52 protein-coding genes and 1 pseudogene (2 of these 53 cut by a window edge) are annotated in these 54,542 nt (G+C 71.8%); 18 read left to right on the top strand and 35 right to left on the bottom strand.

What is annotated here, in order from left to right:
• Window positions 1-404 carry the 5' portion of a TetR/AcrR family transcriptional regulator gene (locus U8525_RS12950; RefSeq protein ID WP_374265293.1) on the bottom strand. The gene continues 316 nt to the left of window position 1, outside the view, so 404 of the gene's 720 nt are visible here — the first part of the coding sequence; its start codon is at window positions 402-404; its stop codon lies off the left edge, out of view.
• Window positions 405-537: 133 nt separating this feature from the next.
• On the opposite strand from U8525_RS12950, the gene U8525_RS12945 reads away from it, so the two are divergent.
• Together U8525_RS12945 and U8525_RS12940 are read left to right on the top strand one after the other, a co-directional pair.
• The gene (locus U8525_RS12945; RefSeq protein ID WP_374265291.1) at window positions 538-1,188 is read left to right on the top strand and encodes a hypothetical protein; all 651 of its coding nucleotides are present in this window, start codon (window positions 538-540) and stop codon (window positions 1,186-1,188) included.
• 58 nt (window positions 1,189-1,246) lie between these two features.
• A complete protein-coding gene (locus U8525_RS12940) occupies window positions 1,247-2,386 on the top strand; it encodes an aminotransferase class V-fold PLP-dependent enzyme (RefSeq protein WP_374265289.1) in 1,140 nt (379 codons plus the stop codon).
• Between the two features lie 31 nt (window positions 2,387-2,417).
• On the opposite strand, the gene cysK is transcribed toward U8525_RS12940, so the two are convergent.
• Both cysK and epsC read right to left on the bottom strand, forming a co-directional pair.
• Window positions 2,418-3,338, bottom strand: coding sequence for a cysteine synthase A (cysK, locus tag U8525_RS12935; protein WP_374265287.1), 921 nt, complete (start codon window positions 3,336-3,338; stop codon window positions 2,418-2,420).
• 44 nt (window positions 3,339-3,382) lie between these two features.
• Window positions 3,383-4,228, bottom strand: coding sequence for a serine O-acetyltransferase EpsC (gene epsC, locus U8525_RS12930; RefSeq protein ID WP_374265285.1), 846 nt, complete (start codon window positions 4,226-4,228; stop codon window positions 3,383-3,385).
• A 222-nt stretch (window positions 4,229-4,450) separates the two neighbouring features.
• Between epsC and U8525_RS12925 the strand changes: the two genes are divergently transcribed.
• Window positions 4,451-6,094, top strand: a complete 1,644-nt coding sequence (locus U8525_RS12925; protein ID WP_374265283.1) for an AMP-binding protein — start codon at window positions 4,451-4,453, stop codon at window positions 6,092-6,094.
• Here U8525_RS12925 and U8525_RS12920 read toward each other — a convergent pair.
• The 6 genes and pseudogenes from U8525_RS12920 to U8525_RS12895 form a co-directional block, all read right to left on the bottom strand.
• Window positions 6,081-6,554 carry a TfoX/Sxy family protein gene (locus tag U8525_RS12920; RefSeq protein ID WP_374265281.1) on the bottom strand — a complete coding sequence of 158 codons (474 nt, stop codon included), beginning with the start codon at window positions 6,552-6,554 and terminating at the stop codon, window positions 6,081-6,083. The genes U8525_RS12925 and U8525_RS12920 overlap by 14 nt on opposite strands.
• Before the next feature lie 49 nt (window positions 6,555-6,603).
• On the bottom strand, window positions 6,604-6,756 hold the full coding sequence (locus tag U8525_RS12915; protein WP_374265279.1) for a hypothetical protein: 153 nt from the start codon (window positions 6,754-6,756) through the stop codon (window positions 6,604-6,606).
• Window positions 6,710-8,944 carry a DPP IV N-terminal domain-containing protein gene (locus tag U8525_RS12910; RefSeq protein ID WP_374265277.1) on the bottom strand — a complete coding sequence of 745 codons (2,235 nt, stop codon included), beginning with the start codon at window positions 8,942-8,944 and terminating at the stop codon, window positions 6,710-6,712. Before U8525_RS12910 ends, U8525_RS12915 begins: the two co-directional genes overlap by 47 nt.
• A gap of 29 nt (window positions 8,945-8,973) precedes the next feature.
• A complete protein-coding gene (locus U8525_RS12905; RefSeq protein WP_374265424.1) occupies window positions 8,974-10,368 on the bottom strand; it encodes a PLP-dependent aminotransferase family protein in 1,395 nt (464 codons plus the stop codon).
• Between the two features lie 72 nt (window positions 10,369-10,440).
• Window positions 10,441-10,835, bottom strand: a pseudogene (locus U8525_RS12900) (hypothetical protein); the annotation flags it as partial.
• Window positions 10,836-10,874: 39 nt separating this feature from the next.
• Complete coding sequence (locus tag U8525_RS12895) at window positions 10,875-12,191, bottom strand: putative sensor domain DACNV-containing protein (RefSeq protein WP_374265275.1); 1,317 nt, start codon at window positions 12,189-12,191, stop codon at window positions 10,875-10,877.
• A 238-nt stretch (window positions 12,192-12,429) separates the two neighbouring features.
• Between U8525_RS12895 and U8525_RS12890 the strand changes: the two genes are divergently transcribed.
• Entirely contained in the window at window positions 12,430-12,699 is a 270-nt protein-coding gene (locus U8525_RS12890) for a hypothetical protein (protein WP_374265273.1), read from the top strand.
• 30 nt (window positions 12,700-12,729) lie between these two features.
• On the top strand, window positions 12,730-14,106 hold the full coding sequence (locus U8525_RS12885; RefSeq protein WP_374265271.1) for an amidohydrolase family protein: 1,377 nt from the start codon (window positions 12,730-12,732) through the stop codon (window positions 14,104-14,106).
• A gap of 9 nt (window positions 14,107-14,115) precedes the next feature.
• Here the strand turns inward: U8525_RS12885 and U8525_RS12880 are convergent, their stop codons facing one another.
• Complete coding sequence (locus U8525_RS12880) at window positions 14,116-14,418, bottom strand: hypothetical protein (RefSeq protein WP_374265269.1); 303 nt, start codon at window positions 14,416-14,418, stop codon at window positions 14,116-14,118.
• 195 nt (window positions 14,419-14,613) lie between these two features.
• Between U8525_RS12880 and U8525_RS12875 the strand changes: the two genes are divergently transcribed.
• The 3 genes from U8525_RS12875 to U8525_RS12865 all read left to right on the top strand — a co-directional run bounded on the left by U8525_RS12875 (window position 14,614) and on the right by U8525_RS12865 (window position 17,704).
• Window positions 14,614-15,087 (top strand): YqaA family protein, encoded by a 474-nt coding sequence (locus U8525_RS12875; protein WP_374265267.1) that lies wholly within the window; start codon window positions 14,614-14,616, stop codon window positions 15,085-15,087.
• Window positions 15,088-15,265: 178 nt separating this feature from the next.
• The gene (locus tag U8525_RS12870; RefSeq protein ID WP_374265265.1) at window positions 15,266-16,984 is read left to right on the top strand and encodes a lamin tail domain-containing protein; all 1,719 of its coding nucleotides are present in this window, start codon (window positions 15,266-15,268) and stop codon (window positions 16,982-16,984) included.
• Window positions 16,985-17,083: 99 nt separating this feature from the next.
• Window positions 17,084-17,704, top strand: coding sequence for a glutathione S-transferase family protein (locus U8525_RS12865; protein WP_374265263.1), 621 nt, complete (start codon window positions 17,084-17,086; stop codon window positions 17,702-17,704).
• Between the two features lie 390 nt (window positions 17,705-18,094).
• On the opposite strand, the gene U8525_RS12860 is transcribed toward U8525_RS12865, so the two are convergent.
• The 8 genes from U8525_RS12860 to U8525_RS12825 all read right to left on the bottom strand — a co-directional run bounded on the left by U8525_RS12860 (window position 18,095) and on the right by U8525_RS12825 (window position 26,592).
• Complete coding sequence (locus U8525_RS12860; protein WP_374265261.1) at window positions 18,095-19,777, bottom strand: S28 family serine protease; 1,683 nt, start codon at window positions 19,775-19,777, stop codon at window positions 18,095-18,097.
• A 74-nt stretch (window positions 19,778-19,851) separates the two neighbouring features.
• Complete coding sequence (locus tag U8525_RS12855; protein WP_374265259.1) at window positions 19,852-22,185, bottom strand: Ig domain-containing protein; 2,334 nt, start codon at window positions 22,183-22,185, stop codon at window positions 19,852-19,854.
• Between the two features lie 26 nt (window positions 22,186-22,211).
• Complete coding sequence (locus U8525_RS12850) at window positions 22,212-22,646, bottom strand: hypothetical protein (RefSeq protein ID WP_374265257.1); 435 nt, start codon at window positions 22,644-22,646, stop codon at window positions 22,212-22,214.
• Window positions 22,636-25,005, bottom strand: a complete 2,370-nt coding sequence (locus U8525_RS12845) for a hypothetical protein (RefSeq protein ID WP_374265255.1) — start codon at window positions 25,003-25,005, stop codon at window positions 22,636-22,638. The genes U8525_RS12850 and U8525_RS12845 overlap by 11 nt, the downstream gene beginning before the upstream one ends.
• The gene (locus U8525_RS12840) at window positions 24,992-25,357 is read right to left on the bottom strand and encodes a c(7)-type cytochrome triheme domain-containing protein (RefSeq protein WP_374265253.1); all 366 of its coding nucleotides are present in this window, start codon (window positions 25,355-25,357) and stop codon (window positions 24,992-24,994) included. The genes U8525_RS12845 and U8525_RS12840 overlap by 14 nt, the downstream gene beginning before the upstream one ends.
• Window positions 25,354-25,551, bottom strand: coding sequence for a hypothetical protein (locus tag U8525_RS12835; RefSeq protein WP_374265251.1), 198 nt, complete (start codon window positions 25,549-25,551; stop codon window positions 25,354-25,356). The genes U8525_RS12840 and U8525_RS12835 overlap by 4 nt, the downstream gene beginning before the upstream one ends.
• Window positions 25,548-26,150, bottom strand: coding sequence for a NapC/NirT family cytochrome c (locus U8525_RS12830; protein WP_374265249.1), 603 nt, complete (start codon window positions 26,148-26,150; stop codon window positions 25,548-25,550). Before U8525_RS12830 ends, U8525_RS12835 begins: the two co-directional genes overlap by 4 nt.
• Before the next feature lie 94 nt (window positions 26,151-26,244).
• Entirely contained in the window at window positions 26,245-26,592 is a 348-nt protein-coding gene (locus U8525_RS12825; protein WP_374265247.1) for a hypothetical protein, read from the bottom strand.
• Between the two features lie 335 nt (window positions 26,593-26,927).
• Between U8525_RS12825 and U8525_RS12820 the strand changes: the two genes are divergently transcribed.
• Complete coding sequence (locus tag U8525_RS12820; protein ID WP_374265245.1) at window positions 26,928-29,108, top strand: peptidase; 2,181 nt, start codon at window positions 26,928-26,930, stop codon at window positions 29,106-29,108.
• A gap of 14 nt (window positions 29,109-29,122) precedes the next feature.
• Here U8525_RS12820 and U8525_RS12815 read toward each other — a convergent pair whose 3' ends face one another.
• Window positions 29,123-30,298 carry an AI-2E family transporter gene (locus U8525_RS12815; RefSeq protein ID WP_374265243.1) on the bottom strand — a complete coding sequence of 392 codons (1,176 nt, stop codon included), beginning with the start codon at window positions 30,296-30,298 and terminating at the stop codon, window positions 29,123-29,125.
• A gap of 137 nt (window positions 30,299-30,435) precedes the next feature.
• Here U8525_RS12815 and U8525_RS12810 point away from each other — a divergent pair, with 137 nt between their 5' ends.
• Window positions 30,436-30,852: a DoxX family protein gene (locus tag U8525_RS12810; RefSeq protein WP_374265241.1), complete on the top strand. Its 417-nt coding sequence runs from the start codon at window positions 30,436-30,438 to the stop codon at window positions 30,850-30,852.
• Window positions 30,853-30,863: 11 nt separating this feature from the next.
• On the opposite strand, the gene U8525_RS12805 is transcribed toward U8525_RS12810, so the two are convergent.
• Window positions 30,864-32,150, bottom strand: coding sequence for a threonine/serine exporter ThrE family protein (locus tag U8525_RS12805; protein WP_374265239.1), 1,287 nt, complete (start codon window positions 32,148-32,150; stop codon window positions 30,864-30,866).
• A gap of 135 nt (window positions 32,151-32,285) precedes the next feature.
• On the opposite strand from U8525_RS12805, the gene U8525_RS12800 reads away from it, so the two are divergent.
• A complete protein-coding gene (locus U8525_RS12800) occupies window positions 32,286-33,092 on the top strand; it encodes a pseudouridine synthase (protein ID WP_374265237.1) in 807 nt (268 codons plus the stop codon).
• Here the strand turns inward: U8525_RS12800 and U8525_RS12795 are convergent.
• From U8525_RS12795 to U8525_RS12780, 4 genes are all read right to left on the bottom strand, one after another.
• Window positions 33,089-33,373, bottom strand: coding sequence for a hypothetical protein (locus U8525_RS12795; protein ID WP_374265235.1), 285 nt, complete (start codon window positions 33,371-33,373; stop codon window positions 33,089-33,091). The two genes, U8525_RS12800 and U8525_RS12795, sit on opposite strands and share 4 nt — an antisense overlap.
• Window positions 33,374-33,540: 167 nt before the next feature.
• Window positions 33,541-34,443, bottom strand: coding sequence for a glycoside hydrolase family protein (locus tag U8525_RS12790; protein WP_374265233.1), 903 nt, complete (start codon window positions 34,441-34,443; stop codon window positions 33,541-33,543).
• A gap of 63 nt (window positions 34,444-34,506) precedes the next feature.
• Entirely contained in the window at window positions 34,507-35,577 is a 1,071-nt protein-coding gene (locus U8525_RS12785; protein WP_374265231.1) for an MBL fold metallo-hydrolase, read from the bottom strand.
• A gap of 76 nt (window positions 35,578-35,653) precedes the next feature.
• Entirely contained in the window at window positions 35,654-37,189 is a 1,536-nt protein-coding gene (locus U8525_RS12780; RefSeq protein ID WP_374265229.1) for an ELWxxDGT repeat protein, read from the bottom strand.
• Window positions 37,190-37,339: 150 nt separating this feature from the next.
• On the opposite strand from U8525_RS12780, the gene U8525_RS12775 reads away from it, so the two are divergent.
• Window positions 37,340-38,710 (top strand): TAXI family TRAP transporter solute-binding subunit, encoded by a 1,371-nt coding sequence (locus U8525_RS12775; protein ID WP_374265227.1) that lies wholly within the window; start codon window positions 37,340-37,342, stop codon window positions 38,708-38,710.
• Window positions 38,711-38,755: 45 nt separating this feature from the next.
• Here the strand turns inward: U8525_RS12775 and U8525_RS12770 are convergent, their stop codons facing one another.
• The gene (locus U8525_RS12770) at window positions 38,756-39,094 is read right to left on the bottom strand and encodes a TerB family tellurite resistance protein (protein WP_374265225.1); all 339 of its coding nucleotides are present in this window, start codon (window positions 39,092-39,094) and stop codon (window positions 38,756-38,758) included.
• Window positions 39,095-39,330: 236 nt separating this feature from the next.
• Here U8525_RS12770 and U8525_RS12765 point away from each other — a divergent pair, with 236 nt between their 5' ends.
• Window positions 39,331-40,401, top strand: coding sequence for a LuxR C-terminal-related transcriptional regulator (locus tag U8525_RS12765; protein ID WP_374265223.1), 1,071 nt, complete (start codon window positions 39,331-39,333; stop codon window positions 40,399-40,401).
• Window positions 40,402-40,442: 41 nt separating this feature from the next.
• Here the strand turns inward: U8525_RS12765 and U8525_RS12760 are convergent, their stop codons facing one another.
• Together U8525_RS12760 and U8525_RS12755 are read right to left on the bottom strand one after the other, a co-directional pair.
• Window positions 40,443-41,324 (bottom strand): alpha/beta hydrolase, encoded by an 882-nt coding sequence (locus U8525_RS12760; protein ID WP_374265221.1) that lies wholly within the window; start codon window positions 41,322-41,324, stop codon window positions 40,443-40,445.
• Between the two features lie 2 nt (window positions 41,325-41,326).
• Window positions 41,327-42,289 carry a TIGR01777 family oxidoreductase gene (locus U8525_RS12755; protein WP_374265219.1) on the bottom strand — a complete coding sequence of 321 codons (963 nt, stop codon included), beginning with the start codon at window positions 42,287-42,289 and terminating at the stop codon, window positions 41,327-41,329.
• Between the two features lie 287 nt (window positions 42,290-42,576).
• On the opposite strand from U8525_RS12755, the gene U8525_RS12750 reads away from it, so the two are divergent.
• On the top strand, window positions 42,577-43,398 hold the full coding sequence (locus tag U8525_RS12750) for an endonuclease (RefSeq protein ID WP_374265217.1): 822 nt from the start codon (window positions 42,577-42,579) through the stop codon (window positions 43,396-43,398).
• Between the two features lie 10 nt (window positions 43,399-43,408).
• Window positions 43,409-44,059, top strand: a complete 651-nt coding sequence (locus U8525_RS12745; protein ID WP_374265215.1) for a hypothetical protein — start codon at window positions 43,409-43,411, stop codon at window positions 44,057-44,059.
• Between the two features lie 6 nt (window positions 44,060-44,065).
• Here U8525_RS12745 and U8525_RS12740 read toward each other — a convergent pair whose 3' ends face one another.
• From U8525_RS12740 to U8525_RS12710, 7 genes are all read right to left on the bottom strand, one after another.
• Window positions 44,066-44,674 (bottom strand): hypothetical protein, encoded by a 609-nt coding sequence (locus U8525_RS12740; protein WP_374265213.1) that lies wholly within the window; start codon window positions 44,672-44,674, stop codon window positions 44,066-44,068.
• Complete coding sequence (locus U8525_RS12735) at window positions 44,671-45,693, bottom strand: hypothetical protein (RefSeq protein WP_374265211.1); 1,023 nt, start codon at window positions 45,691-45,693, stop codon at window positions 44,671-44,673. The genes U8525_RS12740 and U8525_RS12735 overlap by 4 nt, the downstream gene beginning before the upstream one ends.
• Window positions 45,694-45,699: 6 nt before the next feature.
• A complete protein-coding gene (locus tag U8525_RS12730; protein WP_374265209.1) occupies window positions 45,700-46,128 on the bottom strand; it encodes a DUF2089 domain-containing protein in 429 nt (142 codons plus the stop codon).
• Window positions 46,129-46,169: 41 nt separating this feature from the next.
• A complete protein-coding gene (locus tag U8525_RS12725; RefSeq protein WP_374265207.1) occupies window positions 46,170-46,910 on the bottom strand; it encodes a YqjF family protein in 741 nt (246 codons plus the stop codon).
• 171 nt (window positions 46,911-47,081) lie between these two features.
• Window positions 47,082-48,191: an acyltransferase family protein gene (locus U8525_RS12720; protein WP_374265422.1), complete on the bottom strand. Its 1,110-nt coding sequence runs from the start codon at window positions 48,189-48,191 to the stop codon at window positions 47,082-47,084.
• A gap of 1,660 nt (window positions 48,192-49,851) precedes the next feature.
• Window positions 49,852-51,672, bottom strand: coding sequence for a fatty acyl-AMP ligase (locus U8525_RS12715; protein WP_374265205.1), 1,821 nt, complete (start codon window positions 51,670-51,672; stop codon window positions 49,852-49,854).
• 7 nt (window positions 51,673-51,679) lie between these two features.
• Entirely contained in the window at window positions 51,680-52,300 is a 621-nt protein-coding gene (locus U8525_RS12710) for an outer membrane beta-barrel protein (protein WP_374265203.1), read from the bottom strand.
• 249 nt (window positions 52,301-52,549) lie between these two features.
• On the opposite strand from U8525_RS12710, the gene U8525_RS12705 reads away from it, so the two are divergent.
• A complete protein-coding gene (locus tag U8525_RS12705) occupies window positions 52,550-52,813 on the top strand; it encodes a hypothetical protein (protein WP_374265201.1) in 264 nt (87 codons plus the stop codon).
• A 109-nt stretch (window positions 52,814-52,922) separates the two neighbouring features.
• Complete coding sequence (locus U8525_RS12700) at window positions 52,923-53,408, top strand: hypothetical protein (protein ID WP_374265199.1); 486 nt, start codon at window positions 52,923-52,925, stop codon at window positions 53,406-53,408.
• Window positions 53,409-53,419: 11 nt separating this feature from the next.
• Here the strand turns inward: U8525_RS12700 and U8525_RS12695 are convergent, their stop codons facing one another.
• Window positions 53,420-53,878, bottom strand: a complete 459-nt coding sequence (locus tag U8525_RS12695) for a YaiI/YqxD family protein (protein ID WP_374265198.1) — start codon at window positions 53,876-53,878, stop codon at window positions 53,420-53,422.
• 78 nt (window positions 53,879-53,956) lie between these two features.
• Here U8525_RS12695 and U8525_RS12690 point away from each other — a divergent pair, with 78 nt between their 5' ends.
• Window positions 53,957-54,542: the start of a hypothetical protein gene (locus U8525_RS12690; RefSeq protein ID WP_374265196.1), read on the top strand. It continues 794 nt past the right edge of the window; the window shows 586 of its 1,380 coding nt (coding positions 1-586); its start codon is at window positions 53,957-53,959; its stop codon lies off the right edge, out of view.

Below are 54,542 nucleotides of genomic sequence, written 5' to 3'. Positions count from 1 at the left end.
TGCGCGACGGCGGGCGTCAGCTCCTTGTTGCGCAGGCCCAGCGCGAACAGCTCGTAGCGCAGCCGGCATGTTCCCGGCGCGTCCGTGGCCAGCTTCTCGCCCCAGGTGAAGGCCGTCTGCGCCAGCTCCTCCGCCGGCGTCTGCGCGCGCAGCCGCTCCAGCTCCGACAGGTACTGGCGGCTCGCCTCCTGGGTGACGGCCAGGAGCAGCGCGTCCTTGCTGCCGAAGTAGTAGTGCACCAGGCCCTGGTTCACCCCGGCCTCGCGCGCCACCTCCTTCACCGTCGCGGCGTCGTAGCCCCGCTCCCCCAGCACGCGCTGGCCGGCGGCGATGAGGCGCGCCCGGGCGTCAGGCTCCGGGGCGGCGGGGGGAGGCGGCGTCTTGCCACGGCGGGGGGATGGCATCCCAGACCCATAGGGCACCGCCTCCCACCCCCGCAAGGCCGGCGACCGCTCGTTGGCTTGACATCCTGCGTCGTCGGCCTTAGTTAGTCGTGTGACTAAATTAGTCGTCCGGCTAAACCGGAGGAGATGGGCCATGCGAGTCGAGTCCAAGCGGTCGATGCAGTGGGTGAAGGCAGCGGCGGTGGGGGCGGCGGTGGTGTCGGCGCCGGCGATGGCCCAGGACGTGGGGTACTCGTCCACGGGGCAGGAGCAGCAGCGGCGCGGGGCGTTCCTGCTGGAGCTGCAGCCGCCCGCGCTGGACGGCTCGCTGTACGGCGTGCGGGCGGAGGTGGCGCCGTCGAAGGACTCGCGGCTGGCGTTCGGCCTGCTGGGGCGCGCGGGCGGGTGGAGCCGGTCGCTGGGCGCGAAGGCGCGCTTCAGCAACGTGGGCGGCCATGACGTGAAGCTCAACTTCGGCGTGGGCGTGGACGGCCGCTACACGCTGGCCTTCCTGGCGGACGGCACGGTGCGCCCGTTCGTGGGGGTGGCGCTGGGCCTGGAGGAGTTCGTCGCGCGGCGGAGCGGCGCGGCGGCGCCGGACCTCAAGGACTACACGACGACGGCCTTCCTGGAGCCGACGCTGGGCGTGATGTGGCGGCCGGGCTCCGGGCGCGTGGGCCTGTCCGCGCGGGCGGGCCCGGGCTTCACCTTCACGGACGTGCGCGAGCTCCAGGTGGGCTCCAGCAACCTGGGCCTGCGCACGGTGTACCCCACGGCGTCGCTGGGCCTGCTGGTCGTCCTGTAGTCGACGCGGTCCGCGGAGGGTGCCGTGGGCGGTGGAGGCGTGGCTACACTCGCCGCCCATGCCCGCTCCGTTTGAGTCCTACCGCGCCGAGTTCCCCGTCCTGAAGGAACAGCTCTACCTCAACCACGCGGGCGTCGCGCCCACCAGCGTGCGCGCCGCCGCCGCGGTGAAGGCGTGGATGGACGACGTGGTGAACCACGGCGTCCTCCATGAGCGGGGCTGGGAGGCCCACAGCGAGAAGGTGCGCGGGCTCGCGGCGCGCATCATCGGCGCCTCGCCGCAGGAGGTGGCCTTCGTGCGCAACACCAGCCACGGCCTGGGGCTGGTGGCGGAGGGGCTGGACTGGCGGCCCGGGGACGAGGTCGCCGTCGCCACCCGCCTCGAGTACCCCTCCAACGTCTACCCGTGGCAGCACCTCCAGGACCGGGGCGTGGGGGTGCGGGAGATCCCCGCGCCGCGGGGGGGCGTGACGCCGGAGGCCGTGGCGTCCGTGCTCACCCCGCGCACGCGGCTGGTGGCGGTGTCGTCGGTGCAGTTCGCCACCGGCCACCGCACGGACCTGGAGGCGCTGGGCGCGCTGTGCGAGCGCGCGGGCGTACTGCTGTGCGTGGACGGCATCCAGAGCGTGGGCTGCATCCCGGTGGACGTGAAGCGGAGCCGCGCGCACTTCCTCAGCGCGGACAGCCACAAGTGGATGCTGGGCATCTCCGGCATCGGCTTCCTGTACGTGGCGAAGGACGTGCTGCCGCGCGTGCGCCCCGCGCTGGTGGGCTGGCGCAGCACCACCGACGCGTGGAACTTCAACCGCTCGCACTTCGAGCTGCGCCCGGACGCGGCGAAGTTCGAGGAGGGCAGCGCGGCGTACCCCGGCATCTACGCGCTGGGCGCGGCGCTGGAGCTGCTGCTGGAGGTGGGGCCGGACGCCATCGGCGCGCGGATTGGCGCGCTGCTGGCCCGGCTGGACGCGGGCCTGCGCGGCCTGGGCTGCGACGTGGGGCCGGAGCCCCAGGACCGCGCGGGCATCCTCACCTTCCTGTCGCCCGGCGTGAACGTGCGGGCGCTCGGCGCGTACCTGGGGGAGCGGAGGGTGTCCCACTCCGTCCGGCGGGGGCGCATCCGCCTGTCGCCGCACTTCTACAACACGGACGAGGAGATGGACCGGCTGGTGGAGCTGGTGCGCGCGTACCGGCCCGGGTGAGGCGTCCCCCGGGCCGGGCACGCGGTGACCGCTACTGCGCGGGGAAGAGGTTCTCCACGGAGAGGTAGCGCTCGCCGGTGTCGTAGCAGAAGGCGAGCACGCGGCTGCCGTCCGGCATCTCCGCCAGCTTCTGGTTCACCGCGGACAGCGAGGCGCCGGAGGACACGCCCACGAAGATGCCCTCCTCGCGCGCGGCGCGGCGGGCGAACTCGAAGGCGTCCTTCTCATCCACCTGGATGGTGCCATCGAGGATGGCCGTGTGCAGGTTCTTGGGGATGAAGCCCGCGCCGATGCCCTGGATGGGGTGCGGGCCCGGCTGGCCGCCGCTGATGACGGGGGACTTCACCGGCTCCACCGCGAACACCTTCAGCTTGGGCCACTTCGCCTTGAGCACCTCGCCGCACGCGGTGATGTGGCCGCCGGTGCCCACGCCCGTGATGAGGTAGTCCAGCCCGTCCGGGAAGTCGTTGAGGATCTCCTGCGCGGTGGTGCGCTTGTGGACCTCGATGTTGGACTCGTTCTCGAACTGCTGCGGCATCCACGCGTTGGGCGTCTGCGAGACGAGCTCCTGGGCGCGGGCGATGGCGCCCTTCATGCCCTGGGCGCGCGGCGTCAGGTCGAACTGGGCGCCGTAGGCGGCGAGCACGCGGCGGCGCTCGACGCTCATGGACTCCGGCATCACCAGGATGAGCTTGTAGCCCTTCACCGCGGCGACCATGGCCAGGCCGATGCCGGTGTTGCCGCTCGTCGGCTCGATGATGACGCTGCCCTCCTTGAGGAGGCCCCGCTGCTCCGCGTCTTCAATCATGGCCAGGCCGATGCGGTCCTTGATGCTGCCGCCCGGGTTGGCGCGCTCCAGCTTCAGGTGCACCGAGACGCGCGACGGGTACAGCCGGTTGATGCGCACGTGCGGCGTGTTGCCAATGGTCTGCAGGATGTTGTCGACCTTCATGGCGGCTCCTGTGAATGGGGAACGGGCACTGCGTGAGGGAAGGCTCAAATCTGGTAGTCGAGGACGTCCAGGCCCTCGTCGCCCTGGCGCGCGCGCACCTCGCTGCGGCGGGTGACGACGGACTGGGCGGGCACGCTCTGCGTGAGCCACGCGTTGCCGGCGATGATGCTGCCCTTGCCCACCACGGTGTTGCCGCCGAGGATGGTGGCGTTCGCGTACACCACCACGTCGTCCTCGATGGTGGGGTGGCGCTTCCGGTCCGCCAGCGCCTTCTCCACCATCAGCGCGCCCAGCGTGACGCCCTGGTAGAGCTTCACGTTGTCGCCAATCACGGTCGTCTCGCCGATGACCAGGCCCGTGCCGTGGTCGATGACGAACCCGCGGCCGATGGTGGCGCCCGGGTGGATGTCCACGCCGGTGCGCTGGTGGGCGTACTCGGTGAGCAGGCGCGGCAGCAGGGGGAAGTTCAGCCGGTGCAGCGCGTTCGCCACGCGGTAGATGGCGATGGCGTAGAAGCCCGGGTAGGTGAGCACCACCTCGTCCACGCTGCGCGCGGCGGGGTCCGCCTCGAAGATGGCGCGGGCGTCCAGTTGCAGCCAGTCGTAGAGGTCCGGCAGCTTCGCCATGAAGCGGGAGGACAGGCCCGCGTCCGAGACGGGGTAGTGCGGCGCGAGCAGCGCCTGGATGCGCTGGAGGCTCGCCTCCACGGCGGTGACGTCCCGGCGCACGGCGGCGGCGTTGCACTCCAGCCGCTCCGCGAAGTGGGGGAAGAGCAGCCCCAGCACCTGCGCGACGAACTCGGGCGCCGCCTTTCGCACGTCCGGGGGGAAGCAGTGGCGCTGGCGCGCCTCCAGCAGGGTGGCAATCAGTCGGGCGTTCGGGTCGTCCATGGGGCGTTGCGTCAGGATAACGTGTCGGTGCGGCGTTTTCTTTGTTTCCGTCCGGGGAATGGCGGGTGTGGGCGGGATTCGCCTTTTCCGGGTGTCGGGGGCGCCGCGGCCGGGTTCCGGACGTGGATGCCGTCGGCGGGAAAACGTCGCGGCCGTCCGGTCGGAGGCCCCGCTCCCCGCCGGTGCTTGCCGCGCCGGGGCCGGCCTGGGGACGATGCGGGCATGACGACCGCCCTGTCCTATGCCCACGGCACCAGCACCACCCCGCTGCTGGGGGAGACGATTGGTCAGAACCTGCGTCGCACCGTCGAGCGGTGCGGCGACCGGGAGGCGCTGGTGGTGGCCTCGCAGCACTACCGCGTCACCTGGCGGCAGCTCTGGGACGCGACGACGGCGGTGGCCAAGGGCCTGCTGGCGCTGGGCATCCAGAAGGGGGACCGGGTGGGGCTCTGGTCTCCCAACCGCTTCGAGTGGACGGTGTCGCAGTACGCGCTCGCGCGCACGGGCGCCATCCTGGTCAACCTGAACCCGGCCTACCGCACGTCGGAGCTGGAGTACGCGCTCAACCAGGCGGGGGTGAGCGTGCTGCTCCTGGCGAAGGGCTTCCGGCAGACGGACTACACGCGGATGCTGGAGGAGGTGCGGCCCCGGTGCGCGGGCCTGCGCGAGGCGCTGGTGCTGGACTCGGACTGGGAGCGGCTGGTGCGGGGCGGCGCGAGCGTGGGGGACGACGTGCTGGAGGCGCGGGAGCTGTCGCTCCAGTTCGACGACCCCATCAACATCCAGTACACGTCCGGCACCACGGGCTTCCCGAAGGGCGCGACGCTGTCGCACCACAACGTGCTGAACAACGGCTTCTTCGTGGGCGAGGTGCTGCGCTACGGGCCGGAGGACCGCGTGTGCATCCCGGTGCCCTTCTACCATTGCTTCGGCATGGTGATGGGCAACCTGGCCTGCACGTCGCATGGGTCCACCATGGTGATTCCGGGCGAGGCGTTCGACCCGCTGGCGGTGCTCCAGGCGGTGCAGGCCGAGCGCTGCACGTCGCTCTACGGCGTGCCCACGATGTTCATCGCGGAGCTGGACCACCCGCGCTTCGGCGAGTTCGACCTGGGCTCGCTGCGCACGGGCATCATGGCGGGGTCGCCGTGTCCGGTGGAGGTGATGAAGCAGGTGCAGTCGCGGATGCACATGGAGGAGGTCACCATCTGCTACGGCATGACGGAGACGTCGCCCGTGTCCACGCAGAACCCGCTGGACGACACGCTGGAGCGGCGCGTGGGGACGGTGGGGCGCGTGCATCCGCACCTGGAGGTGAAGGTGGTGGAGCCGGAGACGGGCGCGGTGGTGCCGCTGGGGCAGCCGGGGGAGCTGTGCACGCGGGGCTACAGCGTGATGCTCGGGTACTGGGACAACGCGGAGGCCACGGCGGCGGCCATCGACCGGGCGGGGTGGATGCATACGGGCGACCTGGCGACCATGGACGCGGAGGGCTACGTCAAGATCGTCGGTCGCATCAAGGACATGATCATCCGGGGCGGGGAGAACGTGTACCCGCGCGAGGTGGAGGAGTTCCTCCACACGCACCCGGACATCTCCGAGGCGCAGGTCATCGGCGTGCCCAGCGCGAAGTACGGCGAGGAGGTGATGGCGTGGGTGCGGCTGAAGTCCGGCGCGTCGCTGACGGCCGAGGTGCTGGTGGCCTTCTGCGCGGGCCGCATCTCCACGTTCAAGATTCCCCGCCACTGGAAGTTCGTGGACAGCTTCCCGATGACGGTCACCGGGAAGGTGCAGAAGTTCCGCATGCGCGAGGTCTCCATCGCCGAACTGGGGCTCGGCGACGTGGCCAGCCTCAAGACCGCTTGAGGCGCTTCGTGGCGGGGGCCTTCCTGGCGGTCGCGGGCTCCTTCGCTGCTGGAGCCTTCTTCTCCGCGGGGGCCTGCTTCTTGGCGGCCGGAGGCTTCTTCGCCGTCGGCGCCTTCTTCGCGGCCTTCTTCATCGCGGCGCGATTGGCGGCGTCCACGGCGCGGCGGGCCCAGGGGAGCAGTCGGCGGCCGTCGTCCTCGGCGTCCGCGGGGGGCGTCCAGTAGCTCATGGGCTGTTCCTTGCCCCGGCTCTGGTAGATGAAGGGACGGCAGCCCTCGGCCTCGAAGGCGGGGCGGGTGACCTCGTCCGTCTTCAGGTAGAGCTGGCCCTGGATGATGAGGCCGAACATCCGGCCGCCGAAGTACAGGCCCCAGCCGCCGAACATCGAGCGGGCCTGCACCGGGCCGAGCGGCTCCAGCAGTTCGAGCGTGTACTCCATGAAGCTGTCCGTGCGGGGCATGGCGAAGTCCTCCGGTCCCCGGACTCTAGCGGCCTGGAGGGTGAAGGCCTCACACCTCCTTGAAGGACATGCCGGTGGCGCCGGTGCGCTCCAGCGCCGTCTTCAGGTCCTCGGAGACGATGAGCGCGACGCTCCAGCCCCAGGGGCGGACGGCCTCACCGGGGCTCGCCGAGCTCCCGCAGGAAGAACCTTCGCACATCATCCAGGTAGTACCGGCCTCGGGGGTTGTGGTCCTCGCCGGGCATGAGCAGCAGGTCGAAGTGCTTGTTCGCGCGCACCAGCGCCTGGGCCATCCGCATCGTCGTGGACAGCGATGCGTTCACGTCGCTCGTTCCGTGCATCAGCTTGAGCGCTCCCTGGAGCTTGTCCGCCAGCGCTTCGTTGGACCCCGCCGCGTAGCCTTCCGGGTTCTCTGACACGAGGCCCATGTTCGGCTCGTTGATGATGGCTTCTTCCGTCAGGGCTCCCGGTGCTCCCGCGTAGCCCGCCTTGAAGAACTCCGGCGCCGTCAACATGCCTCGCAGCGCGAAGTAGCCACCCCAGGAGTGACCCTGGATGCCCACCCGCTCCAGGTCCATGTAGGGCCGGCTGGCCGCCGCCTGCTTCAGCGCCGCGACATGATCCGGAATCTCCGTCTGGCCTACCCGGCCGTAGTTCACGTCCTGGAACGCCTTGCCGCGTCCCGGCGTGCCCCTCGCGTCCAGCACCATCGCGATGAACCCGAGCTGCGCCAGCGAATGCGCGAAGCGCGACTCATACGAGCCCACGTAGCTCCACGGCACCATCGTCGTGAACGGCCCCGCGTAGATGACGTCGATGACCGGGTAGCGCTTCTTCGGATCGAAGTTCCACGGCTTGTAGAGCACTCCGTGGAGCGGCGTGACGCCGTCCGCGGCCTTGACCGTGATGCCTTCCGGCGGCGTGTAGTGCAGCTCCGCCAGCGCTCGCGTGTCCGCCTTCGCGTAGCGGAAGGACGGACGCCCCTCCGTGGACACCACGTCCCAGACCCGGGGCTGCTCGCGGCTGGAGTGCCCGTCCACGAAGTAGCGCGTGGAAGGGGACAGCTCGGGCCGGTGCACTCCGGGCTCGGGCGTCAGGGACTTCAGCGCCCCGCCTGACATGCCCACGCGGTACACCCGCCGGTCATAGGGGGCCTTGGGCCCCGCGGAGGCCACCACGAAGATGGCATCCGACTCTGGTGTGATGCCCACCACGGAGTGGACCGGGAACGCGCCCCGGGTGAGCTGGCGCACGAGCTTGCCGGAGTCGTCATACAGGTAGACGTGACGCCAGCCGTCGCGCTCGGACATCCAGAGGAAGTGCCGGTGGTCCGGCAGCGGCTTCACCTGCTGTGACCAGCCCTCCATCGCGAAGTCCAACGCCCCCACGAAGGTCTCCTTCCGCTCCTCTCGCAGCACGCGGCGGCGCTGGCCCGTCGCAGGGTCCACCGCCACCAGGTCCAATCGCTTTCCATCCCGGGAGAGCTGGAGCACCAGCGCTTCACGCCCATCCGGGCGCCAGCCCGCGAACCAGGCGTAGTGCTCCTCCGCGTCGCCCGGCGCGGGTGTCACCTGTCCTGACTCCACCGTGACGAAGTGCAGCTCCGAGCGCATCAGCGGCGTGCCCGTCTTGGAGTAGGGGACCCACGTCACCTTCTCCAGCGGGGTGCTGGAGTCGACCACCGGAATCCGGTGCATGCCCCGCATGTCGTCGCGCCAGACCGCGAGGAACCGCCCCTGGGGAGACCACGCGGCTTCGGGCAGCCGCCAGGGCGAGTCCTCCGTGCCGGTGCGCTCCAGGAGGGTCGCGCCCTTCGCGTCCACCACCGCGAACCCCGTGCCCCGCTGTGCCGCGACTCGCCCTCCGTCCGACGACACGCTGTTGCCGGGCGCGAGCGACAGCGCGGCCGGATGCGTGGGCTCGAGCGCCACGAGTCGCTTGTCGGTGAGGCCCAGCGAGAACGCTCGGCCCTGGACGGTGAAGACGATGCCCTTCGCATCGGGCGTGAGCTTGAACGGGACGACGGCGGGCAGCGCCCCGGGCTTTCCGAGCAGCGCCGTGAGCTGGGCGCGCAGGGACTCCGCGTCCAGCAGGGGCTGCTGGGTGCGCCGCCGCCCATCCACCAGGACCCACGTCTCCCGGTAGGGCTCGACCCTGGACCAGTAGATGAACCGGTCGCCCTCGGGCAGCCACCGGGGCGGTGTCAGCGTGTCTCGGATCCGCTCCGCCCAGTGGAACGAGGCTTCCGAGAAGTCCAGCCGCGCCTGGAGCGTGTCCCCGGCTTCCTCCGCCCCTGCCGTCACCCAGGGGACGGCGAGCCCCATGAGGACGAGCACGAGGCGCGCACGCGACAGGAATCCACCACCGCGGTGGGACAGGGAAGGCGTCATGGGGAGCTCCGGGAACGAGGGGAACGACGTCAGGCGAGGCGCCGCGGTGTCGGGGACGTGGCGCTCAGAAGCTCGGCCAGCGTCTTCAGGCCTCGCTCCAGTTCCTCGCGGGAGCTGGCCGCGCCCAGCGACACCCGGAGCGCATTGGGAGCCTGGCCCGGACGGGCCGCGAACAGGTGCGCCGGGCCGAGCAGCACGTCGCGTGCGGCGGCGGCTTCCACCACTTCCGTGGCGCGGCGATGTTCGGGGATGGGCATCCACAGGAAGTACGCGCTGGGGTGCGCGACATAGGGGTGGCCCTGCAGCATCTTCGCCGCCAGGGATTGCCGGGCCCTGGCTTCCGCTCGCCGCGCGTCGCGCAGGGATTCGGCCGTGCCATCCGTCACCCACTGCGTGGCCAGCGCGTTCAGCAGGGGAGCCCCCGACCAGACAGTCGCCGCGGCGGCGTGCTCCAGCGCCTGCCGCGACGACGGCTCCGGCATCCGGAGGTAGCCGACGCGCAGCGCGGGCAGCACCGCCTTGGACAGGCTCCCCAGATGGTAGGTGCGCTCGGGGGCCAGGGCGGCCAGGGGCGTGGGCGCCTTCGCCACGAGCGGCGCCAGCGCGCCGTTCTCGATGACGGTGACGTCGAACTCCCGGCAGACCTCGACCAGCGCCTGCCGCCGCTTCAACGGCATGACGACGGTGGTCGGGTTGTGGTTCGTGGGGGTGCAGTAGAGCACCCGCGCCTGGCTCCTCCGGCAGGCCTCCGCGAGCGCCTCCGGCACGAGCCCCTCTGAGTCCAGCGCCACCGGATGCGTGGGCATCCGCAGCCACTCCGCGGCGGCGAGGACGCCGGGATAGGTGACGTCCTCCACCAGCAGGCCGCCCGGGTGCGCGAGCAGGGACAGCGCCATCAACGTCGCGTGCTGGGCCCCGCTGCTCACGACGACGTTCGCGCTCGTCGCCGGCACGCCCGCGAGCTCCAGCCAGCGAGCCCCCGCCGCCCGTTGGGGCTCCGTGCCCGCGTGCGCCTGATAGCCGCTGAGCGCGCCCAGGTCCGCGCGCTCGCCCAGCCGTTGAAGCGCGGCGGCGAGCGCCAGGTGCCCCAGGTCGCCGGGGACGATGGGCACCGCCGTGGGCCCCAGGTCGATGCGCGTCCGGTCGAGCTGGGGCGAGTAGCGGTCCCCCTCCCGCAGGTTCTTCACGAACGTCCCGTTGCCCACCTGGCTCCAGATGAGTCCCCGCCGCTCTGCCTCCGCGTAGGCCCGGGTCACCGTTCCCAGGGAGGTCCCCAGGGCGCTCGCGAGCTCCCGGTGCGTGGGCAGCCGGTCTCCCGCGCGCAGCCTCCCCGCGCTGATGTCCGCCGCGAGCGCGTCGACGAGCGCCCCGTACAGGGGGCCTTCGGAACGCTTCAGGCGCGGCTTCCAGTTGGATTGGGACATGATTCGGATTGTACCATGACAATCCGAGGCGTGTGCCAGGACCCTGGCGGGCTCCCTCCGCGGGCGGCTCTCCACTTCCATGAACCCCCTGCCGGTGGCGCCGGTGCGCTCCAGCGCCGTCTTCAGGTCGTCGGAGACGGTCAGGGCGATGGACCAACCCCAGGTGCGGAAGACCTTGGCGTCGCCCACTTGCGACGGGTCGATGCGCATGCCGTGCACGGAACGGTACTGGCCTGCCTTCTCGGGTGCTTGTGCTTGATGGGAGCCCAGTCCTGCGAAGAGTCGGATGTCATCGGGTGCAAGCTCCGCGAAGACCGTGGCCACGTTGACGCGGAGGGTGGGCGTCCTCCCGATGCCTGCTTCGGAGGAGTCCAGCGGCTTTCCAGGCGCGTCGATGTGAAATCGGCGGTGGCCTGGCTGGGCTTCCCCGCGCTGAACATCCCTGGGGCCTCGGCCTCATCTGCCAAGCTGAAGCAGCGCCCTGCCCAGCCGCTGCATGTCGGGCTTCAGTCCTCGGTCAGCAGGAGGCTCCAGAGCAGCACCTTCTTCTTGCCGGGTGGCCGGTGCAGGCAGCGCAGCGGGCCGTCCTGGGACGCCACGAAGACGATGGCTCCAGAGTGCTGGTTCGCGAAGACCGCCGCGGCCCGGTGGCGCGAGCCGTGCTGGTTGATGGGGTAGTGCGGCCCGGGCCGCCCCTGGAGCGTGCGCGCCTCGAAGACCTGTGGCGGACCGCTGCGCGGGATGGCGATCTGATACCCCGCGCAGAGCACCTCCAGCTCCGGCCCCAGCACCAGTGCGTTGTCCACCGCCGTGAACTGCCCGATGCTCTCCACCAGCGCCTGGAAGTCGCTCTCCGTCGCCTTGTCGTCGTGCTCGGCGGCGGCCTTCTTCAGCTCCGGATCCTCTTCCTCCTCCGCCGCCTTGCCGGCCTCCGCCTGCCACGCGCCGTTGATGAGGTCCGCCCGCGCCTGCACGAAGCGCTGCAAGCGCTGGCGCAGCAGCGAGCCCTGCTCCGACGGCAGGACGTACTTGCCGCGCGTGCGGAAGCGCTCCACGTCGTGCTGCTTGGGCAGGAACGCGATGAGCCCGCCGTGGTGCAGGCCGGACATCCTCCGGATGAGCCCCTGCACCGCGTTGGACACGTACCACTCGCGGTTGCCGCCCATCAGCGGCTGCACCTTGGGCAGCGACTCCACCAGCGTCGAGCACATCTCCATCAGCGCCGCGCGCACCGCGCTGTCCTCGTGGAAGAGCAGGTCGTGCAACGCCACGCGCCGGCCCGGCGGCACAGGCGCGCCCTGCTCGTAGCGGAACACCTCGCGCCCCTGCGTGCTCACCACCAGGTGGCCCGGCTCCGGCGCGTGGAGGATGAAGACGTCCTCCTCGCCCTCCGCGTGGAACTCCGTGTACTCGACCCGGCGCGCCAGCCCCTGGATGCGCAGCTTGCCCTCGCGCGGCCCCACCACCACCGCCGTGCGCGGCAGGTTCGCCGCGGGCGCCAGCTTCACCAGCGCCTCCACGCTGAAGTCGGTGATGCTCGACTTGGGCTCCAGCGGCAGCGTCTCCCAGGCCTGGCGCTTGCCCTTCTGTCCGCCGACGTAGACCGTCTCGCGCACCGCCTGCAGGCCCTGCAACCCCTGCGCGTGGTAGGCGATGCGCACGCGCGTGGCCTCGCCCTCCTCCCGGCCCAGGCTTGCGAAGAACACCGTGTCCGCCAGCACGACCAGCAGCTTCAGCGTCGGTTCGGCGAGCGGCGTCTTGGCGAACTGCCGGAGCCACCCGCGCAGGGCTTCTCCGGGATATTGCAGGCCGGGTTCATCCATCGGTCGGGCAGCATAATCACGGCGCAGGGATTCCCGCTGGAAGTCGCGCATGCGCCGCGATGCGGCGTCCATTTCCCGCCAGGCGTCCGGCGCGCATCCGGCCTGTAGCACCGCAGGCCTTCCAGGGGCATGCCGCCAGCACCCGCGCGGGTGCCGGTCCGCCGAGCGGCGCTCCAGCGTGGCGAGACCTCCAATGCGATTCGCGCGGACCTTCGAGGCACTCGCGGAAGGAGGTGACATGTCCCGACAGGCCACCGCTTCCAGGACCTCCGTGCACGTCGCCGTGCTGGGGCACATCGAGCGTGGCCACGCACTGGCCAGGCCGGGCAGCATCAAGCCGCGCAGGGCGTTCAAGGCGCAGCGCTTCGCCCTGTCGAAGGCCGGCGGCGGCCGTCACGCTCCGTTCTTCACGAACGACTGTCCACGGTTCTACTTCCGCACCCCGGAGGTGACGGCGTGGCGAAGCCACCGGACGGCAAGGGTTGTCCCCGTCCGGACGCGCTCCTAGGGTTTCCTCGTCCCCCGAGGAGCCCGCCCCATGCGCACGCGTTCCCTGACCGCCTCCCTGCTCGCCCTCGCGCTGCTGTCGCTGTCCGCCAGCGCGGCGCCTGCCGCCTCGCGCGCCGTCGTCTTCCGGGGCGGGACGGTGCTGGACGGCACCGGGGGAAAGCCGCTGGAGGAGGGCGCGGTGGTGGTGCGCGACGGGCGCATCGTCTCCGTGGGGCCCGCCAGCAACGTCAAGGTGCCCAAGGGCGCGGAGGTCATCGACTTCAAGGGCCAGACGCTGCTGCCCGGCCTCATCTCCGACCACAGCCACGTGGGCCTGACGTCCGGCACCGCCACGGGCGCTCAGAGCTACACGCGGGAGAACGTCGAGAAGCAGCTGCGCCAGTTCGCCGCCTACGGCGTCACCACCGTGACGGCGCTCGGGATGAACCGGCCCCTGTTCAACGAGCTGCGCAAGGAGGCCCACGCGGGCACCTTCGCCGGCGCGGACCTCTTCGGCGCGGGGCAGGGCATCGGCGTGCCGGAGGGCGGCCCGCCCCAGGCGATGACGAACAACGCCCCCGACCAGGTCTTCCGCCCCACCACCGCGGAGGAGGCCCGCGCCGCCGTGCGCACGCTGGCGAAGCACCGCGTGGACCTGGTGAAGGTCTGGGTGGACAGCTTCCTGGGCAAGGTCCCCAAGATGAGGCCGGACATCTACAAGGCCGTCATCGACGAATCCCACAAGCAGGGCCTCCGCGTCGCCGCCCACATCCACGACCTGGAGGACGCGAGGGCCGTGGTGGACGCGGGCGTGGACATCATCGCCCACGGCGTCCGCGACCAGCCCGTGGACGCCGCCTTCATCCAGGCGATGAAGCAGCGAGGCGTCTGGTACGTGCCCACGCTGGCGTTGGACGAGGCCACCGTCGTCTACGCGGATCAGCCCCAGCTCGTGGACGACCCCCTCCTGCGGCCCGCGCTGTCCCCGGAGCTGCGCGCGCAGCTCACCGACGCCGCGTGGCGGAAGAAGACCCTGGAGGACCCCAAGGCCCAGGAGGCGCGCCACGCCCTCTCCACCAACCAGGCCAACCTCAAGGCGCTCTACGACGCGGGCGTGAAGGTGGGCTTCGGCACGGACTCTGGCGCCACCCCGCTGCGCATCCCCGGCTACGCGGAGCACCGCGAGCTGAGGCTGATGGTCGGCGCGGGCCTCACGCCGGGCCAGGCCCTGGCCGTCGCCACCGGGAACGCGGCGGACCTGCTCAAGCTCCAGGACCGGGGCCGCATCCAGCCCGGCCTGCGCGCGGACCTCGTCCTCGTGGAGGGCGACCCCGCCGCCAGCATCACCGCAGTGGACCGCGTCACCGGCGTGTGGCGCCAGGGGCGCAAGGTGGCGGGGCCGCTCGTCCCGGCCCCCTCGCCCTGAGCCCGCGGCTCATTCCTCGATGGGCGGCTGGAGCGTGCCGAACCGCTCGATGCCCTGGTCCAGCGCGGAGCGCACCGCGTGCAGCAGGGCGCCGTCCGACAGCCGCCGCACCAGGATGATGCCCTGGGCCACGTAGGACGGCGCGCCGCCCAGCCGGGCCTCCAGCGCTTCCAGCGTCAGCACGGTGAGCACGAAGCGGCGCCCGTCGCGCAGCCGGACCACCAGGTCGCGGGAGCCCTCGAAGTGCAGCGCCGGGTTCTCCGCGACGAGCAGGGAGGCGAGCCGCTCATCCTCCGTGTCGATGGTCCGCATGCCTGACCGTTCGTGCGTCGAGCGTCGCATGACAGGCACGATGGAGACTGCGACTCGCGCCTACAACCCCTGCCGGTGGGCGAGCCGCGTCGCCGGACAGCTCCCCGGCCCCGAGGGACGGGGTGGGCGGGCAGGGGAGCGGTGACGCCGGACAAGACGAACGCCCCGCGCCGGGTGTATGGCCCCAGGCCTCTCATGCCCGCCGAGCCCTCCACCCTGTCCACCTGGGGCCTCCCCGGGATGTTCGTCGTCGCCATGCTGGCGGGCTCCGTGGTGCCGGTGCCCTCCGAGGCGATGCTCGCCACGCTCATCTACAATGGCGCGCCGCCGGTGACGGCCACCGTGGTGGCCACCGTGGGGAACGTGCTGGGCGCGCTGACGCTCTACCTCCTGGGTCAGTGGGTGTCTCGCGGCGGTGGCGGGGCCGTGGGCCGCTGGGTGGAGCGCCGCCGGCAGAAGGACGGCCCGCGCATGGCGCGCGTGGAGGCGAACCTGCGCACCTGGGGCGCGCCCGCGCTGCTCATGTCGTGGCTGCCCATCCTGGGGGACGCGTTCGTGCTCGCGGGCGGCTTCGTGGGCGTGCGGCCCCTTCCCTTCGTCGTCTTCGTCACCCTGGGCAAGGGCCTGCGCTACGCCTTCGTCGCGCTGTCCACCACGGCCGCCATGTAACAATGCGTAACATTGCGCGCGCCCCGAGGACGGGAGGCGCCGCTCACGCAACGTTTCAGGGAATGTGACGGATAAACGGCGGTGGCGCCGTGTACGCGGAATACTGCGTCCGCGGCCCTGCCGTGATGTCCCTGAACCTCTACGGCTCCCGGGTTCGCCGGGAGCAGGATGATACAACGTGAGCCTGAAACAGAATCTCCTCCGGCGGCCCGCCGCCTCCTGGCGGACGTGGTCCTTCACGCTGGTGTGCGCGGCGCTGGGCGCGTGCGGTGGCTCGGTGGAGGCGGACGCGGAGGCGACGGCGCCGGAGCTCGTCGCGCGCGAGGACTCGCTGGCCAACGTGCGGCTGCGCCTGATGGCGGCCAACCTGAGCAGCGGCACGGGCCAGGACTACGACCCGGGCCACGGCATCCGCATCTTCCAGGGCACCGACCCTGACGTCGTGATGATCCAGGAGTTCAACTACAAGACGGACTCCGCGGCGGACATCCGCAGCTTCGTGGACACGGCCTTCGGCACGGGCTTCTCTTACTACCGCGAGTCCGGCGCGCAGATTCCGAACGGCATCATCAGCCGCTACCCCATCATCGCCTCCGGCGAGTGGGATGACACGCAGGTGTCCAACCGCGACTTCGCGTGGGCGCGCATCGACATCCCGGGGCCCAAGGACCTGTGGGCCATCAGCGTGCACCTGCTGACGAGTAACTCCAGCGTCCGCAACACGGAGGCGTCCAACCTGGTGAAGTTCATCAACGCCAACGTGCCCGCGAGCGACTACCTGGTCATCGGTGGTGACTTCAACACCGGCAGCCGCAGCGAGGCGGCCTTCAGCACCCTCTCCAGCGTGGTCTCCACGGCGTCGCCGTACCCGGCGGACCGCAATGGCAACACCAACACCAACGCGAGCCGCAAATCGCCCTACGACCACGTGCTGGTGGACAGCGACCTGCGCGCCTACCAGACGGCGGTGGTGATTGGCTCCAGCAGCTTCGCCAACGGCCTGGTGGCGGACACGCGCGTGTACTCGCCCATCTCTGAGATCTCTCCGGCGCTGTCGGGCGACAGCGGCGCGTCCGGCATGCAGCACATGGGCGTCATCAAGGACTTCCTCATCCCGGGGGACGGCGCGACGTCCTCGGTGACGGTGCTGTCGCCCAACGGCGGTGAGAGCTGGGTGGCCGGCTCGTCGCACACCATCACCTGGACGGCGTCCGGCATCTCCAACGTGAAGGTGGAGTACTCGCTGAACGGCTCCACCTGGACGACGATTACGTCCAGCACGGGCGCGTCCTCCGGCAGCGTGGCGTGGACGGTGCCCTCCAGCGCCACCACCAGCGCGTGGGTGCGGGTGAGCGACGCGAGCAACGCCTCCGTGAACGACCTGTCCAACGCGGCCTTCGCCATCACCACGGGTGGCTCGGGTGGCACGGGCAACGTGTTCATCAACGAGGTGCTCATCAACGAGGCGGGCTCGGATGTGAACGGCGAGTTCGTGGAGCTGGTCAACAGCGGCACGGCGGCGGTGGACCTGAGCGGCTGGACGGTGTCGGACGGCACGGCCGTGCGCCACACCTTCGCCAGCGGCACCACGGTGGCGGCGGGCAAGGCGGTGGTGGTGTTCGGCGGCGCGTCCGGCATCCCCTCGGGCACGCCGGGCGCGGTGGCCGCGTCCACGGGGTCGCTGAACCTGGGCAACAGCGGTGACACCGTCACGGTGAAGAACAGCGCTGGCACCGTGGTGAGCACGGCCACGTTCGCCTCGTCGCTCGCGGGCACGGACGGCGTGTCCGCCAACCGCAGCCCGGACGGGTCCTCCACGGCCAGCTTCGTGCTGCACACGGGCGTGTCCAGCCTGAGCAGCTCGCCGGGCAAGCGCGCCAGCGGCGCCGCGTTCTAGTGATGAACATCGCTCCTCCGGACAGCGTGGGTCCGGAGGAGCGACCTGGGAGACTGTGCCCTGCGCGTCCCGCTTCCGGGCGCGAGGAGCCCTCCCCGCATGCTGAAGGTCCATCACCTCTCTGAATCCCGCTCGCAGCGCATCCTCTGGCTCCTGGAGGAGCTGGGGCTCGACTACGAGGTCATCCGCTACGAGCGCGATCCGAAGACGGGGTTCGCCCCGCCGGAGCTCAAGGCCATCCACCCGCTGGGCAAGTCGCCGCTGGTGGAGGACGGCGGCCGGGTGCTGGCGGAGTCCGGGGCCATCATCGAGACGTTGGTGCGCAAGTACGGCCAGGGCCGGCTGGCGCCCGCGCTGGAGGACCTGGACCGGTACACGCACTTCCTGCACTACGCGGAGGGCTCCGCGATGCTGCCCATCGTGCAGCTGCTCTACGTGAAGCGGCTGGGCGACGCCGCGGCGCCCATCAAGCCGCGCATCGACTCCGAGCTGAGGAACCACCTGGGCTACCTGGAGGGAGCACTCCAGGGCCGCGAATACCTGGTGGGTGATGCGCTGACGGGCGCGGACATCCAGCTGAGTTTCGTGCTGGAGGCCGCGAAGTCCTTCCGGGTGCTCGGGGAGTTTCCGAACCTCACGGCCTATCTCGACCGGTTGCACGCGCGCTCCGCCTACCAGCGGGCCCTGGAGCGGGGCGGGCCGTACAAGATGGGGAGCTGAGCGCCAGAGGTTCGCCGGCGCGAGGTACGCCGCGAGGTTGCGCGGGACGCGACGATGGCTGCGTGGGTGTCCTGATGCCAGCGCCGGAGCCAGGGCATAGGCAGGGGCGCCCGCCGGGAGCGCTTTGTGGAAACCTGTCCGACAGTCGGACAGGTTTCGCAGCTTCGGGTCCGGGGCCGTGAACCTGTCGGACAGTCGGACAGGTTTTCGTCACGGGGGGCCGGGGGCGCGCTGCCCTGGCGGTCGACGCCGATGATGGGCTCGCGGTGGTCGCTTCGTGGGTTGCCGCGATGTCAGTCCCCCATGGCTTCATGAGCCGTGGCGGCTGCACCGCAGGCCCTCTCCTGAACGAGGGCCTGCGTCGAGGGTGCCCGAACGGGGCTTCGGTGCTCAGTGCGTCGCCGTGCGTAGCCGGGGCGGCACGTGGGGGCCGAAGACGGGCGGTTCCTCCGACAGCGATGCCTTCGGCGCGTTCTTCAGCGCGGCGATGCCCATCCAGCGGTTGAGCGTGGCCTTCGCCTCCGCTTGCTGCTCCGCCGGGAGCTGGCTGATGCGCGCCCCGTGGTTCCCGCCCGCCACCGTATACAGATAGGAATCCTGCGCGTTGCCCAGCGTGTAGGCCGCCGCGGTCCACGGGTCGTAGCTGCCGTAGATGAACATCAGGCGCTGGCCCTGCGTGGACACCCAGGTCTGGATGTCCGGCATGGCCTCGGGACGGAACTCGAACGGGATGCCCGGCGGCGAGTACACCTCGCCCGTGTCGGTGGCCGGGAAGTGGATGAGCGTGCCCAGGTGCTTCTCGTAGGGCTGGGGCCAGCCCAGCTCCGCCGCCGCCTGGTAGTAGTAGGCGGTGTACGGCGCGAGCCCCTGGTCCGAGAACGAGCTGATGCCGACCTCGTAGTCCAGCGCGTCGAACAGCGCCTCGTCCGTCGCGGTGGTGCCGGGGATGTTCCGGGTGCAGTTCGCCGCGGAGTCGTACTGCCAGAAGGCGAAGTAGGTCTCGATGACGGCGTGCTCCAGCGTCAGCTCCCGGCCCAGCTGCGAATAGGTCAGGTCGTTGGCCGCGGCATAGGCGTCCACGAGGGCGAGCATCCGGTCCCGGCGCGAGAGCACCTCGCGTTGGAAGGCCCACAGCCGCTCGCGGCAGGCCACCTGCGCATCGCCGCCGACGGTGTCCTGGAACGTCAAGAACCGTTCGTCGTCGCGCTTCGCGATGGGCGCCACGTACGCCACGGTGGCGTCCACGTCGTCCGGGTGGAAGCGACGGAAGAACACCACCGTCTCGCCGCCCTTGCTGCCGCCCGTGGAGACCCACTTGCCGGTGTAGATGGGCTTGAGCGCCTGGGTGATGCGGTGGAAGTCATCCGCTGACTGGCGGATGGTGAGGTGGCTCCAATCCGCGGGCGACGGGATGCTCGGCGCGAAGAAGCGGTGCTCCACGGAGAGCTGGTTCGCCGCCAGGAGCTGCGCGGGCTCCGAGCGGCCCGTGCCGGTGGAGACGTTGTAGCCGCTGGTGGAGAGCACCATCGGGCTGGTGTCCGCCTTGTGCATCAGCGTCAAGCGCTGCTCGAAGCGCTGGCATTCCGGGTGGGCGTGGTCCGACGGCTGGTTGTAGCGCAGGAGGAAGAGCCGGTAGCCCGCCGGCACGTTCACGCCGTTGGGGTTCTCCTGGACGGTGAGGCCCGGGATGGCCTGGAGCCGGACCGCGATGTCCAGCGACGTGTCCTGGATGACGCCCAGGTCCGGAGGCGTGTCGACCCAGCCGCTCGGGGTGCACGCCTCCACGCCCGCGTCCGTCTCCGTGCCCGCGTCGATGTCGGCCCCCGCGTCCGTCTCCGCGCCGGCGTCGGCGCCGGTGCCCGCGTCGGTCTCCGTCCCCGCGTCGGTGTCCGTGCCTGCGTCCGCGCCCGTGCCGGCGTCCGTGGTCTGGGTGCCGCCGTCGGGGCGCGGGTCATCCGGCCCCTCGTCGTTGCAGGCCACCGGTCCCCCCAGCAGCATGAGCAGGGGGACGAGCGACGCCCAGCGGGCCAGGCGCGCCGGCTTGGAGGGAAGGGAGAGCAGGAGGGGCTTCATGGGTCCGCGTTCCTCGGCGACCGCGCTCGCCGGGCGTGTCCCGGCGAGCGAGTGCCCGAGCGCGGATTCCACCCTCAAGGCCGGAGCATGTTCAAGGGGGCCGCCCCCGTGAGGTCCTCGACGCTGTCATAGAGGAGCTGCCCGACGTAGTTGAAGTTGTGGGCCCAGGCGCCGGGGTCCTTCTTGCTCAACTGGTAGTTGTGGGCGGCCTTCACCAGCGCCGGCGTGAACGGCGCGAACGCGTTGGCGGAGACAGACTCCGTGGCGCTGCACGCGCCGTCCTTGTCCGTGTCCTTGAAGAAGTACGGGTTGACGTCGCCGTTGTAGCAGAGGCCGTTGCCGGTCACCCCTCGCATGGCGGTCATCAGGCGCGCGGCCATCCCCTCCACCTCCGCCTCCAGGGGCTCCGCCGTGTTCCCGTCGCCGTCGTAGTCCGACACGTGGACGAGCCGGATCTGCTCCGCCGCGCGCTGGTCCGCGTGGCACGTCTCACAGCGCTCGCTCCACACGTCCTGGATGCGGAAGGTGTGGTTGCTCTTGCCCGGGACGTGGCAGCTCGTGCACTGCACCCCGCCCATGTGCGTGAGGCGGCCGGCGTAGGTCTTGTTGGGGTACTCGTAGCCGATCTTCGCCAGCGTCCCCTCGCGCGTCCCCGCGGCCGGCAGGTAGTGCACGTTCTGGAACCGCGGCGTGCCCCCCGCGCTCAGCGCCGTGTCGATGGTGGCCTTGGAGGCGCGGCCGATGTGGCAGTTGGCGCAGAGGTTGTCCTGGCCCGGCAGGTTCACCGTCTTGCCGTCCGGCAGCCACGTCTGGGCGGGGACGAAGACGTCGTAGTCCGGCTCGAAGCTCTCGTGGCAGGTGGAGCACTCCAGGCCGTTGCCGGTCTCCGGCACCAGCTGCCCGACCCCGTACTGGACGAAGAAGCGGTAGCCCTGCGCGCCGCTGTGGCAGCGCGAGCAGCTGGCCTGGACGGCCTCGCTCGAGTCCCAGTTGCGCGCCGCCTTGCTCGCGCCGTTGAAGTGGCCCGGATCGTTGCGCACCAGCAGCGACGTGTCGAAGGGCACGGTCAGCGCCGTGTTCAGCGACTGAATCGAGTCATGCAGCAGCTGGATGAGGTACTTCGCGTTGTGCGCGAACGCGCCCGGGTCCACCCGGGACAGCTGGTAGTTGTACGCCGCCTTCTGCAGGCGAGGCGTCCAGCTGGCGAACGTGTTGGCCGTGGTGGTTTCGTCCTGGGCGCAGGTCCCGTCCCCATTGGTGTCCCGGAACCAGTACGGGTGGGTGTTGCCGTAGCAGAGGGGCTGGGCCCGCTCCGCGCCGTACCGCTGGATGGCGGTCAGCAGCCGGTCCCGCAGGCCCTGGAGCTCGTAGTAGATGCCCTCGGTGCGGTTGTTGTCCCCGTCGTAGTCCTGGTTGCGCGAGGCGATCTGCCGGATGTCCCAGGCCTTCGTGACGTCGGTCACGCCGGGGTGGCAGGTGGCGCAGGCCTCCCAGCGGACGCGCGTGGTGTGCGGGTCGTGGCACTCGTTGCACTTGTCGAAGCCGGGCACGTGACGGAAGCGCGAGTCGTAGAGCTGGTCCGCGTACTGGTAGCCGCCCGCGGCCTGGTTGGCGAAGAGCGTCGCGCCCGCGGGGGAGTAGTGGATGTTGGTGAAGCCCAGGGTGGGCGAGGCGGTGTCCTCGCCCACCACGCCCGCGTCCGCGACCTGCGCGTCGAGGTCCCTGCCCGCGGTGCGCCCCTGGTGACACACCACGCACCTCGCCTCCGGGCCCAGGCTGGTGACCTGCTTGCCCGAGGGGAAGGTCACCGCGGTCAGGCGGGAGGCGGCGCTGTCGTGGCACGTCTCGCAGCGGACCAATGACTGCGTCGGCGCGGGGGCGTCCACCTTGCCGGGGGCGGAGCCGTCACCGCCCAGGAAGTCGATGTAGCCCTCCGAGCTGTGGCACCGCGCGCAGGTGGTGGGGACGAGGCCGTCCTCGTTCCAGTGGGAGAAGGCCTCGGCGGTGGTGTCCGCGTGTGGCGAGCCCGACCAGGCGAGGTAGTAGGGCACCAGGCTGGGGTCGACGCCGGCGTCGCCCGCCTGGGCGCCCAGCACCACCACCACGTGGCGCGCCTCCAGCCTGGAGCTCGCGCCGGTGACCTTGATGGCGGTCTCTCCCGCGCCCACGCCCGTCACCTGCCCGGAGTCGTCCACGGTCGCGATGGCCGGGTCCTCGCTCTCCCAGTGGTAGCCGTCGTCGGTGGACTCGCGCGTGGTGGCCGTGAGCTGGAGCGTCTGCCCCACGAGCACCGAGTGCGGCCCGTCGATGAGGATCTCCGGGTGGGGCGTCTCCAGCCTGGCGCAGGCGCTCAGCGCGCAGGCCAGCAGCAGCAGCGGTCCGACCAGGAGCAGGAGGGGTCGTCTCATGGGGGCCGCCTCGGGAAGAAAGTGCGTCATGGTTGAGCGCCTCCGGAGATCCACGCCAGGAGGGTCTGGTACTCCGGGGTGCCCTCGCCGTAGACGGCCCCGCCGCCGTGGCCCGCGCCGGAGGCCTTGCGCAGCAGCCGGCTGGCGGAGGGGTTGGAGGTGTCCGTGAGGGAGAGGGCCGCCGCGTAGTCCGCGTCGGCATCGCCCGTCAGCAGGAAGGAGGTGCTGCCCGCGGCGCCCCCGCTGCGATGGCAGCTCTGGCAGCCGGCGGTGAGGAGCGGCTGGACGTCGCTCGTGAAGGACACGGCGCCTCCTCCGTCCCCATCGCCGCCGCCGTCGATGGGGGGCGCGCCGGCGTCGACGGCGACGGGGCCGCGCTCGAAGTCCGCGCAGCCCAGGGCCAGCGCCACCGCCGCCATGAGGCCCACGGCCACGGGCTGGATGCGGGAGTCAGAACTCATACGCCACCATCAGCCGGGTGAAGTCGTCCGGCGTCTCGTCTGTCTTCTCCAGGTTCCAGAACTGGAAGAGGCCGGCGCTCAGGCCGCGCCACCGGGCCACCACCCCCACGTTGTGGCTGGAGCCGTCCTCCCGGGTGAGCGCGGTCGAGTCCAGGATGAGGCCCCTCCGGTTTCCAAACGTGCGCAGGCCCTGCCGGTACTGGACGTAGAGCCAGTCCGTGGGGTGGTAGCGCAGCTGCAGGTAGCTGGCGAAGTGGTAGTAGTCCGCGCCCGGCCCGCCGTAGCCCTCCGCCTCGCCTCCGGAGACATCCGCGCGCAGCAGCCCGGCGCCCAGGGAGAAGTGCTCCAGCACCGGGAGGCCCCTCGGACGCCACACCGCCAGGTCCAGCGCCTGGAGGAACAGGCGGCGTCCGAACCCCAGCGAGTTGTAGTACGGCGAGTACCAGAGGTTGATGGGGCCCCAGGCGGCGCCGAGCCGCGCCCCTACGCCCAGGCGGGTGTCCTCCAGCGGGGCCAGGTCCGACTGGAGGTTGAGCACCGCGTCCGCGCGCTTCAACCGGTAGCCGGAGATGACATAGGCGTCACCGGAGAGGGCGAGCGGTCCCAGGCGTCGCTCCACGTTCACCGTGAGCCCCTCCCGGGCGAACACCACCGGGAGCACCCGCTGGTCGAAGCCAGCGAGCCCGCCGTAGCTGTGGTGGTAGAGCGGATCTCCGCCGAAGGGCACCAGCACCTTGCCGCCCCGGGCGAACACCTTCACCGGCCAGGAGGCCCCGCTGATCCGGTAGCCCACCTCCCAGAGCTGGAGCGACAGGACCTCCAGGGTGAGGGTCACCGGGTCCTCGGCGGACTGCCGCGTCAGGAAGAGGAAGTGGTGGTAGCTGCGCAGCGCGCTCTCCCCCTCCGACTTGAAGGGGTGGTCGTTGTAGTTGACGCGCTCGTAGTTGAGGTCGAAGCGGCCGTTCAGGCTCAGCGAGCCAAGCCCCGGAAAGGTCCCCAGCGACACTCCGCCGTGCGGGCCCGCCGGTCCGTGCTGGCTGGCCGGGGAGGAGGGCGGTGCCGGAGGGGCCGCGGCGGGCCCGGGCCCGGTGGAGGCGGGTGGGGTGGTGGCCGCGACGGCGTTCCCGGCGGCAGGTGGGGGGGCCGCCGTCGCGCCCGCGTCAATCCACCGGGCCAGGAGCGCCAACTGCGCGCTCCCCGGGGCCCACACCGCTCCGCCCGGATGCGCGTCGCCTCGCGCGCGCTGGTAGAGGAGGCTGGTGGCGGCCGAGCCGGGCACGACCAGGGGGGCCACCGACCGCAGGTGCTGCTCCGGATCCGCGTGGGTCACGTAGCGGCTGGCGCCCGCCATCCCGTCCGCGGCGTGACAGCTCGAGCAGTCCGCCAGCAGCGCTTCGTGGACACCCGGCGCGAAGCGCTGCGCGGCCGAGGCGTCCTCGGAAGGAGGCCCCGCGCTCGCGGGAGCGGCGGGTGCCGGCGGGGAGGCGGTGCCGGGCGCTGGGCTGGCGCCGGGAGGCGTGGCGCTGCCGGGCGCTGGGCTGGTGCCGGAAAGCGTGGCGGTGCCGGGCGTTGGGCTGGTGCCGGAAAGCGTGGCGGTGCCGGGCGTTGGGTTGATGCCGGGAGGCGTGGCGGTGCTTGGCACTGGGTTGGCGCCAGGAGGCATGGCGGTGCCTGGCACTGGGTTGGCGCCAGGAGGCGTGGTCGCACCAGGTGCCGGATTGGCGCTGGGATGCGCGGACGCGGGCGCTCCGTCGTGGGAGGGACGGGGCGCGCCAGGGCCGGCGGCGGCCGGCGCGGCGGGAGCGCCACCGCGTGCCTTGCCGGGCGGGGCGCCTCCCTCAATCCACCGCAGGATCGTCGCGTACTCCGCCGACTCCACCGCGAGGACCTTCCTGCCTCCGTGAAGCGCGGTGCCGGTGCCCTTCTTGAGCAGCGGGCTCTGGGCGGCGGTGGCGGGCTGCACGAAGCGCAGGGTGGCCTCGTAGTCCCCGGGCTCGCCCCGGAGCACCCAGCGGGACCGGGACGCCATTCCCTCCGGGCCGTGGCAGGACTTGCACGCCTTCTCCAGGATGGGCCGGACGTCCTCCGCGAAGCCCGGGACGCGCGGCCGGTTCGCGCCGGCGGGCGTCCGCGCGGGAGGGCCGGGCGGGGGCCTGATGGCCTCCGGAGTGGGGGAGGTCGCTCCCGCGTCGGGGACGCCCGCGTCGGGCGCCGCCTGCGCGGGGGGCGGCTTGATCCCCAGCCGCTCCTGGAGCTGCCGCCGCTTCTCCTCCTGCGACTGCGCTCGCGCGGCGCCGGGCACGGACAGCACCAGCGCGCAGGCGAGCAGCGCCCAGGGGCCCAGGTCAGCGACGCGCATGGCACGCCTCGCAGTTCATGGAGCGCCAGGCCGTGGCGGTCTGGCCGTCGTGGCAGCGCCCGCAGTAGCGGCCCTCCCGCATGTCCTGGTGGGTGAAGCCCAGCCGGGCCTGCGGGAACGTGCCGGGGTGGCAGCTGTAGCAGTGCATGGAGCCATGCCCCCAGTGGGAGAACAGCGCCGGCGCCGGCGCGGCGCGCTCCTGGAGCGGCGGCAGCCGGACGTCCTGCGGCGAGTTCACGGCGAAGATGGGGGTCGTGAACAGGAGGAGGGCGACGAGCCCCACCCGCCACCGCCCCGCGTGGAGGCGGGCCGACCCGGAGGGACGCGAGGCGTCGGACGGGGAGAACGTCATAGGGCCTTCTGCTCCTTCAGGATCCTCCAGACCGTGACGCCGTAGAGCAGGACCCCCAGCAGGACCAGGGGCACGCCCACCGCGGTGGACACCACGAACGTCAGCGGGGTCCAGGAGAGGCGTGCGAAGAGTTGGATGAGCAGCCCCGCAAGGACGACGAGGGCCGCCACCCGGATGCGCTTGTCGTGGCTCATGGACGCGGTCGCTCCGGCAGCCAGAAGTTCTGGGCCTTCACGCCCTCCAGGTCATGCGCGAGGTCGTGGCAGGTCAGGCACGAGCGCGCTCCGCTCTGGAGCTCCGCCTGGAGCTCCTGGTGCGGCCCTGCCTCCAGGTACCCGCGCGCGTCGTTGTGGCAGTGGAGGCAGTTGTAGTTGGGATACGGCTGGTAGAGCCGGGGCTCCGGGGGGACGGTCCCGAAGTAGTGGACCCAGACGTGCCGCAGCCCGTTGAGCTTCGCCTTCGCGTCCCCGAAGAGCGCGTAGTCCGTGTGGCAGGAGAAGCAGGTGGAGTCGCGGCTGATGAGCCGCTTCTGGTAGTGGACCGCCGCCAGGGCGTTGGGGTTGTCCACGAAGAGGCTCTGCCCGTAGCGCTCCATCTCGTGACAGCCCATGCAGAACTGGGTCTGACTCGATTCGTGCACGCCCGCCACCACCCCGGCGCCGCTGACGGCCACCGGCAGGAGGGCCAGTCCGCCGAGCAGCATCAGGCGGCCCAGCCGGTTCGCGGTGAGGTAGCCCGCCGCGTAGGCGATCATCGCCACCAGCACCGCCGCCGTGGCGAGGATCACGATCATGAGGGTCGTCAGCGCATCCTCCATGGGGCCTGGATACCCCAACCCCGCGGGGTGGGTGATCCAGGAAATAGCAGACAGTCCAATCCTGGTGGGTTCACTCCGCGCGTTGGTGGAGCGGCGGCAGGGGGATGGCCTCCACCGCCGCCGTCTGGCCATCCACGCGCAGGTCCAGGAGGGCGTGGCCCTCTGGCGAGGCAAAGCGCAGCCACCAGGACGCCTCGCCCTGCTTCGCCATCACCAGCTCCAGGGCCGGCCCCTGGTTCCGCGCGAACGCGGCGCCCAGCCGCACCGCCTCCTCGTAGCCCACGGTGAGCGCCACCGAGGTGGGCGGAGGCGGCAGCGGGGCGGAGCGCTCCGCGCGGGGGGTGCTCGCGCAGCCTGAGGCGAGGAGGGCGGCGAGCAGGACGCCGCGAGGTGAGGTCCAGGACGGCGAGGGGGGCATGGGCGTTGGCTCCAGCGGAGAGCGGGGAGAAGGGACCACCTGTACGCTTCTGGGCACTGCGTGCTTCATACCGCGAAGGGCCGCCCCCCGCCCGCGGCGCGTCCCCCGGCGGGACGCGTGGGCGCCATGGACGGGAGCCTGAGCGCAATCATCGCGTGGGCGCGCTGGGCTGTCGCGCATTTCCTGCCGGAGGGGCTGACGCGGGAGCGACGTCAGGCGGGTGGGGCCGGTCCGCGGCCGCGCCGTTCCGCCCCGGGAGGCCCGGGCGACGGGCCGCTTGAGTCCACCCCGCACGCGGGGTAGCCACGCTCCATCACGTCTCCCCGGAGCCCGCCATGAAGCCCCTGCTGCTGGCCGCCGTCCTCGCCGCCGCGCCCGCCACCCCGCCGAAGCCCCCGGCCCCGGACGCCGGGCCCGCGCAGGCCGCGCAGCCCACCCTCAGCGTCCCCGGCGGGAAGTTCCTCCGCGCCCGCTCCGGCAACACCGCCGTCGCCCAGATGTTCGCGCCGGGCGTCGCGGAGCTGTCCCTGGCGGAGAAGCGCGTGGCGTGGTCCCTGACGCTCGCGGCGCACGCGGGCGAGGACATCGCGTTGGATCAGCTCGGCTGGAAGCTGGTGCCGGCGAAGCAGCTGCTGGAGGGCGTGTGGCTCTTCGGCCGGGACGCGCAGAGCGCCGCCTCCGGCTTCGACGCGAAGCTGGCGGACTACCTGCTGCGCTTCTACGGACACACCGGCAACCACGACAGCACCACCGGGCAGAAGTTCGTCCCGACCTTCACCGCGGAGGAGCTCGCGGCCGGGGCCTCGCGCGCGCTCGCGGCCGGCGCGCCCTGGACGGTGAGGGACGAGGCCTCGCTCCAGGCCTGGCTCCAGGAGCTGAAGCCCACCCTCTTCGACGCGGCCTTCGAGCCGCAGCTCACCTCCAAGGCCCCGCCGGCGGGACAGGACCTCCTCACCGCGTCCTCCAACACCGCCTACGGCCCCGGCGTGACGGAGAAGGACCTGGCGGGGTTCCAGGAGAAGTACCCGCTCAACTCGCGCGTGGTGAAGCAGGACGGCAAGCTCACGGAGCAGGTGTTCCGCGCGGGCACGCCGGACGGCCGGGTGAAGCCGGGCCTGTACGCGAAGGAGCTCTCGCGCGTCATCGCGCACCTCCAGGAGGCGATGAAGTCCGCCGAGCCCGCGCAGAAGGCCGCGCTGGGCAAGCTGGTGCGCTACTTCCAGACGGGCAGCCCCAAGGACTGGGACGCGTACAACATCGCGTGGCTCAAGGTGGACCCGAAGGTGGACGCCAACCTGGGCTTCATCGAGACGTACGTCGACCCGCGCGGCCACAAGGGCCAGTGGGAGGCGCTGGTCAACTACCGCGACGCGAAGGAGAACCAGATCATGGTCCTCATGGGCCAGAAGGCCCAGTACTTCGAGGACCGGCTGCCCTGGCCGGAGAAGTACCGCCGCAAGAAGGTCGCGCCGCCGGTGGCCAAGGCCATCAACCTCATCACCTCCAACCCGGAGCCGCCCGCGGGCATCAACCTGCCCAACGAGCAGCACATCCGGGAGAAGTACGGCAGCAAGAGCGTGATGATCACCAACGTCATGGACGCCGCCTCCGCGGTGACGCGGCTGCCGCTGGCGCTGGAGTTCTCCCGCACGGCGGAGGACCGGGAGCAGGCCCAGAAGTACTCCGTCACCGCGCGCAAGTGGCTGGTGGCCTTCCATGAGGTGCTGGGGCACGCCTCCGGCCAGGTGGACCCGAAGCTGAAGGGCCAGTCCCCGTCCGTCTTCCTCAAGGAGTACGACAACACGCTGGAGGAGGCGCGCGCGGACCTGGTCGCGCTGTGGCACGCGTTCGACCCGGCGCTCGCGGAGCTGTCGCCGGACCACGAGGCCATCGCGAAGCAGATGTACCGGGACTTCCTGGTGGAGGGGCTCACCAACCTGCGCCGCGTGGAGGTGGGCAACGCGTTCGAGGAGGACCACCAGCGCGGCCACCACATGACGGTGACGTTCCTGGAGGAGCGGGGCGCGGTGAAGCAGGTGACGCAGGACGGCCGCACGTACCTGGTGGTTCCGGACTACGCGAAGATGCGCGAGGCCGTGGGCGAGCTGCTCTCCCGGCTGATGGTCATCAAGGCCACCGGCGACTACGAGGGCATCCGCGCGCTGGTGCAGGAGAAGGGCATCCACTTCGACCCGAAGCTGCGCGACGAGGTCGCCCGCCGGGTGAAGGCCGTGGACGTGCCCACGGTGCTGCTGCTCAACTCCCCGCGCGTGGTGCCGGTGCTGGACGCGAAGGGGGCGCTGGTGGACCTGAAGGAGGACGCCGCGCAGGCCTTCGTGGATCAACACCTGGAGCGCAGCCTGCTGGGCCGGCTGTCCCCCGCGGAGGGGCTCCGCGTCGCCGCGAAGGTGGCGGCCTCTCCGGACGCGGTGCGCGAGGCGTTCCGGGAGCTGGGGCCGGACACGGCCGGGGCGCCGGCCCCCAAGAAGAAGGGCGCGGTGAAGGCCACGCCCTGAGCGGGCGCGGGCCGTCAGTGGTTGGACGGCGTGTCGGCGTCCTCGATGGGGGCGCCGGACTCCGTGGTGAGCACGACGGGCTGGCCGCCGGACGGGAGGGGGCCGCCCGGGGTGGCCGGGTCGCCCAGCCGGGCGTTGGGGCGGCCGTAGTCGCGCTCGTAGATGCGCACCACGGAGAGGAAGAAGGCGACGATGAGGGGGCCCAGCAGCAGGCCCACCGCGCCGAACGCCGCCAGTCCGCCCAGGAGCGCGAAGAAGACGATGGCGCCGTGCTGGTTCATGCCCTTGCGGGCCAGGAGCGGCTTGACGACGTTGTCCACGAGCCCCACCACGACCACGCCCCAGATGGCCAGGAAGAGCGCCGCCCACGGGTGGCCGCTGAGGAACATCAGGCCCGCGGCGAAGAGCACCACCACCGCGGCGCCCACGGCGGGGATGAGGGCGAGGAAGAAGGTGAGGCCCGCGAAGAACAGCGGCGCGGGCACCCCCACGATGAGGAAGCCGATGAGCGCGGCCCCGGCCTGGACGCCCGCGGTGGCGATGGTGGAGACGAGCACCGACACGGAGGTGCTCCTGAACTCGCGCAGGAGCTCCTGCGTCTGGCCCCGCCGCAGCGGCGACACGCTCTCGATCCACTGCACCAGCCGCTCGCCGTCGGTGAGGAAGAAGAAGAGGGCGATGAGCATCATCGTCGTCTGGAGGATGAGCGTGCCCGTGGCCGCCACCGCGCCCGTCACGGCCTTGGCGGCGGTGCCGCCCTGGGTCGTCACCTGCTCCTGGAGCTTCTTGTCCAGCTCCGCCTGCTCCAGCGGGAGCCGTTCGATGAGCTTGCTCACCGGGTGCTGGATGCCGCTGGGGAGCTTGCTCACCAGGCCCTCCATGCCCTCCTGCTGCGCGGTCTGCGTCACGAAGCGCGCGCCCTCGGACACCTCCGCGACGACGAAGGCGGTGAGGCCGCCCAGGGGCAGGAGCAGCGCCAGCAGGATGCCGGTGACGATGAGGCCGGCGGACACGGTGCCATGGCCGCGCAGCCGCCGCTTGAGCCGGGTGTGGAGGCCGTGGAAGGTGCCCGCCAGCACCGCCGCCAGGAAGAACGCCTCCGCGAAGGGCCGGATGACCAGGCACAGCAGGAAGATGGACAGCAGGATGAGACCCACGAAGACGCGTCGCGCTACCTGATCGGAGGCCATGGCCCCGCGAAGTTATGACGCCGGACCGGTTGGCGGGAGCCTGCCCGGCCGGATTGTCCCGGGGACATTCCCGGCGCCCCGCCCGGTTGCCTGCTCGCGGGGCTTGGGAGCGACCCAGGGGGCGCTAGAGTGCGCGCATGCCGCCCTTTGACTCCGCCCGCTTCACGCCCTGGCTCCCGCAGCTCCTGTGCGCCGTCTTCCTGGCCATCCTCTTCCTCCAGTCCGGCCTGGACAAGGTCGTGGACTGGAAGGGGAACCTGGGGTGGCTGACGGGGCACTTCTCCAAGTCGCCCCTCAAGGGCGTGGTGACGCCGATGCTGGCGGTCATCACCCTGATGGAGCTGGCGGCCGGGGCGCTGAGCGCGGCGGGCGCGGTGATGCTGCTGGTGAGCGGCGACCCGCTCCTCGCGTACCTGGGCGCGGTGCTCTCCGCGCTGTCGCTCCTGGCGCTCTTCTTCGGCCAGCGCATGGCGAAGGAGTACGCCGGCGCGGCGGTGCTGGTGCCGTACTTCATCGTCGCCGTCGCGGCCGTGTACCTGCTGCGGCTGGCGTGAGGCCGGGCCCTCTAGAGCACCTTGCGCGAGGGCATGATGGCGTTGGCGGACAGCAGGCCCGCCGCCAGCGCCACCGCGACCATCAGCATGGAGAAGGCCGTGTCCACGCCGGCCACCACGTCGCGCTCCAGCAGTGACGCGAGGCTGCGGAAGCCCACGCTGCCGGGGACGAGCAGCATCAGGCCCGGCACCACGGTGGTGACGGCGGGCCGGTTGCGGAGCCGCGCCAGCGCGTTGCTCCCCATGCCCAAGAGCAGCGCGCCCGCGAAGGCGCCCAGCTGGGGCCCCAGGAGCAGCGCGCCCAGCCGCGCGCCCATGAACGCGGCGGCGCCGGCCAGGGCGATCCACCCCCAGTCGCGGGGCCGGGCGCGGAAGAGCACCGCGATGGCGAAGCCCGCCACCACGAGCGCGATGACGGCGACCGCCGGGGGCGTCGCCGCGGGCAGCGCGGACGGCGTGGGCACCGGAGGCAGCACCGTGGCCACGCGGCTGCCCAGGGCCGCGCCGAAGCCCAGCTGCAGGAAGATGAGCGCGGCGTGGGTGAGGCGCGAGGTGCCGGAGATGAGGTTGCGCGTGGCCACCTCGTTGACGGCGATGGTGAGCGTGAGGCCGGGCAGGAGGACGATGAGGCCCGCGAGCGTGGCCACCTCGCCGTGCAGCGGGCCGAAGAAGTGGGCCGCGATCCCCGCGAACGCGGCGGACAGCACCGCCGCCACGGGCTCCAGCACGCGGGCGGTGGTCGGCTGCTTGCGCGTCAGCAGGTCCAGCACGCCAATGGCCAGGCTGCTGACGCCGGAGACGGCCAGCTCCTTCCAGCCGCCGCCGAACAGCAGGGCCGCGGAGGCGCCGGCCAGCATCCAGCAGAGCAGCTGCAGGGCGGGGCCGTAACGCGGCGGGCGGGCGAGGATGTCCTCCACGCGGTGGGCGCCCTCGGTGGGCGAGAGGCGCCCCTGGATGACGTCGTCCGCGAGGAGGTCCAGGAGGATGAGGCGCTCCAGGTCCATGTCGCCGGGCTCCACGCGGATGAGGCTGGTGCGCAGGTCCTCGGGGGGGCCGAAGGAGGCGAAGATGGAGGTGGGGGTGGAGAAGAAGCGGGCCTCCAGGCCCAGCCGCTCGCTCACCCGCATCATCAGGCCCTCCAGGCGGTGGGCGGGCGTGCCGTGCCGGTGCAGGGCGTGGCCCAGGCGCAGCACGAAGGCCACCGCGGGGCCGGGCGGCGGGGGCGCGAGGGCCGCGACGAGCTCGGGCGGGGCTTCGACGATGTCGGAGGGACGCGTGGACACGGCGGGCGCGCACATGCGCAGAGCCGCCTGGGCGAGTCAAACGGTGGGGCGCCTCCCTGGAAGCCCGCCTGCTCGCTCCAATGTGCGGGGGGCTCGGGGAATCCCCGGGCGTGACGCATCTGATACAGCGGGCGGCACACGGGAGGACGCATGGCGCGCAAGCAACGGACGCCCAGGTGGCTGGAGGCCGCGAGGCGCAGGGGGCCGGAGGCCCCGGCGGGGCCCGCCGCGGACTGGCTGGCGCGCGCCCTGGGCCGCGCGGGCGTGCTGCCTCGGGCCGAGGCCGAGCAGGCCATCCGCGACGGCCGCGTGGAGGTGGAGGGCCGGGTGGAGCGGGAGCCGTTCGCGCCGGTGGGGGAGGGCGCGCGGGTGCGGGTGGACGGCGTGGAGCGCGCGCTGACACGCCGGGTGCGGGCGCTGATGTTCCACAAGCCCGCGGGGCCGGTGGTCCACGGCTCGGATCCAGAGGGCGTGGGCACGGTGTTCGAGCGGCTGCGCGCGGTGCTGCCTCCGGAGCTCCAAGGCTTCGAGTGGTACGCGGTGGGCCGGCTGGACCGGGACACCACGGGGCTCCTGCTCTTCACCAACGACGAGCGGCTGGCGCGGCACGCGACGGCGCCACGGACGCACCTTCCCAAGCGCTACGTGGCGCGGGTGGAGGGGGTGGCGCCGGAAGCGGCGCTGACCCGGTTGCGAGAGGGGTTGGTGCTGGAGGACGGCCCCACGCGCCCGGCGGAGGCGGTGCTCCGGGCGCCGGACGTGGTGGCGCTGACGCTCACGGAGGGGCGGCACCACCAGGTGAAGCGGATGCTCGCGGCGGTGGGGCACCCGGTGCTCGCGCTGCACCGCGAGGCGGTGGGGCGCGTGGTGCTGGACGTGGCGGAGGGGGCGTGGCGCGAGCTGACGGACGCGGAGGTGGTGGAGGGATTGGGCTTCCAGCCCGGTGCGGCGGCTTAGCGGCCGAGGTTCTTGAGCAGCTCCCGCGCCCTCGCGGGGTTGGACATGAACCTGGGGGACATCAGCATGTACCGGTCGTGGGCCCTCCGGGCCTTGGTCTTGTTTCCGGTCAGCGTGTAGGCGGTCTCCAATCCCAGCCAGGCGCGCCGGAGGCTGGGATTGTTCCGGGTGACGTCCTCCAGGAGCTTCACGGCCTGCTGGTGGTCGGCGCGGGTGCCGGGCTTGAGCTTGATGAGCGTCAAGCCCAGCTCCAGCTTGACGTCGAACGAGCCCGGCTTCATGGCCAGGGCGCTCCGGTAGGCGGTGGCGGCCTCCGGGAACTTCTCGTCAAGGTGTCCCCCGCCTCGAGCGCCATGGGCCGCCCACCTTAGCCCCAGAATCCCGGGACCACCGAATAGGCGTCTTCGCGTCTGTCCAACCCCGTGTGTAGGTTGGCGCCTCACCCCGGTCAGGGGTTTGGCTTCGTGGCGCCGGCGGCCAGCGTGACGTACAGGTGGCCCAGCTCGGTCAGCTCGCCGGAGGCGCCCAGCAGGTTGATGGCGGGGATCTCATTGTTGCGCCCGGAGAACCATGCATAGCGCTCGATGGCGGGCTCCGACTCCAGGTAGCCAATGGCATCCACCATGTACTGCTTCTGCACGTCCACGGTGATCTCGTCGTGCGGCCGGTCCCCGCACGCGAACTCCGTCAGCCAGAGGGGCTTGTTGTACTTCTTGAACAGCCCCACGTACCACTTGAGCGCGCCCACGTCGCACGCGTACCAGTGGATGGCAATGGCATCCACCTGGCAGTCCGCGCAGGCCTTGAAGAAGGCGTCCAGGTACGCCACGGGGTCGGTGAAGGTGACGCCGTCCTCCGACACGCAGTCGCCGCAGTAGTTCACCGCCGGGGACACCAGCCTCAGCCCCTTGCGGCGGGCCACCTCCTCCAGCACGGGCCAGAGCGCCGCGGCCTGGCGGGGCGTCTTGTTCGCCTGGGATTTGAAGTTGGGCTCGTTGAAGCCCAGCAGCTCCTTCGCGTCCGCCGGAAGCTCCGACTCGAGCTGGGCCACCGTGGGCGTGCCGCCCCAGGCCATGGGCACGAAGGAGACGCGCTCCGCGACGTGGACGCTGGCCGCGCCGCTCTCCGGCTGGGGCGACCAGTTGTACCACCAGCTCACCCCCGGGGAGAGCGCCTCCAGGTCCTCCGCCGAGTGGTGGCCATACGCCAGGCCCCGCTTCGCGCTCTTCGTCACGGCGGGGGTGGGGTCGTCTGTCTGGGGTTGTGCTCCGGCCGCGGGGTCGCACCCCCCCAGCGGCGACAGCAGGACGGCCAGGCACAGCGCGACGGGCAGCCGGAGGGAGCAGGTCATGGCCCGGGACTCTACGCGCGGGGCTCGGGGAGGCGTCGAGCCCTGGCGCCAGTCACCCGGCCGTCACGGCGCCAGCCGGGGCACGAGCCGGGGCTCGCCCACGTCGCGCCACCACGGCGTCACGCCCTCCACGCGCGAGGGCTCCAGGCTCCGGCCCAGGCCCGGCGTGAAGAGGCGCACCTGCTGCTCCGTGGCCAGCTTCACCAGCGTCTCCACGGGCTCGTCCCACGCGTGCAGCGCCAGGTTGAAGGTGCCCCAGTGCACCGGCATCAGCGTGCCCCCGCCCAGCATCGCGTGCGCCTTGAGCGCGTTCTCCGGGCCCAGGTGGATGCCGCCCCAGCTCGGGTGGAAGGCGCCCACCTCCAGCATCACCAGGTCGAAGGGGCCGCACCTCTGGCCAATCTCCTCGAACTCCGTCGTGAGGCCGGTGTCGCCGCTGAAGAACAGCCGGTGCCGGTCCGTGGTGAGCACCCACGACGCCCACAGCGTCGCGTTGCGGTCGCCCAGGCCCCGGCCGGAGAAGTGCTGCGAGGGCGCCGCGCGGAAGGACACCGGGCCCATCCGCTGCTCCTCCCACCAGTCCAGCTCGATGATCAGCTCCGGCGCCACGCCGAAGGCCTCCAGGTGGCGCCCCACGCCCAGCGCGGTGACGAAGGGCACGCGCCGCTTCGCCAGCGCCCGGATGGTGCCGCGGCACAGGTGGTCGTAGTGGTCGTGTGACACCAGCACCGCGTCCAGCTCCGGCAGCGCGTCCACCGGCACGGGCGTGGCGTGGAAGCGCCTGGGGCCCGCGAAGGACACGGGCGAGGCCCGGTCTCCGAAGACGGGGTCGGTCAGCACGCGCGCCCCGTCCACCTCCAGGAGCATCGTGCTGTGCCCCAGCCACGTGACGCGCAGGCCCGTGTCCGGCGCGCGGGCCCAGGCGCCGCGCGGGTCGTCCACCGGCAGCGGCGCGGGCGGCGTGCGCTGCGCGCCGCCGAAGAAGTACTCGCCCAGCAGGGGCAGCGGGTTCCCCTGGAGGCCGGGCCCCACGGGGGCGGTGTTGCGGAAGCCGTGACCCTCGAACTGGCGGGAGGCCCGGCTGCGCTCGAGCCGGAGTCCCGCGCTGCGGGCGCTGTCGCTGACGGTGGGCATGAGGTGGTGTCTAACACCCACGCCTCCGCCGGGCACGGTCACCCGCCCGGGGCCCAGGCGGGGAGGCGCCGCCCGCCTACTGCGCGTCCTCCGGCGCCACGCAGGTGTTCTTCAGCGCGCTGGACCAGAGCTGGGCGTTCAGCGTGTCGTCATAGGCGTTGAAGTAGACGCGGTCGCCGTGGCGGAAGAACTCGCGCGGATAGGACGAGCCCGTCGCGTCGATGTTCTTCAGGCGGCGCGTGCCGGCCACCGTGCCGTTGCTCACCCAGGGCTCGATGCCCGCCGAGCCCTCGGGCGCGCTGAAGAACACCAGGTTGTCCGCCACCGCGTACACCGGCGAGCTGTACTCGTCCGACAGGCTCAGCGGCCGGCGCAGCAGCGTGGTGCCCCCGGCGGTGCCGTCCGTCACCCACAGCTGCGTGTCGCGCGGTGCGGGGCTGTTGCTCCCGATGACCACGGAGAAGAACAGCTTCGTGCCCCCCGGCGCCTGGCTCACGGCGTCGATGAAGGGGAACGCCTCGCCCTGCGACGTGTAGGCGTTGGGCAGGGTGACGACGGGCTCCGGGTTCCCGCCCGCGAGCGGCACCCGGTACAGCACCATGTACTGGGTGCTGTAGGACGTCGTCGTGACGTACGCGTACGCGCCCAGCGCGCCCACCACCCGCATCGCGCGCGTGGCGCCGAAGGAGGCCAGCCGCAGGGTGCCGCCGGCCGTGCCGTCCGTCTTCCACAGCTCCGACAGGCCGCTGCGCTCATCCAGCTTGAAGAGGGTGAGCGCGCCGGAGGGGCGCACGTCGTTGGGGTAGGTGTCGGGGCCCGCGTCCATCCGCTTCAGCCGGACGGTGCCCGCGTCGGTGCCGTCCGTCCTCCACAGCGAGGTGGCGCCCTGGAGCTCGCGCACGAAGAACAGCAGCGCGTTGCCCTGCCTGGCGTCCAGGTAGCTCACGTCCACGCCCGTGCCGAAGTCGCGCACCCGCACCGTGCCCGCGTCGGTGCCGTCCGACCGCCACAGCTCGTAGCGCGTGGCGGACGTCGTGGCGTCATACGTCTCCTTGAAGAACACGAGCGTGGCGCCGGCCGCCGTCAGGTGCGTCAGGGTCGAGCCCTCGGCGCCCGGCGTCAGGTCCTTCACCCGCCGGGTGCCGGCCGTCGTCCCGTCGCTCACCCACAGCTCGGCGCCGGCCGCCGCGTCCGGCGCCTGGAAGAAGAGCCGCGTCGGCGTGGCGGTGAGCTGCGACAGCAGGGGCGTCGAATCGCCGGCCGTCGCCGGGAAGGCCTTCACCTCCGTGGTGCCCGCGTCCGTGCCGGTGGTCCGCCACAGGCCGCGGCGGCCGTCCTCGTAGTTCACCGCGAAGTGCAGCGTCCCCTGGAAGTCCTCGAAGCCGCCCGGCCCCATCGTGAAGCGCGGGATGCCAAGCTCCGACGGAGGGAGGATCGTCTTCACCCGCTGGGTGCCCGCGTCGGTGGGGAGGCAGAGGCCCTCCGCTGTCACTTCTGGGGCCGGGGTGGGCTCCTGTGCGAGACCGGCCTCCGCCTGCTCCTCGGGAAGCGCCCCGCCGCAGCCCACCCCCACCACCAGCAAAGACATCACCCACCCGCCGCGCCAACCCATGCCACACCCCTTCAAAAAGGCCTGGGAGGGAGGGTGTGTCGCGCAAGGGGTTGCGCCAAGTGCCCCCGGGTCTGGACCTGCCTGCCTGCCTGGGCCGACGCGGGGTGCGGCGGGGCCCCGCACGGCGCGGTCGGTATACTGCGCATCCTCATGAAGACGGACACGTTGAAGTCGCAGCTCAAGCGCACGTTGCGGCGCGACCTGTGGTTCGCCATCGCCCCCGCGGTGCTCGTCATCGCGGTCGCGTTCGCGGTGACGTTCTATTTCGTCAAGCCCGCGCCGCCCAAGACGCTGGTGATGGCGCTGGCGCCGGAGGAGGGCGGCTTCAACTACCTGGCCAGGCGCTACCAGAAGTTCCTCGCGCAGCAGGGGGTGACGCTGGAGCTGCGCAACACGAAGGGCTCCGTGGGCAGCGTGGCGCTGCTGAGCGCCGAGGACAGCGGGGTGGACATCGCCTTCGCGCAGAGCGGCACCACCGGCGGCAAGGGGCAGGAGGCGCCGGAGCACGTGGCGTCGCTGGGGAGCCTCTCCTACGTGCCGCTGTGGGTCTTCTACCGGGGCGAGCCCTTGGACGACGTGCGAGGCCTCGCGGGCAAGCGCATCGCGGTGGGGCCCGAGGAGGGCGGCACGCGGGCGCTGGCGATGACGCTGCTCCAGGCGAACAAGGTGGACGCCGCGCCCACGGAGCTGCTGCCGCTGGAGCGGGACGCCGCCATCGACGCGCTGACGCAGGGCAAGGTGGACGCGGTGTTCCTGGTGTCGCCGGCGGAGTCGCCGCGCATCCAGAAGCTGGCGGCGGTGAAGGACGTGCGCCTCTTGAGCTTCAAGCGCGCGGAGGCGTACACGCGCCGCTACCCGTACCTGTCGCGCCACGTGCTGCCTCGCGGCGTGTTCGACTTCGCGAAGGACGTGCCGGATGAGGACGTGGTGCTGCTCGCGCCCAACGCGCTCCTGCTGGCGCGCGACACGCTGCACCCGGCGCTCGCGTATCTGTTGATGCGCGCGGCCAGCGAGATCCACGGCACGGCGGGCCTCCTGGACAAGACGGGCGAGTTCCCCGCGCCGCTCGCCGCGGGCTTCCCCCTGAGCAGCGAGGCGAAGCGCTACTACGCGACGGGCGTGCCCTTCCTGCAGCGCTACCTGCCGTTCTGGGCGGCGAACCTGGTGGACCGGCTGTGGGTGATGCTGGTGCCCATCATCGCGGTGGTGGTGCCGCTGGGGCGCGCGGTGCCCGCGGTGTTCCTGTGGCGGGTGCGCTCGCGCATCCACCGGTGGTACGCGCGGCTGAAGGAGATTGAGATCCAGCTGGAGGAGAACCCGGACCAGGAGATGCTCCAGGACATGCTCAAGCGGCTGGAGGAGGCCGAGCGCGAGGTGAACCGCATCGCGGTGCCGCTCGCCTACGCGGAGAACCTCTACTTCTTCCGCGAGCACGTGGACGTCGTGCGCCGCCGGCTCACCCGCAGGCTCGCGGGCGCGCCCGAGCACAAGGACGCGCACCCGCTCCAGATGCCCGCGTGACGTGACGCGCGGCGGCCCGGGGCCTCCGGGCCGCCGGCGGGGACCTCAGGGGGCGATGCCGAGCAGCTCGCGGATCTGCCGGGCCATGGCGATCTCCGACTCGTGCACGTGGCCGTCGCCGACGATGAGGGCGTGGACCGCGTCGAGCACGGCCTTGGGGTCCTCGCGCAGGATGCCCAGGTTCGGCGGCGGGAGCGGCTGGCCCTCCTGGAGGCAGCGGGTGAGGGCGCTGAGCTCCGTCAGGGGCACGCTGAAGCCGCGCGCCGTGTCGATGATGGCGTCGATCTCCTCCCGGGTGACGCGGTCGTCGCTGGTGGCCACCTGAAGCAGGAGCTTGATGACTTCGATGTGGAAGTGGGCGTCAGGGGGCGGCGGGGCGGCCATGCGGGTCGAATCCTCCAAAGGCGGTCCAGGCTGACCTGCCAGGGGGGGCGCCGTCCAGCGCGACGGCATCCTCCCGTTGGGGAGCGGAAAGGGCGGGGCGCGGGATGCGTCCTTGGGACCCGCGCCGGGTGGAGCGGGCGGCCACGCCCGACATGCCTGTCATACCTCCGTGGAGGGATGGGCCTCGTTTCCGCCCTCGTAATACTTGCTGGGTATTGAAAACGGGGGTTGTACCCATGGGCAAGGCACGGAAGTTCCTGTCGCGTGAGCAGGCGTTGATCGCGGAGCTGAAGGAGGCGCTGGGCAACGCCCGGACGCTGGAGGATGTCTACGAGGCCATCTCCCACGCGCTCCTCTCGCTCTGCGAGGCGGACCACCTCGCGGTGGGCTGCGCGAATCCGGATGGGACGGCGGGGCTGCAGTGGAAGACGGAGACCGTCCACCCCCTCCTCAAGGATTACGCGGACTGGGTGCAGGAGGACTTCGTCTTCCGGGCCACGGTGGTCCAGCCCAACGTCGTGCTCAGCGACGTCCAGATGCTGCGGGGGCAGCCCCTGTCGGAGACGGAGACCTTCCGGCGCAGCCAGGGCGCGGGGCTGAAGCTCAAGCGGGTGCTGGCGTCGCTCCTCTTCACGGAGCAGGACCTGAAGGGCGGCATCGCGCTGTACCGGGAGTCCCCCCGGCCCTTCACGGTGCGGGCGCAGTGGTTCCTCCAGCAGCTCATCCCCTCCATCTCCAAGGCGGTGGCCCGGCTGCAGGAGTTCTACGCCCTGCGCTTCGAGCGGGACCTGCTGAAGGCCATCGCCATGGGGGGGAGCCCGGTGCTGGTGCTCAACAGCCTGGGGCGGAAGGTGGTGGACACGGGGCCGGCCCTGCCGATGCTGGAGCGGTGGTTCGCGCCCCACGAGCTCAGCGACGGCGTGCCCCGCGCCTGGGTGGAGCGGGTGCGGGCGTTGTCCCGCTTCGACGTCGCGGCGGATCCCCGGCTGGAGTCCCTCACGCTGGAGCGCGGCGCGGACCGGCTGGACGTGACGTTCGGTCCCTCCACGGTCAGCTGGGGCGGCCGCAACCTGTGGCAGGTGCGCATGCACGAGCGCGCCCACTGGATGCGTCCGGACTGGAAGGAGAGGCTCACCGCCCGGGAGTCGAGCGTGGCGGACTGCCTTCACGAGGGCCTGGCGAACAAGGAGATCGCCTCCCGCCTGGGGGGCTCGGTGGAGACGGTGAAGGTCCACATCAAGTCGCTGTTCGAGAAGACCGGCACCCACAGCCGCGCGGAGTTCGTCGCCAAGGGCCGCCGCGTCTGATTGGTGCCCCGGCGCGGTCCGCCCGCGCCGGAGGTTGACGCTCATAGCGCGCGGCCGAAGAAGTCGCGCAGCTGGCGCGCGTAGCCGTCGCGGTCCTTCTGGGCGTACTCGCCGTGGGCCGCCTCCGGCACCACCCACTGCTCACGGGGCTGACAGGCCGCGCGGTAGAGGCGGCCATCCTGCTTCTGGGGGCCGTCCGGGTCGCTGCCGCCGTTGATGAGCAGCAGCGGCCGGCCCTCCAGCCGACACATGCCGTCCACGGGCCGCACGGCGTCCACGTCGATGCCGGCCCGGCGCAGGCCCCACAGCACCGCCCAGGTGCTCAGGCCGTAGTGGGAGCCCATGTCCTCCGCCAGGTCCGGGAACGCGCCCGCCGCCGCCACGGCCTTCACCCGCGCGTCCTCCTGCGCCACCAGCAGGGCCGTCGTCCCGCCCAGGGAGAAGCCGAACAGGCCCACCCGCCCCGCCGTCACGTCCGGCCGCGCCCGCACGAAGGCCAGGGCCGCGCGCACGTCCTCGCGCTCGCTGTCGCCCCAGCCCACCGCTTCGCCTTCGCTCTCGCCCTGGCCGTGCAGGTCGAAGAGCAGGACGCCGTGCCCCGCCTCCGACAGCACCCGCGCTTCGAAGAGGACCCGCGTGCGGTTGTCCGCGAAGCCGTGCACCAGCACCACCGCCGTCCCGTCCTTCGAGGGCACGTACCACCCGCGAAGCGTCCGCCCCGCGGCCTCGAAGGACACGTCCTCCAGGCCCGGCAGCGCGTCCGGGCCCGTGGGCCGCGCCACCGGGATGCGGGCGGGGTGCACCAGGGCTTGCGCCGTGCGCAGGCCCCTCGCCGCCGTGAACCCGCCCGTTCCCAGCGCGCCCAGGACGAGCCCCAGCGCGGCGAGGCGACCCCAGCGGACGCGGTACTTCTTCGTGGACACGGTCAGCTCCGGACGGGGCCGCTCCCCGCGCGCCAGCGCCCGACGAGGTCCTTCGCGGCGGTCCCCCAGTCGGGGTACTCGAAGGAGAAGCCCGCGTCCAGCAGGCGCCCGGGCACCACGCGGCGGCTCTTGAGGAGCAGCTCCGTGTCCGTGCGCATGAAGAACGCGCCGACCTCCAGCATCCACTTCATCGCCGGCAGGCCCACGCTCACGTGCGCCGCTTCGCGCAGCCTCGCCATCAGCTCGCGCTGGGGCAGGGGATTCGGCGAGGCCAGGTTCACCGGCCCGCTCAGGTCGTCGCGCTCAATCAGCCACTGCACCGCGCGCACGAAGTCCCGGTCGTGGATCCACGACACGTACTGCTTCCCGCTGCCCGCGGGGCCGCCCAGCCCGCGGCGCGTCAGGCCCAGGAGCACGTCGAAGATGCCCCCCCTGTCCGGGCTCATCACCATCGCGGTGCGCAGCGCCACCTTGCGCGTGTGGGGCGTGTCGGCCTCCGCCAGCGTGCGCTCCCACGCCTGCGCGATGTCGATGCTGCGCTTCCAGTACGCGGGCACGCCCGGCTCGGCGCCGCCCATGAGCCCGGTGGCCTCGTCGTTGGGGGCGTCCAGCCGGTGCGCGTACAGCGTCGCGGTGCTCATCTGCAGCCACACGCGCGGCGGCTTCGCGGCCTGCTGGATGGCCTGTCCCACCACCCGCGTGGAGTCCACCCGCGAGTCCAGCATCTGGCGCAGGTTCTCCTCCGTGTAGCGGCAGTTCACGCTGCGCCCCGCCAGGTTGATGACCGCGTCCGCGCCGTCCACCTCCTTCGCCCAATCCCCCAGGGTGCGCCCGTCCCAGGCCACCGTGCGTGCCTCGCCCCGGCCTCCCCGGCCGAGGAGGACCACCTCGTCCCCCCGCGCGGCGAGCGCCCGCGCCAGCAGCGCGCCCACCTGTCCCGTGCCACCCGGAATCACGACCTTCATGGGAGCTGCCCCCTCCTTTTGTGCGACGGGCCCGACCCCCGGAGGCATAGCGCGCCCCCCAGCCGCGCCGCCCGGCGCCGGAATCCAGGCCCCCCGGCCGCCCTGGTGCCGGCGATGAGCCCCGCTTTCCCCGGCCCCGGGGCCCGAGGGTGGGGCATTTCCCGGGCTCTCCCGGAGCGGATGGGGGAAACCAACCGGCGCGGAGGGAAAATGCGACGCGGCACGCAACCCGGGCCGCGTCCGGACGAAAATGGGTCATCCCCCACCTCGAATCCCGAGGGTCCGCCATGTTCATCTCGTCCCGCCCGCTCTCCGCGACCCGCCCCTCGACGAACCCCGCGTCGGCCCCGGCTTCCACGGCCCGTGTCACCCCGAAGGCGTTCTCCTCGGTCTCCACGTTCGAGGCCGGTCCGTCGGCGAAGAAGGCCCCGACGACGCCGGTGCCCGCGCCGCAGGTCCCGGTGGAGGACGTGCCGCCGTCCCAGCCGGATCCGCGCTACGACGGGCTGAAGGACCAGGCGCTGATCAACGCCCTGCATGACGCGGTCAGCAAGCACAAGGACCTGGGCTACAACCAGGCGCGGAAGATCATCTTCACGGCCCTGGACAACCACGACGGCGTCGTCAAGTGCGTCTACACGGGCAAGGAAGTGACGACGAACAAGATTCCCAACAGCAACGTGATGAACACCGAGCACACCTGGCCCCAGTCCAAGGGCGCCACGGGCGCGGCGAAGGCGGACCTGCACCACCTGTTCCCCACGGACAGCAAGGCCAACTCGGTCCGGGGCAACTACCCCTTCGGCACGGTGAAGAACGTGAAGTGGGAGGAGAACGGCGCCAAGTTCGGCACCGACGAGAAGGGCCGCACCGTCTTCGAGCCGCCCGACGAGCACAAGGGCAACGTGGCGCGCGCGCTGTTCTACTTCTCCACCGTCTACAACAAGCACATCCCCGCGGACGACGAGGCCGTGCTCAAGCAGTGGAACCAGTTGGACAAGGTGGACGCGGCGGAGATCGCCCGCAACGACGCCATCGAGACCTACCAGCAGAACCGCAACCCCTTCGTGGACGACGCGTCGCTGGCCGATCGCATCGCGGACTTCTAGAGTCCGGGGTATGTCCCGTCCGCTCGCGCCCTTGTGGGCGCTCGTCCCTGGCCGCGCTGGCGTCCCCCTGATGAAGGTGGGGGGCATGCCCGAGGCGCCGGGACCCCTGGAGTGGCCCGCCTGCGCGATGTGCGGCGGGCCGCTGCGCTTCCTCTTCCAGCTGCCGCACGTCGAAGGCCAGCTGGACCTGGCGCCGCACGCGTCGGTCCACGTCTTCCAGTGCGAGAACCCCGACACCGTCTGCTTCCGCTGGGACCCGGAGGAGGGCGCCAACGCGGCCGTGCCGGTGAAGGCGGGCCCTCCGTCCGTGAGCGCGCCGCCCGGGCCGGTGAAGCCGTACGCGGAGTGGACGCTCGGCTTCGAGCCCGCCACCGAGGACACCGAGGCCCTGTCGGTGGACGTCAACGAGGCCACCGAGGAGCAGCTCGCCGCGCTGGACCGGGCGCAGGAGGAGGCCCCGGAGAGCAAGGTGGGCGGCGTGCCCGGGTGGCTCAACGGCGAGGCCGCGCCGGAGTGCTGTGACGCGCCCATGCGCTTCGTCGCGCAGCTGGCCGCGATGCCGTTCGGCCTGGACTTCGGGGACAACGGCCGGGGCTACCTCTTCCGCTGCACCCGAGAGGACTGCGTGCGCCCCTTCCGCTTCCTCACCCAGGGCGTCTGAGCGGCGTCAGGACAAGGTCGGGTCCTTCGGGTGCTTCGCCATCATCGTGGTGGAGTCCTCCAGCCACTGGATGCAGAACTCCGCGTTCGCGGAGATGCCCTGGGCCACGGAGGAGAGGAACGCCGGTGGCACCCAGGCGATGAGGTAGTCGTTCATCTGGGGGGCGGACTCGGGGTCTTCGCGAAACATGCCGACCCAGGCGTCCCAGGGCGGCACGCTGTCCACGTTGAAGTAGCCCTGGGTCCACATCTCCGCCACGCCGTCGGTGGTGCTGTCATCCGGGAAATACACGAGCAGCCGCCCCCCTTGAAGCAGGCCCCCTTCGCGAGGGGGCAGCGGCCGTGGCGGCCCGCCTCGCAGGGCGTCGTGCCGGCTGTGGATGACCCGCTTCATCATCGCGAAGCGGTCCGCATCCACCATCACCTGGGGCTGGAAGGCGGGCGAGCGCAGGCACGTCGCCGGCGCATCCAGGGTGGCCCTGGGCGCGCACCAGTGAATGGTCTCCTCGAGCACCTCGAAGCGGGTGTCCCGCTCCCACGCGCCTTGGGGCAGGTCGTACAGCATGCGCGAGGGGCCGGGCTCACGGCTTCCCGGTGGGCGGGGAATGAGCCTCATCGCTGCATCGCCTTGAGCAGCTTCTGCGCGTCCTCGGCGCTGAGCTTGCCGGCCTCCACCAGGTCGAGCACGCGGCGCATCTCCTCGTCGGGGATGCCCCGGGGCTGCGGCGGCGGGGGCGGCTGGGGCCGGTGATGCCGGGCGCCCGGATGACCCGCCCAGGGCGGCGCGCCCCAGGAGCTCGCCCACGCGTGGGCCCACTGGTTCGCGTGGCGCTCCGCGCGGCGCTGCCAGCGCTCCGCCTGACGCTGCCAGCGCATGGAGTCCTCCTCCCAGCCCTCCATGTCCTCGCCGCGTGAACGGCCCGACTCGCGGATGCGCACCGAGCCCAGCTCCGTCTCCAGGAGGAGCGTCGTGGCCGCCTGCGGGTTGGATGGGTAGCGCGTCTGCGCCGAGCCCAGCGACGTATGGGCCGAGATGTTCACGTCCAGCCCGGGGACGAGGCGCAGCTCCACCGCGCCCACCTGCGTCCCGATGCGGTGCTCGCCCACGTCCAGCGCGTCCACGTCCAGCTTCACCGCGCCCGCGGCGGCGTGGACGTGGAACGTGCCGCCCACGCGCTCGCCGATGATGCGGCCCGCGCCCGTGCGCAGGGTCAGCTTGCCGTGCACGTCGCGCAGGCTCGCCGTGCCCGCGTCGGTGGACAGCTCCAACTGGCAGTCCTTCAGGCCCGCGATGCGAACGGCGCCCGCGTCCAGCAGGAGCTTCGCGCGCACGTCGGGCGGCACGAACAGCTCCGCCTGTCCGCCCTGGCGCCAGAACAGCGACAGGAAGCCCGCCTCGCGCGGCACCAGCTCCACGTTCGTCACCCGGCCGTGCTCCTGGATGCGCGCCTCCACCCGGCCGTGCGTCACCAGGTAGGGCTTCTCCCCCTCGGGGAGCGGAGACACGACGAGCGTGGCCGCGGAGGCGTGCAGCACCAGCTCCGCGTGCTGGCCCCAGGGAATCGCGTGGCGCTGGGTGCCGTCGCGCGAGGGCGACGAGGCGTCGGAGGACGGCGTGGCTTCAGGATCCATCATTGGGGGTTACTCCCGTGCCTTCTTGAGACGTTGGGCGGCCTCGTCCGCGTCGATGAGCCCGGCCGCGAGGTCATCGAGAATCTGTGCCCGGCGCGGTGCGCCGCGCTCCCGGGCTGGAGCTGGCGGAGGCGGGGCGGGAGGCGGCGGGACTCCGGGCGCCTGACCCAGGGCCTCCACCACGTCGTCCAGCCGCGCCACCACCGTCGGATAGGAGAGGCCCAGCGCCTGCTCCACGTCCTTGATCTTCCCCCGGCAGGTCATGAACACGCGCACGAACGCGAGCTGCTCCGGCGACAGCTGCTGCACCCAGCCCGTCGTGAAGCGCCCCTCCACCGCGGACGCGCACCCGTCACAGCGCACCCGTTCGATGACGGTGCCGCCTCCACAGACGGGGCAGCGGGTGGGCAGGGGCCAGGTGGACTTGGAGGTCGTCATGGGGTTCAGAAAATCAATTTCGAGTTTGAGAATATTTATTTCTACGGACTTGGCAAGGGCGGGAGTTCATTTCCAGGAAGGACGGCCACTTCCGAGCCGGTGGCCACGAAGGCGGAGTGGGGCGTGCCCCGGAGGCACTCGGAGAAGGCGGGGCCGTAGAAGCGGGCCACGTCGCAGTCGAAGGCGGTCTCCTGGGCGCGCCAGACGGTCCAGCGCGGGTGCTCCACGCGGTACTCGGCGCAGCCGCCGTCGCGCTGGGCGGTGTAGCCCCAGTAGTGCTCGGTGATGAATTCCTCCTGGGAGCCGGGGGCGCTCTCGGCCGGTGTGCCGAGCGTCCGGGCCGACAATTGGTGCCAGCGGCCGTGGGCCTTCCAGGCGTACTCGACGTGGCCGGGCGCGCCGGTGTCCGCGCCGTCCATGTGCACGGCGTGGCGCATGGGGAGCGCGACGTAGGGCTCGTTGTAGAGGACGCGCGCCACGGTGGCGATGGCGAGCCGGGGGACGATTTCGCGCACGAAGACCACGCCGCGCCGCCAGCCGTCGGGGCCCTGGCGCCGCACGTAGAAGCGCAGGTTCACTTCGTCGAAGTCCCGGTGGAACGGCACCGCGAGTCCGCGCACGCGCGTGTCGAGGAACCGGAAGCCGACCATGCTCGCGAACGTGCGGCCCTGCCACGCGTCGAGCTCCGTGCCACGGGGGACGAGGGGCCGCAGCACCGCCGGATCCACCTCGTAGTTGAGCATCAGCAGGTACCGCCACGTCGCCGTCAGGAAGGGGCGCATGCGTGAGGTCTAACCCGCTTCAGCGAAGTCCCGTAGGTCGGTCCACCTGGAGGGGCCATCTGCCCCCCGCTGACGGCGGCTTCCCGAATTGTCTGGAGGGGGCGCGCCCGCGACGCCCGGGCCCGGGGCCCCCCGGGCTCAGCTCCTGTCGCGCAGGAGCGCGGGGCGTCCTCAAGGGACGGCGGGCTGGGGCCGAGGCTTCCGGGAGGCGAGCCCGCGCTCCAGCCGCTCCCGCAACCTCAACATGGGGCGCTCCACGCCGTGGTGCAGCGCGAGCGAGGCGAGCAGCACCGCCACGGCGCCGCCCAGCACCGTGACGGCGTGGAACGCGTCCATGCCATGGGGGGCGAGTGCGTCCCGGACTCCGTGCTGCACGGCCTTGTGCGTGAGGTAGACGGTGAAGCTCAGGACCGCGAAGGTCTTCACCCCAGGAATGCGGGCGCAGACGCGGGAGGCCGTGGGGCCCGCCAGGGCCATCAACAGCGCCGCGAAGCCCAGCGCGGCCAGGGGGAAGGACAGCAGGACATAGGGGAGGTCGCGGAAGTGTTCCTCGTTGATGAAGAGCACGCCGCCCAGACACGCGAGGCCCAGGGCCGCCAGTCCCCGAGCATGGCCACCGCGCGTCCAGCGCTCCCAGGCCGCGGGCCGGAACACGCGCAGGGCGGCGAGCAGCACGCCGCACGTCAGCCCGTCGAGCCGCGCGTACGTCGGGTAGTAGAGCAGCATGTCGAAGTCGCGCCACCCCGGCTCGGTCGGGCCGAGCGTGGAGAAGTACCGCAGCCACAGCCCGCCGCGCAGGAGCATGCCCCCGAGCATCACGCCGCCCGCGAGCGCGAGGAGTGACGGCGCGCGGAGGCGTCCGCGCAGCGCGAGCACGGTGAGCGGCAGCACCAGGTAGAAGTGCTCCTCCACGCACAGCGACCACGCGTGGGAGAAGCCATTGATGCGCAGGCCGAAGTTCTGCGTGAAGGTGAGGAAGCGCCACGCGGGCGTCTCCAGGGGCCGCTCGCTCCAGGCGGGCACGAAGAGGTACAGGCCCAGCACGACGAGGAAGGACGGCAGGATGCGCAGCGCGCGCCGCAGGTAGAAGCGCCGGAGCGACGGCGTCTCACCGCGCGACACCGGCTCCAGCAACTGCGAGCCGATGAGGAAGCCGCTGAGCACGAAGAACAGCTCCACGCCCGTCCAGCCGAAGTTGGCGAACGTCTGGTAGGCCTCGTGCCCTTCGGGGCGGGGGTAGTGGTAGACGACGACGACGAGGATCGCCAGGCACCGGAGCAGATCCAGGCCGGCCAGGTGGCGCGGTTCGGTGGCGTTCAGCGGAGTCAGCTTTCAGCGTGGGGAGGCGCCCGATGCTAGCAGGGGGAGTCCGGGCCGCCAGGGATGTGCGACGCAGCTCCATTCCGCAGTTCCATTCCAGGGACCGGGAACCCCGTGAACACAGGAGCACCGTGAGCACCTCGGGTCAGAAGCACAAACCACGGTCGCGCGCAGCCGATGCGCCCTGCGGGCCCAACGTCCAAGCACCAGGCTGGCGTCCAAGCACCAGGTTCCAGGAACAACGGTCTCTCCACAGGGCTGAAAAGACGGGCCCCACGGGGGTCGCCCCGGCGGCGGCGCATCGCACAAACCTGTCCGACAGTCGGACAGGTTTCGAGAACCACGGCTGAACGAGAACCCCCTCTGCGCCCGGGCAGCGGAAAAACCTGTCCGACAGTCGGACCGAGATGGAGGGGCACTGTTGTCGGCGAGCTTCGTGCGCCTCTGCCGCGAAGACCTGTCCGACAACCAGCTTGGTCATGAGGACCACGGTCGATGGGGACGGCCCGTTCGCCCTGGACCGTGGGAACCTGTCGGACAGTCCGAAGTCGGATCGGTTTCGACAACCACGGCAAGGGCTGCCTCACCTCGCGGGCAGCGGAAGTCCTGTCCGACAATCAGACCGCTGCTGAGAACCACGGCTGATGGGGGCCGCCCGTTCGCCGCAGACCGTGGAAACCTGTCCGACAATCGGACCGGTTGGGAGAACCACGGCTGATGGGGGCCGCCCGTCCGCCCCGGATCGTGGAAACCTGTCCGACAATCGGACCGGTTGGGAGAACCACGGCTGATGGGGTTCGCCCATTCGCCCCGGACCGCAGAAGCCTGTCTGACAATCGAACTGGTTTGGGGAACCACGGCCGATGAGGTCTGCCCAGTTGCTCCGGACCGTAGAAGCCTGCCCGGCAATCGGACCGGTTTGGAGAACCACCGCCGATATGGGGTTCGCCCGTGTGCCCTGGACCGCAGAAACCTGTCCGACAATTGGACCGGCCTTGAGGAGCACGGCCGCTGGGGACGGCCCGCCCGCTCCGAACTGCGGAACCTGTCCGACAATCGGACCGGTTGGGAGAATCACGGCTGGGGCCCCTTGGCCTGAGTTGTGGAGCCTGTCCGACTGTCGGACAGATTTGGAGAGCTCCGGCTGCGGGCCGCAGCCTCGCCTGGAGCGCAGAGACCTGTCGGGCAATCGGACAGCTCTGGATGGCGACGGCTGGTGGGGCGCGGCCTCGCTGCTCGGGCGGCGGAAAGCTTGTCGGACAGTCGGGCCGGTTTCGGGAACTGGGGCAGGTGGGCTCGGCTGCTCCGTCCGGGCAGCGTGGAGACCTGTCGGACAGTCGGGTCGGTTTCGGCGAACCTCGGTCGGGGGGCTGGGCCGGAGCCGTGGAGCCTGTCGGACAGTTGGACCGGTTTCGGTAAACCTCGGTCGGGGGTGCCCTTGGGCCGGGGCCGTGGAGCCTGTCCGACTGTCGGACCGGTTTTGGCAAACCGCGCCCGGCGGTGGCGCGCCCTTTGGTGGCCTGCGGGATGGACATCTGACTCCGCGCTTCAGACGGTGTGCGGGATGCCATGGCGCGTTCGGTGCTTGTTCCGGCCCAGTCCGCGTTTCCCGTTCCTCGGATCAGGGCGGCTGGGCATCCAGGTCCTCCCCCCATGTGCCCAGACGTGACGGGACTCGTGCCAAGACTCGGAACTCTGGCGCTGAGCGCCCGCCGGAGAGGTCCTCGCCGGTCGTCGCGTTCGTGCACCAGGCGTGCAGCTCGCGCAGGGCGCCGGTGAGAAATGCCTCCCGCGTGGCCCTCCGTTGCACCTTGCCGCTGGAGGTCTTGGGCAGACTTCCGGGCTCGATGAGCACCACCGCGCGCGGCCGCACCTCGTGCACCGATGCCAGCCGACCCCGAATGGCCCCCAACACGGGAGACACTTCGCCGTCCCACCTGCGCGGATCCACCTCCTGCACCACGACGAGGTGCTCCTCTCCTTCCACCTCGACGCCGAAGGCCGCGCCGCAGCCGGGCCTGAGCGCGGGGTGGCTTCCCTCCATCACCGCCTCCAGGTCCTGCGGATACAGGTTCCGGCCACGCACGATGATCAGATCCTTCTCGCGCCCCGTGACGTACAGCTCTCCCGCGTCCAGGAAGCCCAGGTCCCCGGTTCGCAGATAGGGGCCGTCTCCCTGGTGGGTCCTCGCCTGGAACACCCGCGCGGACTCCGCCTCGCGCCGCCAGTAGCCCTGCGCCACGCTCGGCCCCTTCACCCAGACCTCGCCCACCTCGCCTGGCGGGAGCACCTGGCCAGTGTCCGGCGCCACGATGCGCAGGGATTGATCCGGGAGCGTCGCGCCGCTGCCCACCAGCGTCCGGGCCGCGCCCGCGGGCGCCCTGGCGAAGCCCGCCTCCAGCGCGGAGGCGTCCACGTCGCGCAGCACGGGCTCGGCCCCCTTCGCGCCGCCGGTGACGATGAGCGTCCCTTCCGCCAGGCCATAGCAGGGATAGAAGGCCTCGCGCCGGAAGCCATGCGGCCCGAAGGCCTCCGTGAAGCGCGCCAGCGTGTCCGGGCGGATGGGCTCCGCGCCGCAGAACGCCACCTCCCAATGACTCAGGTCCAGGCCCTCGCGCTCCGCGGGCGGGATGCGCCGCACGCAGAGGTCGAACGCGAAGTTGGGCCCGCCGCTGATGGTGCCGCCGAAGCGGGTGAGCGCCTCCAGCCAGGCTCGGGGCCGCCTGAGGAACGACAGCGGAGACATCAGCGCCGTGTGGAACCCCTGCGCCAGCGGCACCAGCACGCCGCCAATGAGCCCCATGTCGTGATAGGGCGGCAGCCAGATGACGCCCACGCTGTCGTCGCGGGTCTGGAAGGCGCGGCAGATGGCCCCCAGGTTGTGCATCAGGTTGCCGTGGCTGAGCATCACGCCCCGAGGCGCCCCGGTGCTGCCGGAGGTGTACTGGAGGAAGGCCAGCGAAGCGGCCGTCACGTCCGGCCGCCTCCACGCCGCCGCGTCGCCCGCCCCCAACGCGTCTGTCGCCACCCACTTCAAGGCGCGCAGCTCCGGCGCGTCCGTGAAGAGGACCTCCGCCATGGAGAGGATGAGGGACGTGGTGAGCACCACCGTGGCCCCGGAGTCCGCGATGAGCGCGCGCAGGCGGGGCAGGGTGCGCTCCAGCCTCGAGGGATCCGGCGGATACGCCGGCACCGCCACCAGCCCCGAGCACACGCAGCCGAAGAAGCCTCGGAGGTAGTCCGCGCCAGGGGGATAGAGCAGGACCGCGCGCTCGCCCGGCGCGGCGAGCGGCTGGAGCGCGGCGGCGATGCGGTGCGCGCTCGAGGCCAGCTCGCTCCGGGTGAGCGTCACCTCCGCGTCTTCCTCCAGGAAGGTGTAGAGGCGCGGCTCCGCGGAGCGGCTGCCGCGTTCGTCGAGAAGGTCAATCAGCGTGGCGGACATGCGCACCTCAATAGCTGCCCCCAATCATCAGCAGGCCTGAGTAGCGGCCATCCCCCGCGCCGATGTCCTGCGTGGGCGCGAAGTCCTGCCCGAAGAGGAAGCTGTAGCTGCCGCGGACCTCGGCGGTGAGCTGGGGGTTGAGCTTGAAGCGCACGCCCGCGCCCACCGGCGCGTAGCCCCCCGTGTCGTCGAAGAACCGGAAGAAGTTGCCCTCCCGCACCGAGTAGCGCTCGACGCCGATGCCCCCGAGCACGTAGGGCTGGATCCGCGAGGACGTGAGGCCCACCGTGAGCGCCGCCTGCCCGCCATTGCGCACGATGTCCGGGGTGCCGAAGGACGAGGAGTGGTCCGCGACGGACAGGCCGCTCACGCCGCCGCTGTAGCCCAGCTCCACGCCCAGGTAGTCATTGGCGCGGTAGCCCACGACGACGCCATACGAGGGCCCCGGATCGATGTTGGGCGCGAGCTTGCCCGTGTAGCCCTCCACGCCCAGCCCCAGGAGGAAGTAGGGGCCCTTCCACTCCACCCGGCCCCACCGCGTGGGCGCGTCCGGCGGTGGGTCCTGGGCCCTGGCGGCGCCACCCGTCAAGCCCGCCAGGCAGAGCCCCAGCGCGATGCCTCGCCTCATGACTGCCTCCTCCATGTGTCTCGTGCGCAGCCAGAAGGTGACCCCCGGGGGAGGGGCGGACAACGAACGGACAGGCGGTGCCCCGGAGGCCCACGGTGCCCCGGGGGACGGGGCGGGCGGCACGCGGAGCCGGGCCCCTGCTGCCTCCCCGCCCATCCCCTGTGAAGCCCCCAGCGCGGCTTCCACCTTGAGCCGTACCCGGATGCCCTCGACACCTCCCCTCGGCTCCGGGACCAGGAGCACACCGCCATGAACGACGCCGCCCACCCCCAACTCGCGCAGGGGCCGGAGCGCCCGCTGCCCACGGCGTACTGGTTCGTGGGCATCACGCCGCGAGCGGCCTGGGAGGCGGCGCCGGGCGCGACGCCCCAGGAGAAGGTGAGGCACCTGCCGGGGCCGCACTCCGGCCGTTACGCCCCGGACCGGGCGGGCTCGCTGCGCGCCGGGTGCGAGCCGCTCACCGTGGCGGCGCTGGCCTGCCTGCCCGGGGGCGGTGGGGACGGGGACCCTTGACGGGCCCCGGCCTGGAGCGGGGCCGCTGGCCCGGCTGGCCCCCGTCGCTTGCTCCCGACGGAAGTGCCTCCACTTTGGAGGGTGGACGACACTGCTGGAGGACACGCCGATGAAGCTCCCGCTCCTGGCCTCGCTGACCGCGCTCCTGTGGGGCGGCTGCGCCACACAGACCGCGTCCCTGCCCCAGGAGTCCCCGACCGAGGCGTTCGCCAGCGACGAGATGTCCTGGGACTCGGAGGAGTCCCCGCGCACGCAGGAGATGCTGCGCGAGCACGGCGTGAACTTCTACGGGGACGTGGGCGCCGAGGCCCAGGCCTCCGCCGAGGCCACCGGCGGCACCGGCATCCCGCGGTCCTCGAAGCCGGAGGACTTCCAGTGCGTGGACATCCAGGAGCTGGGGACGGGCGGCTCGGGCAGCATCGACATGCGTGACGTGGACCCCCTGGCCCCGGAGCCCGCGCCGTCGGAGTACGTGGGCTCGCGGCTGGACATCATCCCGCCGGCCTGGCACCGGAACAAAGGCATCGGCGTCAGCCCCGTGGCCCCGTCCACCGGCACGCCCCCCGCGGAGGGCAGCGGCGGCGCGGGCCATTAGGCCTCCCCGCTTCAGCCCTGCGGCTTCACCAGCCGGGTCAGCTCCCGGTCCAGCGTGGCCGCGAAGCGCTGGCGGTCCTGGGGTGAGAAGCCGCTGGGGCCGCCGGTGTTCACGCCGCCGTCGCGCAGCTCCTGCATGAAGTTCCGCAGGGACAGCCGCTCGTCGATGTTCTCCGGCGTGAAGAGCTCCCCGCGCGGATCCATCACCACCACGCCCTTGGGGACGAGCAGCGCGGCCAGCGGGATGTCCTGCGTGACGGCCAGGTCGCCGGGCTCCGCGGAGGCGGCGATGTGCCGGTCCGCCGCGTCCTGCCCCGCGCCCACCTGCACGGTGGAGATGTACGCCAGGCGCGGCAGCGCCAGGCGCTTGTTCGCCACGAAGATGGCCGGCACCTTCACGCGCTGCACCGCGCGCAGCAGGATGTCCCGCACGGGCCCCGGACAGGCATCGGCATCGACCCAGATTCGCATGGGGCCATCCTCGCTGATTTCCGCCCGGAGGGACGCGGGGCCTCGCGTGGGACATGCCGATTCGTTAGAAGCGGCCCCGTGCCCCCCGCACCCACCTTGCCCCGCCGCGACTTCGCGGCCTCGCCGCTCGCGCTCTGGCTGATGTGCCTGGGCTTGTTCGCGGTCTACACCGGCAGCAAGGTGCAGATGCAGATGGACTCGCTGTGGTCCATCCCCTCCGCGGCCAGCATCCTCCATGAAGGGAACGCGGACCTGGACGAGTACGCCCCGACCTTCTCCGAGGCGACCGACTATGCGCGAACCGACTTCGGGGGCCACACGTACTACGTGTACCCGCCCGGGGTGATGGTCTCCGCCATCCCGTTCCTGGCGCTGGCGGAGGGCCTGTTCTCCCTGGGCCGGCCGCTGCTCGAGCACCTGGGCGCTCCCGGGGCACGGGCGCTGGCGTGGCTGGCGCTGTTCCAGAGCACCGGCAAGGTGGACCTGGGCGCGTTCCACCGCACCGAACAGCTCATCGCCTCGGTCTACGTGTGCGCCGCCGCGGCCGTGCTGCTCATCGCGCTGCGGAGGCAGGTGTCCGCCCGCGCCGCGCTCGTCACCGTCCTGCTCTTCGCGCTGGGGACGACGGCGTACTCCACCGCCAGCCGCGTGCTCTGGCAGCACA

Origin of the sequence: Corallococcus sp. RDP092CA (genome assembly GCF_041903675.1) — a bacterium.
In the GTDB taxonomy this organism is placed as follows: Bacteria; Myxococcota; Myxococcia; order Myxococcales; family Myxococcaceae; genus Corallococcus.
Note: the sequence above shows the minus strand (reverse complement) of the source record. Positions and strands in the feature narration are given on the sequence as shown.

Bases quoted from the DNA above. Each gene is read 5' to 3' on its own strand.
- U8525_RS12945 (WP_374265291.1), top strand. From the start codon at position 538: ATGCGAGTCGAGTCCAAGCGGTCGATGCAGTGGGTGAAGGCAGCGGCG.
- U8525_RS12940 (WP_374265289.1), top strand. From the start codon at position 1,247: ATGCCCGCTCCGTTTGAGTCCTACCGCGCCGAGTTCCCCGTCCTGAAG.
- cysK (WP_374265287.1), bottom strand. From the start codon at position 3,338: ATGAAGGTCGACAACATCCTGCAGACCATTGGCAACACGCCGCACGTG.
- epsC (WP_374265285.1), bottom strand. From the start codon at position 4,228: ATGGACGACCCGAACGCCCGACTGATTGCCACCCTGCTGGAGGCGCGC.
- U8525_RS12925 (WP_374265283.1), top strand. From the start codon at position 4,451: ATGACGACCGCCCTGTCCTATGCCCACGGCACCAGCACCACCCCGCTG.
- U8525_RS12920 (WP_374265281.1), bottom strand. From the start codon at position 6,554: ATGCCCCGCACGGACAGCTTCATGGAGTACACGCTCGAACTGCTGGAG.
- U8525_RS12915 (WP_374265279.1), bottom strand. From the start codon at position 6,756: ATGATGTGCGAAGGTTCTTCCTGCGGGAGCTCGGCGAGCCCCGGTGAG.
- U8525_RS12910 (WP_374265277.1), bottom strand. From the start codon at position 8,944: ATGACGCCTTCCCTGTCCCACCGCGGTGGTGGATTCCTGTCGCGTGCG.
- U8525_RS12905 (WP_374265424.1), bottom strand. From the start codon at position 10,368: ATGTCCCAATCCAACTGGAAGCCGCGCCTGAAGCGTTCCGAAGGCCCC.
- U8525_RS12895 (WP_374265275.1), bottom strand. From the start codon at position 12,191: ATGGATGAACCCGGCCTGCAATATCCCGGAGAAGCCCTGCGCGGGTGG.
- U8525_RS12890 (WP_374265273.1), top strand. From the start codon at position 12,430: ATGTCCCGACAGGCCACCGCTTCCAGGACCTCCGTGCACGTCGCCGTG.
- U8525_RS12885 (WP_374265271.1), top strand. From the start codon at position 12,730: ATGCGCACGCGTTCCCTGACCGCCTCCCTGCTCGCCCTCGCGCTGCTG.
- U8525_RS12880 (WP_374265269.1), bottom strand. From the start codon at position 14,418: ATGCGGACCATCGACACGGAGGATGAGCGGCTCGCCTCCCTGCTCGTC.
- U8525_RS12875 (WP_374265267.1), top strand. From the start codon at position 14,614: ATGCCCGCCGAGCCCTCCACCCTGTCCACCTGGGGCCTCCCCGGGATG.
- U8525_RS12865 (WP_374265263.1), top strand. From the start codon at position 17,084: ATGCTGAAGGTCCATCACCTCTCTGAATCCCGCTCGCAGCGCATCCTC.
- U8525_RS12860 (WP_374265261.1), bottom strand. From the start codon at position 19,777: ATGAAGCCCCTCCTGCTCTCCCTTCCCTCCAAGCCGGCGCGCCTGGCC.
- U8525_RS12855 (WP_374265259.1), bottom strand. From the start codon at position 22,185: ATGAGACGACCCCTCCTGCTCCTGGTCGGACCGCTGCTGCTGCTGGCC.
- U8525_RS12850 (WP_374265257.1), bottom strand. From the start codon at position 22,646: ATGAGTTCTGACTCCCGCATCCAGCCCGTGGCCGTGGGCCTCATGGCG.
- U8525_RS12845 (WP_374265255.1), bottom strand. From the start codon at position 25,005: ATGCGCGTCGCTGACCTGGGCCCCTGGGCGCTGCTCGCCTGCGCGCTG.
- U8525_RS12840 (WP_374265253.1), bottom strand. From the start codon at position 25,357: ATGACGTTCTCCCCGTCCGACGCCTCGCGTCCCTCCGGGTCGGCCCGC.
- U8525_RS12835 (WP_374265251.1), bottom strand. From the start codon at position 25,551: ATGAGCCACGACAAGCGCATCCGGGTGGCGGCCCTCGTCGTCCTTGCG.
- U8525_RS12830 (WP_374265249.1), bottom strand. From the start codon at position 26,150: ATGATCGTGATCCTCGCCACGGCGGCGGTGCTGGTGGCGATGATCGCC.
- U8525_RS12825 (WP_374265247.1), bottom strand. From the start codon at position 26,592: ATGCCCCCCTCGCCGTCCTGGACCTCACCTCGCGGCGTCCTGCTCGCC.
- U8525_RS12820 (WP_374265245.1), top strand. From the start codon at position 26,928: ATGAAGCCCCTGCTGCTGGCCGCCGTCCTCGCCGCCGCGCCCGCCACC.
- U8525_RS12815 (WP_374265243.1), bottom strand. From the start codon at position 30,298: ATGGCCTCCGATCAGGTAGCGCGACGCGTCTTCGTGGGTCTCATCCTG.
- U8525_RS12810 (WP_374265241.1), top strand. From the start codon at position 30,436: ATGCCGCCCTTTGACTCCGCCCGCTTCACGCCCTGGCTCCCGCAGCTC.
- U8525_RS12805 (WP_374265239.1), bottom strand. From the start codon at position 32,150: ATGTGCGCGCCCGCCGTGTCCACGCGTCCCTCCGACATCGTCGAAGCC.
- U8525_RS12800 (WP_374265237.1), top strand. From the start codon at position 32,286: ATGGCGCGCAAGCAACGGACGCCCAGGTGGCTGGAGGCCGCGAGGCGC.
- U8525_RS12795 (WP_374265235.1), bottom strand. From the start codon at position 33,373: ATGAAGCCGGGCTCGTTCGACGTCAAGCTGGAGCTGGGCTTGACGCTC.
- U8525_RS12790 (WP_374265233.1), bottom strand. From the start codon at position 34,443: ATGACCTGCTCCCTCCGGCTGCCCGTCGCGCTGTGCCTGGCCGTCCTG.
- U8525_RS12785 (WP_374265231.1), bottom strand. From the start codon at position 35,577: ATGCCCACCGTCAGCGACAGCGCCCGCAGCGCGGGACTCCGGCTCGAG.
- U8525_RS12780 (WP_374265229.1), bottom strand. From the start codon at position 37,189: ATGGGTTGGCGCGGCGGGTGGGTGATGTCTTTGCTGGTGGTGGGGGTG.
- U8525_RS12775 (WP_374265227.1), top strand. From the start codon at position 37,340: ATGAAGACGGACACGTTGAAGTCGCAGCTCAAGCGCACGTTGCGGCGC.
- U8525_RS12770 (WP_374265225.1), bottom strand. From the start codon at position 39,094: ATGGCCGCCCCGCCGCCCCCTGACGCCCACTTCCACATCGAAGTCATC.
- U8525_RS12765 (WP_374265223.1), top strand. From the start codon at position 39,331: ATGGGCAAGGCACGGAAGTTCCTGTCGCGTGAGCAGGCGTTGATCGCG.
- U8525_RS12755 (WP_374265219.1), bottom strand. From the start codon at position 42,289: ATGAAGGTCGTGATTCCGGGTGGCACGGGACAGGTGGGCGCGCTGCTG.
- U8525_RS12750 (WP_374265217.1), top strand. From the start codon at position 42,577: ATGTTCATCTCGTCCCGCCCGCTCTCCGCGACCCGCCCCTCGACGAAC.
- U8525_RS12745 (WP_374265215.1), top strand. From the start codon at position 43,409: ATGTCCCGTCCGCTCGCGCCCTTGTGGGCGCTCGTCCCTGGCCGCGCT.
- U8525_RS12740 (WP_374265213.1), bottom strand. From the start codon at position 44,674: ATGAGGCTCATTCCCCGCCCACCGGGAAGCCGTGAGCCCGGCCCCTCG.
- U8525_RS12735 (WP_374265211.1), bottom strand. From the start codon at position 45,693: ATGATGGATCCTGAAGCCACGCCGTCCTCCGACGCCTCGTCGCCCTCG.
- U8525_RS12730 (WP_374265209.1), bottom strand. From the start codon at position 46,128: ATGACGACCTCCAAGTCCACCTGGCCCCTGCCCACCCGCTGCCCCGTC.
- U8525_RS12725 (WP_374265207.1), bottom strand. From the start codon at position 46,910: ATGCGCCCCTTCCTGACGGCGACGTGGCGGTACCTGCTGATGCTCAAC.
- U8525_RS12715 (WP_374265205.1), bottom strand. From the start codon at position 51,672: ATGTCCGCCACGCTGATTGACCTTCTCGACGAACGCGGCAGCCGCTCC.
- U8525_RS12710 (WP_374265203.1), bottom strand. From the start codon at position 52,300: ATGAGGCGAGGCATCGCGCTGGGGCTCTGCCTGGCGGGCTTGACGGGT.
- U8525_RS12705 (WP_374265201.1), top strand. From the start codon at position 52,550: ATGAACGACGCCGCCCACCCCCAACTCGCGCAGGGGCCGGAGCGCCCG.
- U8525_RS12700 (WP_374265199.1), top strand. From the start codon at position 52,923: ATGAAGCTCCCGCTCCTGGCCTCGCTGACCGCGCTCCTGTGGGGCGGC.
- U8525_RS12695 (WP_374265198.1), bottom strand. From the start codon at position 53,878: ATGCGAATCTGGGTCGATGCCGATGCCTGTCCGGGGCCCGTGCGGGAC.